Source organism: Pseudomonas sp. GNP014, assembly GCF_054344005.1.
This window is the reverse complement of the sequence record NZ_JBTGUS010000001.1, coordinates 3,170,052-3,226,128: the sequence shown is the minus strand read 5'-3', so window position 1 is coordinate 3,226,128 and position 56,077 is coordinate 3,170,052. Positions and strand designations below refer to the sequence as shown.

At 55.6% G+C, this 56,077-nt stretch carries 56 protein-coding genes, 1 tRNA gene and 4 pseudogenes (2 of these 61 only partly in view); 20 read left to right on the top strand and 41 right to left on the bottom strand.

The genetic code is table 11. The annotated features are described in order from the left end of the window. On the top strand, positions 1-1,022 hold the 3' end of the coding sequence (locus ACXX9E_RS14590; protein ID WP_458555597.1) for an RHS repeat-associated core domain-containing protein. The gene continues 3,766 nt to the left of window position 1, outside the view; only the last 1,022 of its 4,788 coding nucleotides appear in the window; the start codon falls outside the window, past its left edge; its stop codon occupies positions 1,020-1,022. Continuing rightward, positions 1,012-1,326: a contact-dependent growth inhibition system immunity protein gene (locus ACXX9E_RS14585; protein WP_186747603.1), complete on the top strand. Its 315-nt coding sequence runs from the start codon at positions 1,012-1,014 to the stop codon at positions 1,324-1,326. Before ACXX9E_RS14590 ends, ACXX9E_RS14585 begins: the two co-directional genes overlap by 11 nt. 247 nt (positions 1,327-1,573) lie before the next feature. Here ACXX9E_RS14585 and ACXX9E_RS14580 read toward each other — a convergent pair whose 3' ends face one another. The 8 genes from ACXX9E_RS14580 to ACXX9E_RS14545 all read right to left on the bottom strand — a co-directional run bounded on the left by ACXX9E_RS14580 (position 1,574) and on the right by ACXX9E_RS14545 (position 6,582). Then, entirely contained in the window at positions 1,574-1,744 is a 171-nt protein-coding gene (locus ACXX9E_RS14580) for a hypothetical protein (RefSeq protein ID WP_185015817.1), read from the bottom strand. A gap of 121 nt (positions 1,745-1,865) precedes the next feature. Further along, complete coding sequence (locus ACXX9E_RS14575) at positions 1,866-2,291, bottom strand: glycine zipper domain-containing protein (protein WP_123467331.1); 426 nt, start codon at positions 2,289-2,291, stop codon at positions 1,866-1,868. A gap of 133 nt (positions 2,292-2,424) precedes the next feature. Next, complete coding sequence (locus tag ACXX9E_RS14570) at positions 2,425-2,793, bottom strand: bacteriocin (RefSeq protein ID WP_123467333.1); 369 nt, start codon at positions 2,791-2,793, stop codon at positions 2,425-2,427. Positions 2,794-3,116: 323 nt separating this feature from the next. Then, a complete protein-coding gene (locus tag ACXX9E_RS14565; protein ID WP_123467335.1) occupies positions 3,117-3,305 on the bottom strand; it encodes a hypothetical protein in 189 nt (62 codons plus the stop codon). Between the two features lie 323 nt (positions 3,306-3,628). After that, entirely contained in the window at positions 3,629-3,949 is a 321-nt protein-coding gene (locus tag ACXX9E_RS14560; RefSeq protein ID WP_123467337.1) for a YbjQ family protein, read from the bottom strand. A 105-nt stretch (positions 3,950-4,054) separates the two neighbouring features. Continuing rightward, a complete protein-coding gene (gene cysC, locus ACXX9E_RS14555) occupies positions 4,055-4,666 on the bottom strand; it encodes an adenylyl-sulfate kinase (protein ID WP_458555596.1) in 612 nt (203 codons plus the stop codon). Between the two features lie 114 nt (positions 4,667-4,780). Continuing rightward, positions 4,781-6,241 carry a hypothetical protein gene (locus ACXX9E_RS14550; RefSeq protein WP_458555595.1) on the bottom strand — a complete coding sequence of 487 codons (1,461 nt, stop codon included), beginning with the start codon at positions 6,239-6,241 and terminating at the stop codon, positions 4,781-4,783. Between the two features lie 251 nt (positions 6,242-6,492). Then, positions 6,493-6,582, bottom strand: a tRNA-Ser gene (locus ACXX9E_RS14545). Between the two features lie 295 nt (positions 6,583-6,877). On the opposite strand from ACXX9E_RS14545, the pseudogene ACXX9E_RS14540 reads away from it, so the two are divergent. From ACXX9E_RS14540 to ACXX9E_RS14530, 3 genes and pseudogenes are all read left to right on the top strand, one after another. After that, positions 6,878-7,568, top strand: a pseudogene (locus tag ACXX9E_RS14540) (crotonase/enoyl-CoA hydratase family protein). A gap of 217 nt (positions 7,569-7,785) precedes the next feature. Further along, the gene (locus tag ACXX9E_RS14535; protein WP_123467344.1) at positions 7,786-8,508 is read left to right on the top strand and encodes a 1-acylglycerol-3-phosphate O-acyltransferase; all 723 of its coding nucleotides are present in this window, start codon (positions 7,786-7,788) and stop codon (positions 8,506-8,508) included. Positions 8,509-8,641: 133 nt separating this feature from the next. Then, positions 8,642-9,613: a magnesium and cobalt transport protein CorA gene (locus ACXX9E_RS14530; protein ID WP_123467346.1), complete on the top strand. Its 972-nt coding sequence runs from the start codon at positions 8,642-8,644 to the stop codon at positions 9,611-9,613. A gap of 102 nt (positions 9,614-9,715) precedes the next feature. Here ACXX9E_RS14530 and ACXX9E_RS14525 read toward each other — a convergent pair whose 3' ends face one another. The 4 genes from ACXX9E_RS14525 to ACXX9E_RS14510 form a co-directional block, all read right to left on the bottom strand. Then, positions 9,716-10,438, bottom strand: a complete 723-nt coding sequence (locus ACXX9E_RS14525) for an amidotransferase (protein ID WP_123467348.1) — start codon at positions 10,436-10,438, stop codon at positions 9,716-9,718. A gap of 94 nt (positions 10,439-10,532) precedes the next feature. Then, positions 10,533-12,677 carry a 3-hydroxyacyl-CoA dehydrogenase NAD-binding domain-containing protein gene (locus ACXX9E_RS14520; protein ID WP_458555594.1) on the bottom strand — a complete coding sequence of 715 codons (2,145 nt, stop codon included), beginning with the start codon at positions 12,675-12,677 and terminating at the stop codon, positions 10,533-10,535. A gap of 24 nt (positions 12,678-12,701) precedes the next feature. Further along, complete coding sequence (locus ACXX9E_RS14515; protein WP_123467352.1) at positions 12,702-13,907, bottom strand: acetyl-CoA C-acetyltransferase; 1,206 nt, start codon at positions 13,905-13,907, stop codon at positions 12,702-12,704. A 364-nt stretch (positions 13,908-14,271) separates the two neighbouring features. Continuing rightward, positions 14,272-14,508, bottom strand: a complete 237-nt coding sequence (locus tag ACXX9E_RS14510) for a hypothetical protein (protein WP_177490651.1) — start codon at positions 14,506-14,508, stop codon at positions 14,272-14,274. Here ACXX9E_RS14510 and ACXX9E_RS14505 point away from each other — a divergent pair. Next, the gene (locus ACXX9E_RS14505) at positions 14,494-15,315 is read left to right on the top strand and encodes a c-type cytochrome (protein ID WP_186747608.1); all 822 of its coding nucleotides are present in this window, start codon (positions 14,494-14,496) and stop codon (positions 15,313-15,315) included. The genes ACXX9E_RS14510 and ACXX9E_RS14505 overlap by 15 nt on opposite strands. Positions 15,316-15,429: 114 nt before the next feature. Here ACXX9E_RS14505 and ACXX9E_RS14500 read toward each other — a convergent pair whose 3' ends face one another. The 10 genes from ACXX9E_RS14500 to ACXX9E_RS14455 form a co-directional block, all read right to left on the bottom strand. Next, positions 15,430-16,239: a transglutaminase family protein gene (locus ACXX9E_RS14500; RefSeq protein WP_458555593.1), complete on the bottom strand. Its 810-nt coding sequence runs from the start codon at positions 16,237-16,239 to the stop codon at positions 15,430-15,432. Further along, on the bottom strand, positions 16,236-17,186 hold the full coding sequence (locus tag ACXX9E_RS14495; protein WP_123467356.1) for an alpha-E domain-containing protein: 951 nt from the start codon (positions 17,184-17,186) through the stop codon (positions 16,236-16,238). Before ACXX9E_RS14495 ends, ACXX9E_RS14500 begins: the two co-directional genes overlap by 4 nt. 12 nt (positions 17,187-17,198) lie before the next feature. Continuing rightward, positions 17,199-18,608 (bottom strand): circularly permuted type 2 ATP-grasp protein, encoded by a 1,410-nt coding sequence (locus tag ACXX9E_RS14490; protein ID WP_123467359.1) that lies wholly within the window; start codon positions 18,606-18,608, stop codon positions 17,199-17,201. Positions 18,609-19,142: 534 nt separating this feature from the next. Beyond that, positions 19,143-19,490: a ribonuclease E inhibitor RraB gene (locus tag ACXX9E_RS14485; RefSeq protein WP_003223226.1), complete on the bottom strand. Its 348-nt coding sequence runs from the start codon at positions 19,488-19,490 to the stop codon at positions 19,143-19,145. A gap of 210 nt (positions 19,491-19,700) precedes the next feature. Further along, positions 19,701-19,934: a hypothetical protein gene (locus ACXX9E_RS14480; RefSeq protein ID WP_123467361.1), complete on the bottom strand. Its 234-nt coding sequence runs from the start codon at positions 19,932-19,934 to the stop codon at positions 19,701-19,703. 175 nt (positions 19,935-20,109) lie between these two features. Further along, entirely contained in the window at positions 20,110-20,985 is an 876-nt protein-coding gene (gene speE, locus ACXX9E_RS14475; RefSeq protein ID WP_458555592.1) for a polyamine aminopropyltransferase, read from the bottom strand. Positions 20,986-21,222: 237 nt separating this feature from the next. Further along, complete coding sequence (locus ACXX9E_RS14470) at positions 21,223-21,414, bottom strand: PLDc N-terminal domain-containing protein (protein ID WP_003223221.1); 192 nt, start codon at positions 21,412-21,414, stop codon at positions 21,223-21,225. Positions 21,415-21,485: 71 nt separating this feature from the next. Then, positions 21,486-22,016, bottom strand: a complete 531-nt coding sequence (locus tag ACXX9E_RS14465) for a hypothetical protein (protein ID WP_458555591.1) — start codon at positions 22,014-22,016, stop codon at positions 21,486-21,488. Positions 22,017-22,212: 196 nt separating this feature from the next. Continuing rightward, positions 22,213-22,731 carry an ankyrin repeat domain-containing protein gene (locus ACXX9E_RS14460; protein ID WP_123467368.1) on the bottom strand — a complete coding sequence of 173 codons (519 nt, stop codon included), beginning with the start codon at positions 22,729-22,731 and terminating at the stop codon, positions 22,213-22,215. Between the two features lie 96 nt (positions 22,732-22,827). Continuing rightward, a complete protein-coding gene (locus ACXX9E_RS14455; RefSeq protein ID WP_458555590.1) occupies positions 22,828-24,666 on the bottom strand; it encodes a long-chain-acyl-CoA synthetase in 1,839 nt (612 codons plus the stop codon). A gap of 388 nt (positions 24,667-25,054) precedes the next feature. On the opposite strand from ACXX9E_RS14455, the gene ACXX9E_RS14450 reads away from it, so the two are divergent. Continuing rightward, positions 25,055-25,333, top strand: coding sequence for a DUF3509 domain-containing protein (locus tag ACXX9E_RS14450; protein ID WP_123467373.1), 279 nt, complete (start codon positions 25,055-25,057; stop codon positions 25,331-25,333). Between the two features lie 99 nt (positions 25,334-25,432). Here the strand turns inward: ACXX9E_RS14450 and mtnC are convergent, their stop codons facing one another. The 5 genes from mtnC to aroC all read right to left on the bottom strand — a co-directional run bounded on the left by mtnC (position 25,433) and on the right by aroC (position 29,652). Continuing rightward, a complete protein-coding gene (gene mtnC, locus ACXX9E_RS14445; RefSeq protein WP_422496009.1) occupies positions 25,433-26,116 on the bottom strand; it encodes an acireductone synthase in 684 nt (227 codons plus the stop codon). A 4-nt stretch (positions 26,117-26,120) separates the two neighbouring features. Then, positions 26,121-26,666, bottom strand: coding sequence for a 1,2-dihydroxy-3-keto-5-methylthiopentene dioxygenase (locus tag ACXX9E_RS14440; RefSeq protein WP_128616530.1), 546 nt, complete (start codon positions 26,664-26,666; stop codon positions 26,121-26,123). A gap of 91 nt (positions 26,667-26,757) precedes the next feature. Further along, positions 26,758-27,384, bottom strand: a complete 627-nt coding sequence (locus ACXX9E_RS14435; protein WP_123467377.1) for a methylthioribulose 1-phosphate dehydratase — start codon at positions 27,382-27,384, stop codon at positions 26,758-26,760. After that, positions 27,381-28,526, bottom strand: a complete 1,146-nt coding sequence (locus tag ACXX9E_RS14430; RefSeq protein WP_458555589.1) for an MFS transporter — start codon at positions 28,524-28,526, stop codon at positions 27,381-27,383. Before ACXX9E_RS14430 ends, ACXX9E_RS14435 begins: the two co-directional genes overlap by 4 nt. Before the next feature lie 34 nt (positions 28,527-28,560). Beyond that, positions 28,561-29,652 (bottom strand): chorismate synthase, encoded by a 1,092-nt coding sequence (aroC, locus tag ACXX9E_RS14425; protein WP_064586714.1) that lies wholly within the window; start codon positions 29,650-29,652, stop codon positions 28,561-28,563. 130 nt (positions 29,653-29,782) lie between these two features. Between aroC and ACXX9E_RS14420 the strand changes: the two genes are divergently transcribed. Further along, positions 29,783-30,736, top strand: coding sequence for an alpha/beta hydrolase (locus ACXX9E_RS14420; RefSeq protein ID WP_458555588.1), 954 nt, complete (start codon positions 29,783-29,785; stop codon positions 30,734-30,736). A gap of 99 nt (positions 30,737-30,835) precedes the next feature. Continuing rightward, positions 30,836-31,627 carry a hypothetical protein gene (locus ACXX9E_RS14415; protein WP_123467383.1) on the top strand — a complete coding sequence of 264 codons (792 nt, stop codon included), beginning with the start codon at positions 30,836-30,838 and terminating at the stop codon, positions 31,625-31,627. Positions 31,628-31,752: 125 nt separating this feature from the next. Here the strand turns inward: ACXX9E_RS14415 and prmB are convergent, their stop codons facing one another. Next, positions 31,753-32,661, bottom strand: coding sequence for a 50S ribosomal protein L3 N(5)-glutamine methyltransferase (prmB, locus tag ACXX9E_RS14410; protein WP_123467384.1), 909 nt, complete (start codon positions 32,659-32,661; stop codon positions 31,753-31,755). A gap of 239 nt (positions 32,662-32,900) precedes the next feature. On the opposite strand from prmB, the gene ACXX9E_RS14405 reads away from it, so the two are divergent. The 3 genes from ACXX9E_RS14405 to ACXX9E_RS14395 all read left to right on the top strand — a co-directional run bounded on the left by ACXX9E_RS14405 (position 32,901) and on the right by ACXX9E_RS14395 (position 34,573). After that, entirely contained in the window at positions 32,901-33,491 is a 591-nt protein-coding gene (locus tag ACXX9E_RS14405) for a cysteine hydrolase family protein (protein ID WP_003223193.1), read from the top strand. A gap of 130 nt (positions 33,492-33,621) precedes the next feature. Then, positions 33,622-33,942 carry a hypothetical protein gene (locus ACXX9E_RS14400; RefSeq protein WP_340133454.1) on the top strand — a complete coding sequence of 107 codons (321 nt, stop codon included), beginning with the start codon at positions 33,622-33,624 and terminating at the stop codon, positions 33,940-33,942. Between the two features lie 73 nt (positions 33,943-34,015). Continuing rightward, positions 34,016-34,573, top strand: coding sequence for a Smr/MutS family protein (locus ACXX9E_RS14395; RefSeq protein ID WP_123467386.1), 558 nt, complete (start codon positions 34,016-34,018; stop codon positions 34,571-34,573). A gap of 434 nt (positions 34,574-35,007) precedes the next feature. Here ACXX9E_RS14395 and ACXX9E_RS14390 read toward each other — a convergent pair whose 3' ends face one another. Next, positions 35,008-35,337 (bottom strand): DHCW motif cupin fold protein, encoded by a 330-nt coding sequence (locus ACXX9E_RS14390; RefSeq protein ID WP_422496013.1) that lies wholly within the window; start codon positions 35,335-35,337, stop codon positions 35,008-35,010. 214 nt (positions 35,338-35,551) lie between these two features. Continuing rightward, the gene (locus ACXX9E_RS14385; RefSeq protein WP_458555587.1) at positions 35,552-36,868 is read right to left on the bottom strand and encodes an HNH endonuclease; all 1,317 of its coding nucleotides are present in this window, start codon (positions 36,866-36,868) and stop codon (positions 35,552-35,554) included. An 808-nt stretch (positions 36,869-37,676) separates the two neighbouring features. On the opposite strand from ACXX9E_RS14385, the gene ACXX9E_RS14380 reads away from it, so the two are divergent. From ACXX9E_RS14380 to ACXX9E_RS14365, 4 genes are all read left to right on the top strand, one after another. Next, positions 37,677-38,543: a hypothetical protein gene (locus ACXX9E_RS14380; RefSeq protein WP_458555586.1), complete on the top strand. Its 867-nt coding sequence runs from the start codon at positions 37,677-37,679 to the stop codon at positions 38,541-38,543. Further along, positions 38,521-38,943: a hypothetical protein gene (locus ACXX9E_RS14375; RefSeq protein WP_458555585.1), complete on the top strand. Its 423-nt coding sequence runs from the start codon at positions 38,521-38,523 to the stop codon at positions 38,941-38,943. The genes ACXX9E_RS14380 and ACXX9E_RS14375 overlap by 23 nt, the downstream gene beginning before the upstream one ends. A gap of 481 nt (positions 38,944-39,424) precedes the next feature. Continuing rightward, entirely contained in the window at positions 39,425-40,378 is a 954-nt protein-coding gene (locus ACXX9E_RS14370) for a DUF4238 domain-containing protein (protein ID WP_458555584.1), read from the top strand. A gap of 499 nt (positions 40,379-40,877) precedes the next feature. Beyond that, positions 40,878-41,579 (top strand): hypothetical protein, encoded by a 702-nt coding sequence (locus ACXX9E_RS14365; protein WP_134827215.1) that lies wholly within the window; start codon positions 40,878-40,880, stop codon positions 41,577-41,579. Positions 41,580-42,022: 443 nt separating this feature from the next. Here ACXX9E_RS14365 and ACXX9E_RS14360 read toward each other — a convergent pair whose 3' ends face one another. The 8 genes and pseudogenes from ACXX9E_RS14360 to ACXX9E_RS14325 form a co-directional block, all read right to left on the bottom strand. After that, positions 42,023-42,628: a hypothetical protein gene (locus tag ACXX9E_RS14360; RefSeq protein WP_267795183.1), complete on the bottom strand. Its 606-nt coding sequence runs from the start codon at positions 42,626-42,628 to the stop codon at positions 42,023-42,025. Position 42,629: 1 nt separating this feature from the next. Next, on the bottom strand, positions 42,630-44,078 hold the full coding sequence (locus ACXX9E_RS14355; RefSeq protein ID WP_267795184.1) for an AAA family ATPase: 1,449 nt from the start codon (positions 44,076-44,078) through the stop codon (positions 42,630-42,632). Positions 44,079-44,365: 287 nt separating this feature from the next. Next, on the bottom strand, positions 44,366-45,271 hold the full coding sequence (locus tag ACXX9E_RS14350; protein ID WP_458555583.1) for a DUF6216 family protein: 906 nt from the start codon (positions 45,269-45,271) through the stop codon (positions 44,366-44,368). 231 nt (positions 45,272-45,502) lie between these two features. Beyond that, on the bottom strand, positions 45,503-46,591 hold the full coding sequence (locus ACXX9E_RS14345; protein ID WP_458555582.1) for a DUF6575 domain-containing protein: 1,089 nt from the start codon (positions 46,589-46,591) through the stop codon (positions 45,503-45,505). A gap of 870 nt (positions 46,592-47,461) precedes the next feature. Beyond that, entirely contained in the window at positions 47,462-47,719 is a 258-nt protein-coding gene (locus ACXX9E_RS14340; protein ID WP_225931016.1) for a DUF3630 family protein, read from the bottom strand. A gap of 255 nt (positions 47,720-47,974) precedes the next feature. Then, a complete protein-coding gene (locus tag ACXX9E_RS14335; RefSeq protein ID WP_458555581.1) occupies positions 47,975-49,405 on the bottom strand; it encodes an IS1182 family transposase in 1,431 nt (476 codons plus the stop codon). A gap of 88 nt (positions 49,406-49,493) precedes the next feature. After that, the gene (gene umuC, locus ACXX9E_RS14330) at positions 49,494-50,771 is read right to left on the bottom strand and encodes a translesion error-prone DNA polymerase V subunit UmuC (protein ID WP_458555580.1); all 1,278 of its coding nucleotides are present in this window, start codon (positions 50,769-50,771) and stop codon (positions 49,494-49,496) included. Continuing rightward, positions 50,764-51,188 (bottom strand): annotated as a pseudogene (locus ACXX9E_RS14325) (LexA family protein). The gene umuC and the pseudogene ACXX9E_RS14325 overlap by 8 nt, the downstream one beginning before the upstream one ends. A 99-nt stretch (positions 51,189-51,287) precedes the next feature. On the opposite strand from ACXX9E_RS14325, the pseudogene ACXX9E_RS14320 reads away from it, so the two are divergent. Continuing rightward, positions 51,288-51,657, top strand: a pseudogene (locus ACXX9E_RS14320) (SOS response-associated peptidase family protein); the annotation flags it as partial. A 118-nt stretch (positions 51,658-51,775) separates the two neighbouring features. Here ACXX9E_RS14320 and ACXX9E_RS14315 read toward each other — a convergent pair. Both ACXX9E_RS14315 and ACXX9E_RS14310 read right to left on the bottom strand, forming a co-directional pair. Beyond that, on the bottom strand, positions 51,776-52,111 hold the full coding sequence (locus ACXX9E_RS14315; RefSeq protein ID WP_186747540.1) for a hypothetical protein: 336 nt from the start codon (positions 52,109-52,111) through the stop codon (positions 51,776-51,778). 282 nt (positions 52,112-52,393) lie between these two features. After that, positions 52,394-52,606, bottom strand: a pseudogene (locus ACXX9E_RS14310) (phage late control D family protein); the annotation flags it as partial. Between the two features lie 249 nt (positions 52,607-52,855). Here ACXX9E_RS14310 and ACXX9E_RS14305 point away from each other — a divergent pair. The 3 genes from ACXX9E_RS14305 (at position 52,856) to ACXX9E_RS14295 (ending at position 55,070) form a co-directional block, all read left to right on the top strand. Further along, positions 52,856-54,028 carry a tyrosine-type recombinase/integrase gene (locus ACXX9E_RS14305; RefSeq protein ID WP_458555579.1) on the top strand — a complete coding sequence of 391 codons (1,173 nt, stop codon included), beginning with the start codon at positions 52,856-52,858 and terminating at the stop codon, positions 54,026-54,028. Positions 54,029-54,050: 22 nt separating this feature from the next. Then, entirely contained in the window at positions 54,051-54,596 is a 546-nt protein-coding gene (folE, locus tag ACXX9E_RS14300; RefSeq protein ID WP_019826593.1) for a GTP cyclohydrolase I FolE, read from the top strand. 102 nt (positions 54,597-54,698) lie between these two features. Continuing rightward, entirely contained in the window at positions 54,699-55,070 is a 372-nt protein-coding gene (locus tag ACXX9E_RS14295; RefSeq protein WP_123467388.1) for a glutathione S-transferase N-terminal domain-containing protein, read from the top strand. A 95-nt stretch (positions 55,071-55,165) separates the two neighbouring features. On the opposite strand, the gene ACXX9E_RS14290 is transcribed toward ACXX9E_RS14295, so the two are convergent. Continuing rightward, a protein-coding gene (locus ACXX9E_RS14290; protein ID WP_458555578.1) for an aminotransferase-like domain-containing protein crosses the window boundary here: on the bottom strand, positions 55,166-56,077 show its 3' portion. Its footprint extends 255 nt past the window's final position; only the last 912 of its 1,167 coding nucleotides appear in the window; its start codon lies beyond the right edge, outside the window; it ends in the stop codon at positions 55,166-55,168.

The window sequence follows — 56,077 nt, the reverse complement described above, 5'->3', positions numbered from 1 at the left end:
AATTGGTCACCGAATACCGCTACGACAGCCAGCACCGCCTGATCGGCCTGACCCGCCCCGACGGCAAAACCGCCAGTTATCGCTACGACGCCTTCGGCCGACGCATCCGCAAAACCGTCGACGGCGTCAGCACCGAGTACTTCTGGCAAGGCGACCACCTCGTCGCCGAAAGCAGCAAAACCCAGCACCGTAGCTACGTCTACGAACCGGGCACCTTCCGCCCGCTGGCGCTGCTCGACGGCAAAGGCCCGAAAAAGGCCTGCCCGTTCTACTACCAGCTCGACCACCTCGGCACGCCGCAGGAACTGACCGACTACAGCGGCGAAATCGTCTGGTCGGCGCAATACGACGCCTACGGCAAAGTCGCGGCGATCACCCTGGCCGGCGAGGACTACCTGGACCAGCCGCTGCGGTTTCAGGGGCAGTATTTCGATGCGGAGAGCGGACTGCATTACAACCGGCACCGGTATTACGACCCGCGGTTGGGGCGGTACCTGACGCCCGATCCGGTGAAGCTGGCCGGAGGGTTGAATCAGTACCAGTACGTGCCGAATCCGACGCGGTGGGTGGATCCGTTGGGGTTGACTTGCACTCCATGCCCAGGAGCAATACAGGCTGACGGCCCATTTAGTGAGATAGTCCCCGGAGGTGGGTTAAACGCTCACGAGTCTCGAGGTGGGCATGTGATAGCGAAGCATGTAGAAAGGTCTGAAGCTCAACTGCGAGCTAGACTACAGGCAGAACCGAACATACCCATAGCATCAACATTTCCTGATCGTTTTGAAGCTGAAGCCGCACTGTCAAATGTCATGAGAAATAATCAGAAAAAAATTGATGAGTTTTTAAAAGGCAAGGCGCAGAGGTTTGTTATCAATGAGAGGGTTTCGGCTCCCGCTGGCGTGGGTATTGTGCGAAAAAGTGGCAAATTAGAGCCATTATTCAGCATCAGGTTAGTGCTTCAGCGAGAGGCGAAGTCGCCGCTCGGATACTTTATTTTGACGGGATTTGTAAATGACAAATGAAGAGTTTCCTCAGCTATTTCAATTCCTCGGAGCTTATTTTCATGAAGACTGGATGAGCGAATTTGATGTCGCTGATGACGTCGTTAAATCGTTCATTGCTGATTCTGAAGCTTGCGTAATTCTGGATGTAATAAAAGAAACTGAAGCTGTATCGGCGCTTGATCTAACAGAAGAACATATGCGAGATTTTTTATTGAAAGAGATGGGGTGCAGTTACTGTTATTGGCACGAATGGCAAGATGGAGTTACGTGGTTGAAGCATGTACTTGTGATGCTCCGCCAGCCCCCAAAAATTAATATCTAAATATTGAGGAGAGGCTGAAGTCGACGCAGTTGTTCCCTCCTGATCACAACGCCTGTGCCTGCGCATCCTCCAACCTCAATTCATCCTGCCCTAACAGACCCGCAGGCGAAGGCGATGGATACTCCATTTTTCATCGACATCATCGTCCTTCTCACAACCCATCCCAAAACGTCCAAAGGGCCTGACAGAATCCAGGCCCCGAAAATGAAAAAGCATCACTACCAGCTTGTATCAAAAGAACAAGCAATCACTGCTCATCCTCTTCCTCTTCATACTCCTCATCCAAAGCATCATCGGAATCATTCAACGGCACCGTTGCATCGTCCATCAACGACCCTGGATCCTCGTTCCCCGGATCATTGATAAACGGCAACCCGCTCGGGCCCTTCTCTTCCTTGCCTTCAGTTTCGGGAGTCATGGCAAACCTCTGCGTCTGGTGAGTGTATTACCTTCGAAAAGCCCTACAGCCAATCGTTCCAGCATCCGACCGCCAGAAACGAAAAACCCGGCGCCGGGCCGGGTTGGTTTTCGATATTCGATCAATGATGTCGGTTTTTATGTTTGTACTTATTGTGCTTGTGGCCACCACCAGAATGGGCTTTTCCGCCGTCATCACCCATGTTGTTGCCCACTGCACCACCGGCCGCGCCGCCCAAACCCGCACCGATGGCAGAACCGGTGGAGCCGCCCAGGCTGTTACCCAGCACTGAGCCGCCCGCTGCACCGAGGCCACCACCAATGGCAGCTTCGGTGCGATTGTGTTTATTCGCTCCGACCGCGCTGCCCGCCGCGCCACCGACACCTGCGCCGACCGCTGCACCGGTGCTGCCGCCGAGCTGGCCACCGACCACGTTACCAAGCACACCGCCCAGTCCGCCACCGACGGCAGCGCTGCCATCTCCGGCGGCCATTGCGCCTTGAGCGATCACTAATCCGAAAAACAGTGCAGATAATGACAAACGCATTTGAACCTCACAGTTCCCGAACCGGGACGGTATACCCACAGGGCTTATGTCAATTGGAGACATTTCCCGGGAAAACGTTCAGCCACGAAAAAGCCCGACATTGAGTCGGGCTTTTTCTGACAAGCGTTCACTCTCAGTGACGCTTGTGACCTTTGGCCAGGTTGGCGCCCACGGCACCGCCGGCAGCACCACCGAGACCGGCACCAATGGTCGCGCCATTTCTGCCGCCCAGACTGTTGCCGATCACCGAACCACCGGCCGCACCGACACCGCCGCCGATGGCAGCTTTGGTCCGGCTGCCCTTGCCAGCGGCCATCGCACTGCCCGCCGCGCCTGCGACACCGGCGCCAATTGCTGCGCCGGTGCTGCCGCCCATTTTCTGGCCGACGACATTACCCAGCGCACCACCCAGACCGCCGCCGAGCGCAGCAGTGCCTTCGCCGGCCACTGCACCTTGAGCAACCAGAAGCCCCAGAACCAGAGCAGGCAGAGTTAAACGCATGACAAACCTCACAAATCGGGATGACAAAAAAGGGCCAGGATTTAATGCCGGATGAACGCAAAAGTCCAGACGAAATCCGGCAGCCGCGCGCACTTGGCGCCGATTGGACAGCGATTCTGGAAAAGGTTTTATCGCAGGCAAAAAAAAGCCCGCTGGGGAGACGGGCTGGAGACTTGCTTTCTAACGGATGGCTTCACCCTACTTCGAGCGGCGTGAAAAGTTTGTGAAAAGCCCCCAAACACTTCAACCATCTGTAGGACGTTTCCCTGGACATACATAAAATGCAAAAAACCCCGTTCAGGACGGGGCTGTTCGCGGTCGGACTATTTTCGGGCGCGGTTCGCAACCCGGGGTAAAAATTTCGCCTTCAGCCCCTTGGGTGCCGTCGCCTTGATCTTGCCAGTCTGCACCGGGTCTTCGCCGAATCCCGACTGATATTCCGTCTGGCCGCATCGCACACAGTTGTTGAACGGGAATTCAGCGCCATCGTCTTCGATATACGGATCAGTCATACCTTCGCCCCTTCGTAATGTGTCGACACCGGCAAAAACCCTTTTGCCTGAAAAAATATCGACCTCCAAGACTTTTGAGACTAGCCGGTCATTACCGGACTTGTGATTCAGATCGGCTGATGCCCGACGAATGGCCCGCAAAAATTCAAAAAAATGGAGGGGCGCTCGCAGTTGCAGTTGAGCTATTCAGGCACTCCCGCCTCACCGCGAAGGATTCGCGAACATGTCCTGAAAAACCGGTGCCCTACCGCTTTCAGCTCTGATGATCAGTGGCTGCGGGACATGAATGGCCATGACGAAATCTACCAGGCACAAACTTCACATCAGCGCAGCTTCACCGCCGTCCCGGTCGCAAACACCACAACCATGCCGCCCTTGCCGGCCGGCATACTGATCTCGAAATCCAGCCCGACCACCGCATCCGCCTGCAACGCACGGGCTCGCTCCTTGATCTCTTCGGTCGCCTGAATGCGCGCCTCCTTCAATGCCCGCTCCAATGTCTGAGAGCGACCACCGAAAAAGTCGCGCATGCCGGCAAACATGTCCCGGATCACATTGACGCCCTGCACCGATTCGGCGCTGACAATATCCAGATAGGCGGTTATCTGGCGCCCCTCGATTGAATGGGTTGTAGTGGTAATCATCTGACCAATCCCTGTGGAGTGTGTAGAAAAAAATGGCGATCAACAAAAGCGAGCCTGTGCTCAGCCTTGCAGATCGCCACTTCAAACAACTGAAAAATGACTTCGTTATTGCGCACAATTCCTGGCTGTGGCGACGATTGCCTCAACGCAGTCTGCAATGGAGCGCTCACTTGCATCCAGAACCAGTGCGGGAGCCTCAGGCACTTCATAAGGCGCTGACACGCCCGTGAAATCAGGAATCAGCCCTGCTCTGGCCTTTCGGTAAAGCCCTTTCGGATCGAGACGCTCGCAAACATCCAGCGGCGTACTCAAATAAACTTCCAGAAAACGTTCATCACCGATGATTGTTCTGGCCTTCTCGCGACACTCACGCGTCGGGGAGATGCATGCCACCATCACCGTGACGCCAGCCTCATTCATTAACCGCGCCACTTCGGCGATTCGACGAATATTTTCCGAACGATCTTCTGCGCTGAACCCCAGATCCTTGCAAAGTCCGTGACGCACATTGTCACCGTCCAGAACGTATGCAGGCTTTCCACTCTCGATCAGCAACTTTTCAATGGAAAATGCCAGCGTCGACTTACCGGAACCGCTCAGCCCGGTAAACCAGATAGTGAAGGGCTTCTGAGCAACAACACGCTCTCGGTCGACTTGTGCAACCTGAGTCGGGTGCAGCACGATATTTTCCCGGGGATTAATTTTCTCTGTTGCCATACCTACACCTCATCTCGGGTAGAGTCTGAGTCCATACACTTCAGCCTGAGTGGCCATAGACCAACCGGCCACGCGTGGGTTGCAAATCAACCAGACATCATGCCGATTGATTATTCAACAGACCGGGTAATGGTAGAGCCAATCCAAGCGAACTCCCAACGAACCGCCAAGATGCGGCAATCTGCTCGCCTCTACGTTGATGAGCAATTTATTGTTCAGATAAAACTCCAGACCCGCTGCGCTCGCGACCACGCGTATGTCGCCGCTATAAGGAAGGCCCGAAAGGCCCACGTCCGGCTCCGGCATCCAGCGCGCTCCGTCGTTTGTCCACAGGACCAACCCGGCCTCGATATCATTGATCGGCTGAATCAACAGGGCACTCATGTCGGTGTCGCCACCATTGCCTTGATAGGTCACCACCGCCACGTGGGAATCCGTGGAAGGCGTATCCAGCGAGTAGCTGAACGCCAAAGTGCGCTGTTCCTGTGCCGAGTCATCTATTTGCTTGATCAGGCAAAGATTGCCGAGAATGGCTTCTTTACCGCCGTCCTCCAGCAACTTCGGCACGCCATAGACGAGTTCTACTCCCGCCCACTCCTGTTGAATCCTCTGCGAACGCTGGAAAGCGCTTAACCGTTCTTCCGATTTGCGATTGAACAGGCTCCTTTCGTACAACTCCGAGACGAAAGGAAAGGTATGGCCGTGGTGCGCAAAGTCCTTGACGTTCAACAACCGGACTTCATTGACTGCGCCGTAAGGGCCGAGGCAAATGTAGTCCAGCGGCTTATAAGTATTGCGCTCCAGAACCCACAACCCGCTCATGGAACTGCGACGCAGATCCCGTCCGGTCATCTGGCTTTCCCCCACCAGCATGACATCGGACGACACCGCCAGGCCTCGCGTGTAGATAGGACTGCCGGATTCCCAGATGACATCGTTGGTATCCAGGTCGATCAGTGCACCAATGTTGCTGTGGCAGGCAATTTTCTGCCCTTCGTCCGACACCCACACGTTGTGCAGGCCCGTACGCCGTTCGATCGGCGTCAGACTGACCAGCTCCAGCCCCGGATAAGTCAGAACCGCCAACAGCGAACCGTTGTGGTGACCGTGGGCGATGACATATAAGTGCCCGTCTTTTTCGAATACGGAATTGAGATGATCGCCGGTGATTTCTTCCAGCGACAAACGATCCCAGCGCACGTTGCTCAAACGTTTTTCCTGGTAGTGCCCAGGTTTTGCCAGATCGACCACCGTGATCGCGTTGCGCCCGGTGTTAGTGCAAACCACCCGACCATCAGATGCACAGAGCACCTGGTGCGGTTCCGACAGGAACGTTTCGGACTGGAAAGAGCCGTGGGAGAGGAAGCCTACTTCAGAGGTCGCGTAAGTCTGAATGTCCTTCAGTTTTACGTTATCCAGCCCTGAATGGGACAAGACAAAATCCTTGCTGCCGGGAAACCACGAAACGCCGTAGTATTCAGTGCGTTCATTCTCAAGCGGGATAACCTTTCGAGAGTGCACCTCGACCAACAGCAAATACCCTGTCGTCGCGACGACTGCAAATAGTGGTTCCACTACTTTCTACCTCAGTAATGTCAATCTCGACCCTTCGATGCAGCGCGTAACGCAGAGCCATTCGTGTACCGATTTTAACTGCTTGGTTAAATTATTCAACGAAAGCGGCCCGTGATCGGCCTGCGCCGATAGGGAGTAGAGCGACGACCTGCGGTCTCGCGGATGCTTAGACAGAAGCCCAGGGCTATTCAGGTGCGGAAAACAAGAAACCCCGACCTCTTTCGAGATCGGGGTTTCTTGAGAATCGAATTTGGCGGTGAAGGAGAGATTCGAACTCTCGATACAGTTTCCTGTATACACACTTTCCAGGCGTGCTCCTTAAGCCACTCGGACACTTCACCGTATCTCTTCAAACATGTTCTGTCTGTCGAGGCGCGCTAATGTAGTCGAAAGCTTTGCCGATGGCAAATTTTTTTTCAGAATTTTCATGCGGTTAAGAGATAACGTCGTTCGCCGCGCCGACGGGCCATGGCAAACCGGCCAATCTTCGGTAAGCGCTGCCCTTCTATATAGAAGCAGAACGGCGCGCTATACCGGATTCCCTTGCAAACGGTGACTGGCGGGTCAGTCACGGCGCTTTACCTGGCCTGCGGTGGTGGGTAACGTCTGCGCATCTTTCTTACAAGGAATAGCGTCATGAGTGAGTTGATTTCCTACCACCTCGAAGACGGTATCGCGACCCTGACCTTGAACAACGGCAAGGTCAATGCCATTTCCCCGGACGTGATTGCGGCGTTCAACGCGGCGCTGGATCAGGCAGTGACTGATCGTGCCATTGTGATCATTACCGGCCAGCCAGGTATTCTGTCCGGCGGCTATGATTTGAAAGTGATGACCGCCGGCCCGAAAGAAGCCGTGTCATTGGTGACCGCCGGTTCGACCCTGGCCCGCCGTCTGCTCTCTCACCCGTTCCCGGTGATTGTCGCTTGCCCGGGGCACGCGGTAGCCAAGGGTGCGTTCATTCTGTTGTCCGCTGACTACCGCATCGGTGTCGACGGCCCGTTCAGCATTGGCCTGAACGAAGTGCAGATCGGCGATGACCATGCACCATGCCGGTATCGAACTGGCCCGAGATCGCCTGCGGCGTTCGGCTTTCCACCGCTCGGTGATCAACGGTGAGATGTTCGATCCGAAGAGCGCGGTGGATGCAGGTTTCCTCGACAAAGTCGTCGCTGCCGAGGAGCTGCAAGGTGCCGCTTTGGCCGCTGCGCGTCAGTTGAAGAAGATCAACATGACTGCGCACAAGAACACCAAGCTGAAAGTACGCAAGGCGCTGCTGGAAACTCTGGATAACGCAATCATCCTGGACCAGGAACATCTGGGCTGATCTCTGGCCCGCAGCAACAAAGCAAAGCCCGACCGCCGTGTCGGGCTTTTTCTTGCGCACGCGGTTGAAAACGCCGTGGTAGCTCTAGGACGCGTCTGACAAGCCATTCGGAAACATGCGCTTAAACATCGGCTATCTCCGGACTCTATAGCGACAATTGCCGAAAACAGTGCACATCCGTACACTGCGCCACCTTTTGTCCCGGTGGGGCCTGAAAATGCTGTTCGTGTTTCGTATGTTATTGATGGGCCTGCACTTTATTCTGGCTGGCGTGCTCGGAGTGATCCTCGGGTTGTGCCGCCCCTTCAACCCGGACAACAGCCGGTTGTGCGCGCGCCTTTACGCCCTGCCGGCGATGTGCATTTTGCGCCTGCGCGTCAAATCCGACGTCAGCGCCCTGATGAACAAGCCGGACAGCTGCGTGATCATTGCCAACCATCAATCCAACTACGACCTGTTCGTGTTCGGTAATGTCGTGCCACGCCGTACGGTGTGCATTGGCAAGAAGAGCCTGAAATGGGTACCACTGTTCGGCCAGTTGTTCTGGCTGGCCGGCAATGTGTTGATCGACCGTGGCAACGCCCACAAGGCGCGCCAGTCGATGCTCACCACCACCCACACGCTGCAGAATGAAGACACGTCGATCTGGGTGTTCCCGGAAGGCACGCGCAATCTGGGCGAAGAGTTGCTGCCGTTCAAGAAAGGCGCGTTCCAGATGGCAATTGCCGCCGGTGTGCCGATTGTTCCGGTGTGTGTCAGCAGTTACATCAAGCACATGCGCCTGAATCGCTGGCAAAGCGGGAAAGTTCTCATACGCTCGCTGCCGGCAATTCCTACAGCCGGATTGACCATGGACGACATGCCCATGCTGATCAACCAGTGTCGCGAGCAGATGCGCGAGTGCATCGACTCGATGGATCGCCAGCTCCAGGCTGCGTGAAAAAGAAACCCGCCCCGTGCGGGTTTTCTTTTGCCGGTGAACTGTGCAGATTTCACTGACTCTCAAGCAACGACACGGCTAAGCTGAAGCCTTGTATTCCCCGTCACCTGCCAAGAAGAAGTGAACCACCATCATGGGTCGAGTTGTTGCTGCTGCGGTCTACAGCGCGGGTAAAAAAGTCTCCAATATTACGCTCGATGAAGGCGCTGCCTGGGCCGCCAAGACTGGCCATTTTGTCTGGATCGGCCTCGAAGAGCCGAACGCACAGGAACTGTCCAACCTGCAACGTCAGTTCAACCTGCACGAACTGGCGATCGAAGATGCCCTGGAAAAACACAGCCGGCCGAAGCTGGAAACCTTTGGCGACGCTCTGTTTATCGTCACCTACTCGCCTGTCCGTGAACATGGCGTCCTGCAGTTCATCGAGACGCATATCTTCGCCGGCAAGGGCTACATCATTACCGCACGCAACGGCCACTCGGCGTCCTACGCCCATGTCCGTCAGCGTTGTGAGGCGCGTCCGCTGTTGCTGGAGCACGGGGAAGATTTCGTCCTGTATGCGCTGCTCGATTTCGTGATCGAAAACTATCAACCGGTGGGCGAAGCGATCCACGCCGAGATTGATGAGCTGGAGCGCAATGTTCTGTGCAGTGCACTGAACGAGCATGACATTCAAAAACTGCATGGCCTGCGGCGCGACGTGTTGCGCTTGCGCCGCTACGCAGCGCCGATGGTGGAAATCGGCGAAGAGCTGCAGAAGCTGAGCTTTCCGTTCATCGACAAGAACATGCGCCCGTATTTTCGCGATGTGCAGATTCATGTCACACGGCAGATGGAAGACCTGACCACACTGGCGGACATTGCCAGTCAGACCATCGAGATTGGCGTTCTGCTGGAGGCCTCGCGACAGAGCGTGGTGCAACGCAAGTTTGCCGCGTGGGCGGCGATTCTGGCGTTTCCGACGGCGGTGGCGGGGATTTACGGGATGAATTTCCAGAACATGCCGGAGTTGAGCTGGCATTACGGCTATTTCGGCGTGCTGGGGTTTATCGCTGTGGGGTGTGTGGGGTTGTGGGCGAGTTTCAAACGATCCGGGTGGTTGTAACTGGGACCGCGCTGTCCGGACAATTAGCGAGCAGGCTCGCTCTCACATTGATCCTTGTCGATACGAAGATCCAAGTGGGAGCGAGCCTGCTCGCTAAGCTTTTCAGGCAGCTTCTGGCTTGTGCGCCACAAAGCGCATCATCCATTCCGCAACCGTGGTGCCGTGGTGTTCCTGCTCCAGACTGGCCACGCCTTTGCTGTAAATCTGCGAACCCAGCGCCTCCTGACGCAGCTCCAGCAGCGCCCGCGAGTAATCGTGTATGAATTCCGGATGCCCCTGGAAGCACAGCACCTGATCATTGATGTGATAGGCGGCAAACGGGCAGAAATCGCTGGAAGCGATCACCGTGGCGTTTTCCGGCAGCGCAGTGACCTGATCCTGGTGGCTGATCAACAACGTCAGTTCCTCCCGTACCGGGTTCATCCACGGCGCCTTGGCCGCCAGTTTGTAGTTGTGGGTGCCAACGCCCCAGCCCTGGGTGGCGCGCTCGCTCTTGCCACCGAGCAGCAGCGCCAGCAGTTGATGACCGAAGCACACGCCGAGCAGTTTGTCGCCACGCTCGTAACGGGTCAGCAGGTATTGCTTGAGGGTCTGGATCCACGGATCGGTACCGAACGAGTCGGCCTTGCTGCCGGTAATCAGGTACGCATCGAACGTCAGGTCGTCGCTTGGGTATTCGCCCTGCATCACGTTGTAGACCGTGAACTCGGCGGCTATCGGTTGCTGCGAGAACAGACGCTGAAACATCTGCCCGTAACCCTGATATTGATCGACCAGTTCCGGACGCAGGATGTCGGTTTCCAGAATGCAGATGCGTAGCGACATAAAAAATACCTGACACGTGATGGGAATATTGAACACCCAGAGCCTGCCCTGAAACACCCCGGCAAGGCAAGCCCCTCGGCGTTCACCCGATCACTTAAAACAGCTCGCCTTTCGCAGCCTTTTCCAGCAGCAACGCCGGTGGGGCAAAACGCTCGCCATATTGCTCGGCCAGGTACTGCGCACGAGCGACGAAATCCTGCACGCCGTATTGGTTGATGAACTGCAACGCACCACCCGTCCACGCGGCGAAACCAATGCCGAAGATCGAGCCGACGTTGGCATCCGCCGTCGAGGTCAGCACGCCCTCCTCCACGCAGCGCACGGTTTCGATGGCTTGCACAAACAGCAGACGATCACGTACATCCTTCGGTGAAATCTGGCCATCAGCCTTCTCGAAGCGCGTCTTCAATTCCGGCCACAGATGTTTCTGAGCACCGGCCGGGTAATCGTAAAAACCACCGCCTGCGGCTTTGCCCGGACGCTTGTATTCGTTGAGCAGCAAGTCAATCACGGCGAACGCCGGGTGCTCAATCAGTGGTTTCCCTTCTGCCTGTAGGTCCTTGGCCGTCTGCTGGCGGATATGGCTCATCAGGCTGAGGGAAACTTCATCAGAGATCGCCAGAGGCCCGACCGGCATCCCGGCCTTGCGCGCCTCGGTCTCGATCATCGGCGCGCTCACGCCCTCGCCGAGCATAGCGATGCCTTCGTTGGTAAAAGTGCCGAATACCCGCGAGGTAAAGAAGCCGCGACTGTCGTTGACCACAACAGGGGTTTTCTTGATTTGCAGGACGAAATCGAAGCCGCGCGCCAGGGTTTCATCACTGGTCTGTGCGCCTTTGATGATTTCCACCAACGGCATTTTTTCCACCGGGCTGAAGAAATGCAGGCCGATGAACTTGCTTTGATCCGGCACTGCCTGCGCCAGCCCGGTGATCGGCAAGGTCGAAGTGTTGGAGGCAATCACCGCCGCGCTACCGACCACTTGCTGTGCCGCTGCCGAGACTTTGGCTTTCAGTTCTCGGTCCTCGAACACCGCTTCGATGATCAAGTCGCAGCCGGCCAGATCGGCATCGCTTTCACTCGTGTTGATCCGCGACAGCACCGCTTCGCGCTGCTCAGTCGTCATCTGGCCACGGGCAACTTTCTTGTCCAGTAAGGCCGCCGAGTGAGCCTTGCCTTTCTCGGCCGCTGCAAGGTTGATGTCCTTGAGCACCACTTCAATGCCGGCCGAGGCGCTGACGAACGCGATCCCCGCGCCCATCATGCCAGCGCCCAGCACGCCGACTTTTTGCGTCTTATACGCTGCGTAACCCTGCGGCCGTGAGCCACCGGCATTGATCTCGTTGAGCTGGAACCAGAAGGTACCGATCAGGTTTTTCGAGATCTGGCCGGTAGTCAGCTCGGTGAAATAGCGGGTTTCGATCAGGTGCGCGGTGTCGAAATCCACCTGAGCGCCCTCCACCGCCGCACACAGAATCTTCTCCGGTGCCGGCAGCGTGCCCTGGGTTTTCGTGCGCAGGATCGACGGCGCAATGGCCAGCATCTGCGCAACTTTCGGGTTCGACGGTGTGCCACCGGGAATCTGATACCCCTTCACGTCCCAACGTTGCACCGCTGTCGGATGGGCGACGATCCAGGCGCGCGCCTTGGCCAGCAGTTCATCGTGATCGGCGGCCAGTTCGTCGATCAGACCGGCCTGCAACGCCTGTTGCGGACGCACTTTCTTGCCCTCGAGCAGATACGGCAGCGCCTTCTCGATACCGAGCATGCGCACCATGCGCACAACTCCGCCGCCGCCCGGCAACAGACCCAGGGTCACTTCCGGCAAGCCGAGTTGTACCGAAGCGTCGTCAAGTGCCACCCGGTGATGACAGGCCAGGCAGATTTCCCAGCCGCCGCCCAGCGCCGCCCCGTTGATGGCCGCAACCACCGGTTTGCCCAGGGTTTCCAGCGTGCGCAACTGCCCCTTGAGGGTCAGCACCATGTCGTAGAAGGCTTTGGCTTCGGGCTTGCCGACCTTGATCAGCTCATTGAGGTCGCCGCCGGCAAAGAAGGTTTTCTTCCCCGAAGTGATGATGACGCCAGCGAGGTGGTCTTTGTCCGCGACCAGTCGCGCAACGCACGCGGCCATGGCTTCGCGGTACACGGCGTTCATGGTGTTGGCGCTCTGGCCCGGCATGTCGATGGTCAGGACAACGATGCCGTCCTGAGCTTTTTCGTAACGAATGGCTTCGCTCATAACAAGGTTCCTTGAATTCGGGGCTCAGAGGCGTTCGAGGATGGTGGCAATGCCCATGCCGCCGCCGACGCACAGCGTCGCCAGGCCATAGCGCAGATGCCGCGCTTCCAGTTCATCGAGCAACGTGCCGAGGATCGCGCAACCGGTGGCGCCCAGCGGATGCCCCATGGCGATGGAGCCGCCGTTGACGTTGACCTTGGCCGGATCGACGGCCATGTCCTTGATGAACTTGAGCACCACCGAGGCAAACGCTTCGTTGACCTCGAACAGGTCGATGTCTTCAACACGCAGCCCGGCCTTGGCCAATGCCTTGCGCGTAGCCGGTGCGGGCCCGGTGAGCATGATGGTCGGATCGGTGCTGGTGACGGCCGTGGCGACAATCCGCGCCCGTGGTTGCAGGCCCAGCGCCCTGCCCTTGGCCTCGGAGCCAAGCAACATCAGCGCCGCGCCGTCGACGATTCCGGAACTGTTGCCTGGCGTATGAACATGGTTGATGCGCTCGACATGGCTGTACACCCGCAGTGCCGTCGCGTCAAAGCCCATCTGGCCGATCATTTCGAAACTGGGCTTGAGTTTGCCCAGCCCTTCAAGGGTCGATTCGGCACGAATGAATTCATCGTGATCGAGCAGGATGATGCCGTTCTGGTCCTGCACCGGCACCAACGACTTGTTGAACGAACCATCGGCCCGGGCCCGTGCGGCTTTCTGTTGCGAATGCAGCGCATAGGCGTCGACGTCGTGACGGCTGAAACCTTCAAGGGTGGCGATCAGGTCCGCACCGACGCCCTGCGGGGTAAAGTGGCTGTGCAGATTGGTCTGCGGGTCCAGCGCCCAGGCGCCGCCGTCACTGCCCATTGGCACGCGCGACATCGACTCGACGCCACCGACCACCACCAGGTCTTCGAACCCCGAGCGCACTTTCATCGCGCCGAGGTTCACCGCTTCCAGTCCCGAGGCGCAGAAGCGGTTGATCTGCACACCCGCCACGCTGACATCCCAATCAGCCACTTGCACCGCCGTCTTGGCGATGTCCGAGCCCTGATCGCCAATCGGCGTGACGCAACCGATGACCACGTCATCGACCTGGCTGGTGTCGAGCGACGTGCGCTGCTGCAGTGCGGTCAACAGACCGGCCAGCAGATTCACCGGTTTGACGCTGTGCAAAGCGCCATCGGGTTTGCCTTTGCCACGCGGCGTGCGCAGCGCATCGAATATCAAAGCCTGGGTCATGACGTCCTCGAACCTGTGCGGTGAGTGATTGCTCGTGCCTCCACTCTTGGCCCGGACGCTCATGGATTCAATGACCACAGTGCTCAATGGCGTTGACGCACACGCTCAGACGGACGGTCATTGAACAGCGGGTGAACCGGTTCAGGTGCGCGAGTTGTCTAGCCAGCGGGCGGCAAAGAAGCTGGCAAAACGCCTCATGCCTTTTTAAGCACATTCAGCAGCAAGTTCATATGAAATGGATCTAAGCCAAGCGTGACGCGGGCCCTAAGGTAGAACATGTACGTCATGGTCGTCGGGTTTTGCCGAGGCCGACGTTCTTCAACAGGAAGTGCAGCGTTTGCCGTCATGGATATGCAGGCAAACATCAGGAAATAACAATAAAGGCGGTCAAGCCATGTTCAAACAACCAAAAGTTCGTCAAGCAGGGCTCATTCTTTTCGCCACGACGCTGTTGCTGATTTTGCCGAACCTGACCAAGGTCATTGGCTGAATCAAGCAATCGGCGCCCGTCATCGCCCATTAAAAATGTGCGTGGCCCGCTATCCGGGCCAGCATGGCTGTGCCAACCTTTGTGCACTTCCACGACATGGACGGCGATCATTTGAAGAATCTCATTGCGTTCGGGGCCTTGCTGCTGAGCCTGCCCTTATCTGCCGCTCAGTTGGATCTGCAACTGGGCGCCCACACCCGCACCTGGCAGACCGAGGAGCTGCTCAAGCATCCTCTAGTGCAAACCCTGACGATCAAAAACGATGTGTCCTACAAGAAGGACATGACCTATCGCGCCGTGCCCGTGGCCGCGCTGCTGACCGGCATCAAACCTGACGATCATCTGCAAGCGGTAGCGCTGGACGGGTTTGCCGCCGAGCTGGCGGCCGCGCCGTTGCTCAATAGCAAAGGTGCACGGGCCTGGCTGGCCATTGAAGACCCGGCGCAGCCGTGGCCGCCGCTGTCGGCGGGCAAGCACAGCGCTGGACCGTTTTATCTGGTATGGACGGATCCGCAGGCCGGTCATATCAGCCCGGAGCAGTGGCCGTTCGAAGTGGCGAGCATCAAGCGCATGGCTCCGGTGGCGGAGCGCTTTCCGGCGCTGTTGCCCGATGCCAAGCTGAAAGCAGATGACCCGGTGAATCAGGGGTTCGCCCTGTTTCAGAAAAACTGTCTGGCCTGTCACCGCCTGAACGGTGCGGGGGATGCGCAGTTCGGGCCGGATCTGAATATTCCGTATAACCCGACGGAGTACTTCGGCGCGGATTTCCTCAAGCGGTATATCCGCGATCCGCAGAGTTTGCGCCAATGGCCGCAGGCGAAGATGCCGGGGTTCTCGGCAGATGTGTTGCCGGAGAAGGATCTGCAGTTGCTGATCGGCTATTTGCAACACATGGCCGGGCGCAAGGTTAAGCCATAAGCAATGGGGTGTTATCACTGACCGCTTCGCTGGCAAACCCCACAGGTTATCCGCCGACTCTGAAGCCGCGGTAATCCTGTGAGAGCTGGCTTGCCAGCGATAGCGGTATTGCAGTTATTGCTGTTGCACGGAGATAACCGGCGCCGGGGTGGGCGACACGAACACCTTCGCATGCATCTGTTCACAACCCCCGCCCCGACGCATCCCGCGTACCGGGCAGGCGTCCAGGTAATCGAGGCCTACCGCCAGTTTCAGGTGACGCTCAGGGCGCGCCAGTTCATTGGTCACGTCAAAGCTGTACCAGGCGTCATCCAGCCAGGCTTCTGCCCAGGCATGGCTGGCCAGATGCTCGCAATCCTCGCTGTACAGATAACCCGACACATAACGTGACGGCACCCCGAGACTGCGCGCGCAGGCCAGAAACGCATGAGTATGGTCCTGACACACGCCGGCACGTCCGGCAAACGCATCCGCAGCCCGCGTGTCGACTTCGGTGGAGCCCGGCGTGTAAGTCATGTGTTGATTCAAACCGTGCATCAGATCAATCAGCGCCGTGCGATCACGCCGCTGCTTGCAGGTTTTCGCCGCAAACGCACGCAACGCCTCGTCCGCCTCGGTCAACCGGGTAAAACGCAGGAACGGCAGCGCCGACTGACTCTCATGTTCGGCCTCGCTCAATTCGTCGATATCGACCTGCCCTCGCGCGCCGATGATGATCGCTTCATGCGGCTCGTCCATGGTCAGCACGTGCAGGATGTTGCCGAACGGATCGAGTTGCGCACGCACCGGACGCGGCAGGTCGAGCTGCCAACTGAGAACATGCTGGCGCTCGCTGTCGTGGGGGGTCAGCCGCAGGTACTGGATGCTCGCCCGCACCTGATCTTCGTAGTGATAGGTGGTCTCGTGGCTAATGGAAAGTCTCATGCAGCCTCCAGGTAGGAACTGTGAATGGCGTTGCCCAACTGGCGCACCAGCGGGATGAATTCGGTCAGCCACGCGTGCAGGCCTTCCTCGAGAATTTCGTTGATGCCGGTGTAGCGCAGACGTGCGTCCATTTCCGCCGCCAGCCGTTGCGCCGGTCGACCATTGGCGCCGGGCAATTGCGCGAGGATCTGGTCGATCTCCTCGGTGCACGCACGCAGCGAACGCGGCACATCGGCGCGCAGCAGCAGCAACTCGGCGACATGCCGGGCGCCGGGGGCATCGCGGTAGATTTCGGTGTAGGCCTCGAACGACGACAAGGCCCGCAGCAATGCACTCCACTGGTAATACGCGTGGGCGGTGCCGTCGCTGACCGCTTCGGCCTGATCCCCGGCCATTTCATAACGCGCATCGAGCAGACGCAGCGTGTTGTCGGCGCGCTCGATAAACGTGCCCAGACGAATAAAGCGAAACGCATCGTTACGCATGATCGTGCCGTAGGACGCACCACGGAACAGGTGCGAACGCTCCTTGATCCACTCGCAGAAACGGCTCATGCCATAGCGGCTCAGGCCTTGTTCGGCGATCCCGCGAATTTCCAGCCAGGTGGCGTTGATGTTTTCCCACATGTCGGCGGTGATGCGCCCACGCACCGCATGGGCACTGGCCCGCGCTGCGCCGAGGCAACTGTAGATACTTGCCGGGTTGGCCGCATCGAGGGCGAAAAAGTGCAACAGGCGTTCGGCGTGCAGTTCGCCGTGACGCTCCAGGTAATCGTCGAGGGTGCCGGTGATCAACAGCGGCATGGCCAATTCGTGCAGACCATCGCCGCGACCGTCCTGCGGCATCAGCGACAACGAGTAACTGACGTCGAGCATCCGCGCGAGGTTTTCCGCCCGCTCCAGGTAACGCGACATCCAATACAGATCCGAGGCAGTTCTACTTAACATGGCAAGCTTCCTTCAATCCTCGACCACCCAGGTGTCCTTGGTTCCGCCGCCCTGGGAGGAATTCACCACCAGGGAGCCTTCGCGCAGGGCAACACGGGTCAAACCGCCGGGCACAACCCGGGTTTCGCGACCGGACAAGACAAATGGCCGCAGGTCGATATGGCGCGGCGCAATGCCGTTTTCGACAAAGGTCGGACAGGTCGACAGCGACAGCGTCGGTTGTGCGATGTAGGCGTGCGGCTTGGCCTTGATCCGCTCGCGGAACGCGTCGATTTCCGCGGTCGTTGCCGCCGGCCCGACGAGCATTCCGTATCCGCCGGAGCCCTGGGTTTCCTTGACCACCAGCTCCGGCAGATTGGCCAGTACGTGGGACAGTTCGGACGGGTTGCGGCATTGCCAGGTCGGCACGTTCTTCAGGATCGGTTCTTCGTCGAGATAAAAACGGATCATGTCAGTGACAAACGGATACACCGATTTATCGTCCGCCACCCCGGTACCGATGGCGTTGGCCAGCACGACATTGCCGGAGCGATAGGACGACAGCAGTCCCGGTACACCGAGCATCGAGTCGGGGTTGAACGCCAGCGGATCGAGGAACGCGTCGTCGAGGCGACGGTAGATCACGTCCACCGGTTTTGGCCCGTCGGTGGTGCGCATGAAGACTTTGTCGTCGCGCACGAACAGATCCGCGCCCTCCACCAGCTCGACGCCCATCTCCCGCGCCAGAAACGCATGCTCGAAGAACGCACTGTTGAAGCGCCCCGGCGTCAGCACCACCACGCTCGGGTCGTCGATGGGGCTGGAGCTTTTCAGGGTATCGAGCAACAGATTCGGATAGTGGTCGATGGGCGCGATGCGCTGGGCGGCGAACAGCTCGGGGAACAGGCGCATCATCATCTTGCGGTCTTCGAGCATGTAGCTCACGCCGCTCGGGGTCCGCAGGTTGTCTTCGAGCACGTAGTAAGTGCCGTCGCCATCGCGCACCAGATCGACGCCGGAAATGTGCGAGTAGATATCGCGGTGCAGATCCAGCCCTTGCATCGCCAACTGGTATTGCTCGTTGGCCAGCACTTGTTCGGCGGGAATGATCCCGGCCTTGATGATGCGCTGCTCGTGATAAAGGTCGGCGAGAAACATGTTCAGCGCCTTGACTCGCTGGATACACCCGCGCTCGACAATCCGCCATTCGCTGGCGGGAATGCTGCGCGGAATCGTGTCGAAAGGAATCAGGCGCTCGGTGCCCTGCTCGTCCCCGTAGAGCGTGAAGGTGATCCCGGCACGGTGGAACAGCAAGTCAGCCTCGCGTCGCCGTTGTGCCAGCAACTCGTCAGGCGTGTCGGCCAGCCAGCGCGCGAACTCCCGGTAATGCGGGCGAACCAGGCCGCCGGCATCGTACATTTCATCAAAATAGGTGCGGATCATGCCGTACTCCTTGTCACCCGGACCTACAGGCCTTCGCAAGGCCCGTGCCATCGGCATAAACGCTTTGATTTCAATCGGTTGGATAATGACGCCGCAGGCACCGCACCATTCCTGTGCGGCAAATGCCCCAACCTGATTGCCCCCGCTTCATTGCGACGCATTGCAGCGCCTATCACCAGCATAGTCAGAGTTGATTTCACTGCCCGGTGCCGGCTGCGGATAATCCGCGCATCCGCTGCACAATTTCCCTGGTGAAATGTTCAGCCCAACCACTCCGGACTGTGACCACAGTCCCGCAGGCCTTAACCCTGACCGGTTTCCCCGGCTTATCGGTCTTCCCTTTCAGCCACCCTCTGCGGTGGCTTTTTTTTGCCCGCTTGAAATGTTTTGAAAGTAAAAGCAAAAGATCGCAGCCTTCGGCCGTTCCTGCGGGTGACTGTTGCAGGAGCTGCCGAAGGCTGTGATCTTTTGATCTCTGGAAACGACAACGGCCGACCCGAAGGTCAGCCGTTGCCCGATACCTGTAACCGGAGATCAGTTCAGACGATAGCGGTTGCGCACCTCCTGCTTGACGCCCCAGCCTTCGATGATGCCGCCCAGCGGCTCGACCACGGCAGAGAAACCCTGCTCGAAATCGCCAATGTCGTCATACGTTGCATACATCACTTTGCTCAATTCCAGCGACCAGGCGCCATCGTCGCGCGCACTGACCTGAGCATTGATGGATTCACCGCGAAACTTGCCTGCAGCCCTGCGCGCCCGCTCCTCGTCCGGGAAAATGGCGTAGAACTCGATGGGATGAAAACGGGAAAAATCGAACCCGCCTTCTTTCATGCGGCGCAGAACATTGCTGCTGATGTCTTCTTGATAGGCTGTGCTCATGAATCGTCCCCCTCAGATAGATGGATAGACTTTCCGTATTCCCGCCCCGGGCCTCTGGCCAAAGTACTGCGGCAACGTGGTTGCACGCGGGAAACAAGCATGTAGCTGACAAGACCAGACCTTAGCGATCCGTTCGCTGATCTCGCTTGCAGAGTAGCCCCAAGATAGAGCCGCTGCCAAGGCCTGGTGCTTCAGGTGACAAGAAGAATTTCAGATTGGCGTGATGCTACGGATTTCGATGCTGTTCTGGCTTTTCAGGCTTTTGACACCAGCATCGGCGGTACGCCCTTCCAGATCGTTCAGATCCAGTTCGGCGGCGACAGGAAGCAACCGCGCCTTGACCATTCGAGCGGCCTCGTCATCACTGGGGCATTCCGCCTGCTCGAACACCTCATCGACAATTTCACCATGATCGTCCACGAAAGTGACTTTCCACTTTTGCATCGGTGCCTCCTCGATCAAACCCGTAAATGGGCTTACTTCTATCTCGACTTTTGGCGAGATTGATCGTTCAAAAGGAATACATCTGCCGAACATGAAAAAAATATCACGTTGGGGGTTGGAAAACTTTTGGGCCGAGGGGATTTATCCCCTCGCCACAGACAATCCCTTCACTCAGTCAGTCGTTGCTTGGCTTGTTGATCGCCTGCAGCACGTACTGCGGCAAGGCGAACGCGCCGATGTGGATTTCCGGGTTGTAGTAACGAGTGACGATGCCGCTGCCAATGAAACGCTGTTGCAGGGTTTCACGGCTCAACCTGCGGTAGGCCGGGTTGGTCGAGCCCCAGGCGAAGGTCATCGAACCGCCGATGTAGGTCGGCACGGCGGCCTGATAGAAATGCCAGTCCGGAAACAGGCTGCGCAGGCGACCGGCGGTGGTTTTCACTTCGTCGATCTGCATGAACGGCGTGCCGTTCTGGGTCACCAGGATGCCGCCCTCATTCAGGCAACGGTGGCAGGCCTGGTAGAAATTCTCCGAGAACAGCACTTCGCCCGGACCAATCGGGTCGGTGGAGTCCGAGATAATCACGTCGAATTTTTCCGTGGTGGTGGCGACGAAACGCATACCGTCGTCGATCACCAGGTTCAGCCGTGGATCGTCGTAAGCGCCTTTGGAGTGGTCCGGCAGGAACGTTTTGCACATGTCGACCACGGTGCCGTCGATCTCGACCATGGTGATGTGCTCGACGCTGGCATGTCGGGTCACTTCGCGCAACATGCCGCCGTCGCCGCCGCCGATGATCAGCACGCGCCTGGCGGTGCCGTGGGCGAGGATCGGTACGTGGGTGAGCATTTCGTGGTAGATGAATTCGTCGGCTTCGGTGGTCTGGATCACGCCGTCCAGCGCCATCACCCGGCCCATGCGCGGGTTCTGGAAAATCACCAGGTGCTGATGTTCGGTGCGCACTTCGTGCAGGAGTTTTTCCATGCGAAAACGCTGGCCATAACCTTCATAGAGGGTTTCCAGGTACTCGCTGGTCTTGGTGGCGGTCATGGTCAGGTGCTCCGGGGAATGCGCAGGCGCCCATCATGCTGACGATTGCCCGGGAAAGGCGCGCATTTTACGTTGCCAAAGATGACAGGTCGAACCTCGGCTCATCGGCAATCTGCATAACCTTGTGGAAGCGGGCTTGCCAGCGATGCAGTCAACACGGTCTCTGCGTGACACCGCTGCGATGCTATCGCTGGCCAGCCAGCTCCCACAGGTTATGGGGTGATTTCAACGTTGTGGCTAGATCCGCACGTTGCCTCGCGGTCCGGCAATGGCCCAGATGATCAGGCCCAGCACCGGCAGGAGGATGATCAGCAGGACCCAGAGGATTTTCATCCCGGTCTCGGCGCCGCTTTTCAGCACGTTGATGATGGCCCAGATGTCGAGGGCAAGAATGATCAGGCCGATCAGACCGTTGAACGTGGAACCCATGGTGTCGCTCCAGAATAGTGGCATGCACTTTTAGGATAGACGGTCGCGCGCAGGGTTCCCTTTTATTGCGTTCAAACGTGAATGGCGACTTTCAAGGCTTCCAGTGACGGCGCGGCAGCAATGCCGACCTCGACACACAACTCCAGCACCCGAGGCACGTCGTTGCCGTAGACCAGCACCACTTGCAGCTCGTCGTCGAGCAACTGGCTGAAGTTCATCAGCGTGTACCCGCCGTTCTCCTTGTTCAGGCTGCTCATCTGCACCTGGATGCGATTGAGTGCGGTCAACGCTTCGGTCTTGGCCAGTTGCTTGGGCTTGAGGTTGAAGTCCACACCCGGGCCGAACGACGCAACGATCTGCGCGAACAGGTCGACATAGGTGTCGGCCTGGAACAGCACGGTCTCCGGCAGGCTGCCGACCACTACCCACTCGCCTAGTGGAATCGGGAAGGTGTCGTCGTAGTTGATGTCCGGGTTGGCGGCCAGAAAAGCGTCGGCATCGGCGTAGGCCTGAGCGGCTTCGTCCGCGACGTTAAGGATCTCGTCCTCGCCCATGCAGCCGGAGCTGATTTTGCTGATGAGTTCGACGAGCGCGGCTTTCATGGAGGCGGATCCTGTGGAAGGAGAAATTTGAGGGCGCGAAGGATAGCGCATTCTTTAGCGCACCCGACACCTGTGGCGAAGGAGCTTGCTCTCGCTGGGGTGCAGAGCAGCCGAAAAAACAGTGGGCTCACCCTGTTTGCCAGCGCTGCGCACCGGAGCGGGAGCAAGCGCCCTCGCCACAGAGTCTCGACTGTCCTTAGGCCAGCAGTTTTTCCAGCTGCGCCGTGGTGTCGACCGCGCCCATGGTCCGGGCGGCATCCAGGGCGGTGATGCCATTGGCATCCTTGGCTTTCGGATCGGCGCCTTTGCCGATCAGGTAATCAACGATTTCAACACGGTTGAACATCGCGGCCATCATCAGCGCAGTCCGGCCATCAAAGGACGAACCTTCAATCTCGGCACCCGCCTCGACCAACGCCTTGACCACCGCCAGATCGCCCTTGAACGCCGCACCGGCAATCGGGCTCTGGCCGTTGCCATTGCGCAGTTCTGGATCGGCCTTGTGTTTCAGCAGCACCTGCACTGCCTCGATATGGCCGTAGTAACTGGCCAGCATCAGCAAGGTGTCGCCCTTGCTGTTTTTCAGGTTCACCGGCAAACCCGCGCCGATCAGTCGATCAAGCATCAGCGCGTCACCTTCGCGCGCCTTGTTGAAAACCTGCTCGGTAAATTCGGCAGCTTCTTCTGGGGTCATCTGGCGGCTTTGGTCAGACATGGGCAACTCCACTTTCGGTCAATCAGAAAGGCGACAGTTTCCCGAGCGTGACGAAGCCTGTCACCCCCTTTTTCTCAAGATTACCTATAGCCAGAATCAATAGCGGTATTTGCCCTGATGAATTCCAGCCAACACTTCATCGGTGACCTGCACATAGGTATCGGTGCCGGGCAGCCAGGCAAAAACCGGATCATCGCCCGTCTGGCCGGGATCGAAGCCTTCATTTTTCAGGCGGGTTTTCTGGTACTTGAACGTACCGGTGGTTTCCATTTTCACCTTCACCCGCAGGAACAACGGTACCGCGTAGGCCGGCATGCGCTGGCGGGCAAACGTCAGCAACTCGGCGAAATCCAGGGTGGCGAGGGATTCTGCCGGGGTAATCGCAGCCATGCCGGCGCGGCCGTTGGTGTTGCGGATTTCCACGCCATAGGCCACGGCCTCGGAAATGTGCGGATGTTGCAGCAGCAGGTTTTCCACTTCGGTGGTCGAGACGTTTTCACCTTTCCAGCGATAGGTGTCGCCCAGACGATCGACAAACTGTGCATGACCGAAACCGATATTGCGCAACAGATCGCCGGTGTTGAAAAAACGATCGCCCTTGCTGAAGACATCGTGCAGCACAACCCTGGCGGTCTTCTGCGGATCGGTGTAGCCATCCAGTGGCGCTTTTTCGTCGATGCGCGCCAACAGCAGGCCCTGCTCGCCCTTGCCGACCTTGCGCATGAAACCGTCGTCGCTGCGCAGCGGTTCGCCGCTGTCATGATCGTAGGCTACCAACTCCCAGGCCATCAGCGAGAAGCCGATGGTGTTGTCGAAGTTGAGGATGTTGGTGAAGCCGATATTGCCATCGCTCGCGGCGTACAGCTCGCAGATATGCTCAACGGCGAAACGTGTCTTGAACTCGGCCCACGCCCCTGGGCGCAAGCCGTTGCCGATCATCTTGCGCACGTCGTGGCGACTGTCATCGTCGCTGGGCGGTTGATCGACCAGATAACGGCACAACTCGCCGACGTAGCCAAGGGTGGTAGCCCGATATCGGCGCACATCGTTCCAGAACTGGCTGGCGCTGAATTTGCGCCGGATCGCGAAGCCCGAAGCGCCATTGATTGCCGAGCCCCAGCACACGCAGAGGCCGGTGGCGTGGTACAGCGGCAGTGTGCAATACACCACGTCGTCGGGCTGCATGTTGAGCGCGATCATGCCGAAACTGGCCGAACTGCGCATCCAGCGCCCGTGTTTGAACACTCCGGCCTTGGGCAAACCGGTGGTGCCGGAGGTGTAGATATAGAAACACGGATCGTCGTAGAACACTTGCCGGCTGCTCGGCGGATTGACGCTGGAGGCGTCAGCACTGGCGCTGATCAGATTGACGTACCCTTCGGGCGCAATACCCGGATGGCTGTAGGTGTCCTGATCCGCGACAAACCAGGTGCGTTGCGCGGCGATTGATACCTGTGCGCGTATGGCGGCGAACGCCGGCAGCAACTCCTCGCCGACGACAATCGCCACCGGCGTCACCAGATTCACACTATGAATCAGCGTGTCGCGGGTTTGCGAGGTATTGAGCAACGCGCTGACGGCACCGACCTTGGCCAGGGCAAGAATGGTCACCAGCAATTCCGGGCGGTTGTCGATGAACACCGCCACCACGTCGCCCTTGCCAATGCCCTGCCCGCTCAGATAATCGGCGATGCGGTTGGCCCACTGGTTGACCTGGGTGTAGGTCAGCAGCACGTCGCCCTGCATTAACGCCGGGCCTTCGGGATTGCGCAGGGTCGCTTGTTCGAATGTCCAGCCCAGGCCACAGCTTTGGGTCGGGTCCGTGACGTTGGCCGCCTTCATGCCCTTGACCACCCGCGGGATGGCCTTGGCGATCATTGGCAGTTTGCGGAGCATCATGCTCCAGGTAATCGTGTCGCTTGGCGCGTGACGCATGGAAGCTCCCCGTTCGGCCTTTGGCGCTGGCCGGTGTTTTTATTGTCGGGCAATCGCTTGCTCTGACCGCCGCATTCGAACGAGGGTCGAGGCTGAAAATACGTCAGCGCTTCTCGGGCTGTACACGCGGTTTTTGCAATGTTTTGTATCCGCAACCGCGAAAGAGACGGCCGTGATCCTGGTACACCCGATTGGTTCCATTGGATCGTGCAAGATCCCGCAAAATGCAGGATGCACGATGGCCATTCATGCAGATTGCACGACGCCAGGAAAATTTATTATTTATAAGCTACTGATTTATAAAGGATTTTATTTTAATAAATACTGGCACAATCACTGCAACCTCCTCTGCATGCTTGCCATTCAAGTGCATACGGAGCTGAAAGACATGAGCCTGATCCAAGAAAAATTTTCCTCGCTGTTCTCCAACTTCGAAGTCGCCACCGCGCCACGTCCCGATGGCGGGATTCTGCTGACCCTGCGCAGCAACGACGGCAAAGTGTTCAAACGCGCACTGACCTATCAGCAAATGCATAACGCCGACCAACTGTCGTGGGCCATCAGTGCCATTCGCCGCGATCTGGCGGAACAGGCCAGCGAACTGCCGCAAATTGCCATGCTGCAGAGCCAGCAGCGTTTCGCCCTGCCGACGTATCACTCGCTGTAAACATTCAAACGCATTAAACAAAACAGGCCGGGCAGCTTTCACTGCCCGGCCTGTTTTTGATTTTGTGCCATGCAAAAAACTTGTGGGAGCGCTGCGTGCTCAGAAGGCTTCTGGTTCGATGCCGGTGAAGCTGTCGACCGAGACGTATCCTTCCAGCTCCCCTCCCTCACGGGCCAGGCCGCAGGTCTGCAAACCGGCCGCTTGAGCAGCGTCGAGCTCCTGGACGATGTCAGACAGGAACAGAATCTCCCCCGGTTCAACGCCAATCGCCTGTTGAATATTCGTGTAGGACTGCGCCTCGCGCTTGGGCCCCGAGGTGGTGTCGAAGTAGCCACTGAACAGCGGCGTGAGGTCGCCCGCCTCCGAGCAGCCGAAAATCAGTTTCTGCGCCAGGACCGAGCCGGACGAATACACGAACAGTTGATAGCCCGCCGCGTGCCATCGTTGAAGTGCTTCAACGGCATCCGGGTAAACGTGGCCCTTCAACTGCCCGGCCTGATAACCCTGCGCCCAGACCATGCCCTGCAACGCTTTGAGTGGCGTAGCCTTGCGGTCTTCGGCGATCCAGCTCAAGAGAATTTCAATCACCCGTTCAACATCGGCCTGTGGCTCGTTGCTGTCACGGCGCACGGCGGCGATCTGCTCGGCGACATCGGCACGCCCGGCGTTCTGCCGCACAAAGTCCGGCAGGTGCCGGGCCGCGTACGGAAACAGCACGTCGAACACAAAACTCACCGCACTGGTGGTGCCTTCGATGTCGGTAAGGATGGCTTTGATCGACATCGGTTCAATCCTCCAGGCGCGGGAAGCGTCCGGCGATGTCTTCACCAGTGAAATTCGCTACCCAGCCTTCCGGGTTGTTGAACAGGCGAATCGCCACGAAATGCGGGTGCTCGCCCATGTCGAACCAATGTCGGGTACCCGCCGGCACCGAGATCAGATCGTTCTTTTCGCACAGGACGGCGTAGACGTAATCGTCGATGTGCAACGTAAACAGTCCACGGCCAGCGACGAAAAAGCGCACTTCGTCTTCGCCGTGGCGATGTTCTTCAAGGAATCTGGCGCGCAGTTCGGCTTTTTGCGGGTGATCGCTGGTGAGGCTGATCACGTCGACGGTGATGTAACCGCGCTCGGTCATCAGTTTGTCGATCTGCTCCCGATAGGCGCTGATCACTTCTTCCTCGGTCGCCCCCGGCTGGATTTTCGCCGCCGCTTGCCAGCGGTCGAAACGCACGCCCTGCTCGGCGAGCGTCGAGGCGATGTCTTCGAAATGGGTCAGCACCTTGTTCGGAAGGTCAGGGCTGGAAACGTGATAGACGGACAGGCTGCTCATGGGCAATTCCTCGGTATCGGCCTTGCCGTCCGGTTCTTGCAGACCGGTCGGGCAGTGCATTTCATCAGGCGAAGGGCTGCTTCTGGTGAAGTCAGCCTTGGCGGTTCATGACGCTGCGGGTTTTCAACTCGCATTCAAACAGGAATTCAAAGGCCTCGATCTGCCGCAGCGCGTCGCTCATCTGCGCGCCCCAGGTGTAGAGGCCGTGGCCGCGAATCAGGTAACCGACGCAATCGGGATGGGCGTCGAGCCAAGGCTGCACCTTGGCGGCGAGGCGCGCAATGTCCTGATCGTTGTCGAAAATCGGCACGCGCAGCCGGGATTCGTGGGTCGAAATGCCGCTGAAGGCTTTTTGCAGTTCGTAGTCTTCGAACTCGATGAAGTCTTGCGGCGTCAGGCGCGACAGCACGGTGGCGTTCACCGAGTGGGTGTGCAATACGGCGCCGATCTCCGCGCGCCAGCTGTAGAGCTGGGTGTGCAGCAAGGTTTCAGCGGACGGCTGTTTGCCCGGCTCCAGACTGTTGCCGGACAGATCGGTGGCCAGCACGTCGTCCAGACCCAACTGGCCCTTGTGCTTGCCGGATACGGTCAGCAAGGCTTCGCTCGGCGACAGGCGCGTCGAATAATTGCTGCTGGTGGCTGGCGACCAGCCGCGACCATAAAGAAAACGCCCGGCATCGACGATTTGCCGGGCGAGCTGTTCACGCGTAAGGCTCATGGCCTGTCCTCTTGCATTCGTATGGCAATGATAACGGCAGCAGCGAGCGCCGCGAGGCTGGCGATACTAAAGGTTAATGTCGCGCCGAGGACGTTCCAGCTGTAGCCGGAATACAACGCCCCCATTGCACCGCCGGTGCCGGCCAGCGCTGCATACAGCGCCTGGCCCTGCCCTTGCTGGCGCGCACCGAAGCTACGTTGCACGAACGCGATGGCAGCCGCATGAAAGCTGCCGAAGGTCGCCGCGTGCAACACCTGCGCGAACAACAGCACCCAGAGGAATTCGGCGAACGAACCCAGCAGCAACCAGCGCAGCGCCGCCAGCAGAAAACTCGCCAGCAGCACCCGGCGCAGGGAAAACCGCGCGAGAATCCGGCTCATGAACATGAACATCAGCACTTCGGCGACCACGCCCACGGCCCAGAGCATGCCGATCACGCCACGGCTGTAACCGAGCCGTTCAAGGTGCAGGGTCAGAAAGGTGTAATAAGGCCCATGGCTCAACTGCATCAGCGCGACGCAGCCGTAGAACGCCAGCACGCCAGGATTGCGCAGTTGCTTGAGGAAGCCCTCCCCGCTCGGGCGATTGCCTTGCGGCGGTTGCGCGTTAGGCACCCACAGGCTGCTGAGGACGATGCCGGCCATGATCAGCACCAGCGCCGCCGGGTAGATGTCGAGGCTCAGCCACTCGAACAAGCGCCCCAGCGCGACCACGGTGATGATGAAACCGATTGAACCCCACAGACGAATCTGGCTGTAGCGAGACGTCTGCCCCTGCAAGTGCGCGAGGGTGATGACTTCGAATTGTGGCAACACCGCGTGCCAGAAGAACGCATGCAGCGCCATGACCATCGCCAGCCAGGCGTAGGTCTTGCTGACGAAAATCAGCGAAAACGTCAACAGCGTGCACAGCGCGCCGAAGCGCACGATGGCCAGGCGTTTGCCGGTGTAATCGCCGAGCCAGCCCCAGATGTTCGGCGCCACGCAGCGCATCAGCATCGGGATGGCGACCAGTTCGCCGATACGTGCAGCGCTGAAACCGAGATGATCGAAGTACAGCGCCAGGAACGGCGCTGTCGAACCGAGCAAGGCGAAATAGAACAGATAGAAACTGGACAGCCGCCAGTAAGGGAGCGCCGCCACGCCGGTTATGCCGCAGCGGCTTTGAGATCACCCATCAAAGCTGACCCAGCACCGGGGTGCTCACGCGCACATCGGCGTTCTGCCCACGATGGCGCAGCAAGTGGTCCATCAGCACGATGGCCATCATGGCTTCGGCAATCGGCGTGGCACGGATACCGACGCACGGGTCGTGACGGCCCTTGGTGATCACGTCCACCGGGTTGCCGTGGATGTCGATCGAACGGCCCGGCGTGGTGATGCTCGAGGTCGGCTTCAACGCCAGATGCGCGACGATCGGCTGACCCGAGGAGATGCCGCCGAGGATGCCGCCAGCGTTGTTGCTGAGGAAACCTTCCGGGGTCAGCTCATCGCGGTGCTCGGTGCCGCGTTGGGCGACACAGGCGAAACCGGCGCCGATTTCCACGCCCTTGACCGCGTTGATGCTCATCAGCGCGTGGGCCAGTTCGGCGTCGAGGCGGTCGAAAATCGGCTCGCCGAGGCCCGGCATCACGCCTTCGGCGACCACGGTGATCTTCGCCCCCACCGAGTCCTGATCGCGGCGCAACTGGTCCATGTAGGCTTCCAGCTCTGGCACCTTGTCCGGATCCGGGCAGAAGAACGCATTCTCTTCCACCGAATCCCAGGTCTTGAACGGGATTTCGATCGGGCCGAGCTGGCTCATGTAGCCGCGAATGACGATGCCCTGGGTGGCCAGAAACTTCTTCGCAATCGCACCCGCTGCCACGCGCATCGCAGTTTCGCGCGCCGAGCTGCGGCCGCCGCCACGGTAGTCGCGTTCGCCGTACTTGTGGTGGTAGGTGTAGTCAGCGTGAGCCGGGCGGAACAGATCCTTGATCGCCGAGTAGTCCTTGGACTTCTGGTCGGTGTTACGGATCAGCAGGCCGATCGAGCAACCGGTGGTGCGCCCTTCGAACACGCCGGAGAGGATTTCGACTTCGTCGGCTTCCTGACGCTGGGTGGTGTGGCGGCTGGTGCCCGGCTTGCGACGATCGAGGTCGCGCTGCAGGTCTTCCAGCGAAATCTCCAGGCCCGGCGGGCAGCCGTCGACAATGGCGACCAACGCCGGACCATGGCTTTCGCCCGCGGTGGTGACAGTGAACAACTTGCCGTAGGTATTGCCGGACATGCAGGACGCTCCGTGAAATCAAACCCAAATTCGTGATGCGCGCCAGTATACGCAGGCTAACCGAGTAGTTCATCCTCGAACCTTAGTGGTGCTGGCGAGTCCAACTGGCACCTTGGCGAATGATGGCGTGATGATGCTGCGAGTTTTGATCTTGAGTCTTACCCTGATTACGGGCTTTGCCCACGCGACGGTCCTACAGCGCCCGGTAACTTTGGATACCGGCACAGGCGAGCTTTTCGGTTCGCTGCTGCTGCCAAAGTCCGACACGCCAGTGCCGGTTGTCCTGATTATTTCTGGCTCGGGTCCTACGGATCGTGACGGAAACAACCCCGATGGCGGACGCAATGACAGTCTCAAGCGACTGGCGTGGGTGCTGGCCAAACACAACATTGCCAGCGTGCGTTACGACAAGCGCGGCGTGGCCGCCAGCCTGGCGGCCACGCCGGATGAGCGCAATCTGTCGGTTGAGGCCTACGTCAACGATGCCGTGGCCTGGAGCCAGAAGCTGAAAAGCGATCCGCGTTTTGGTCCGCTGATTCTGCTCGGTCACAGTGAAGGCGCCCTCATCGCCACCCTCGCCGCGCCGCGCGCCGACGCGGCTGCGCTGATTTCCCTGTCCGGCAGCGCCCGGCCGGTCGATCAGGTGATCCGCGAGCAGTTGGCCCGCAGCCTGCCGCCTCCGCTGATGCTGCGCAGCAATGAACTGCTCGACAGCCTCAAGGCCGGCCACACGGATGCCAACGTGCCGGCGCCGCTGCAGCCGATTTTTCGGCCGAGCGTGCAGCCGTACCTGATTTCGCTGTTCCGGCAGGACCCGGCGAAGGCTTTTGCGCAACTGAAGATGCCGGCACTGATCGTTCAGGGCAGCAACGACATGCAGGTCGGCGTGGGCGATGCCCTGGCGTTGAAAGTCGCCAAACCCGACGCCGAGCTGGCGGTGATCGACGGCATGAACCACGTGATGCGCATCGTCCCGGCGGATATGAAGCGGCAATTGGCCTCCTACAAGGATCCGAATTTGCCACTGGCGGCGGAGCTGGGCGGCAAACTGATCGAATTTATTGACGGACTTCGCACCCGTTAAGGGCTTTTTGCCCTCTAGTCCTGCAAAAAACGGCCGATAAGCCTTTGTCGCCAGCGTACTGGCTGGCGACAAGCAGCGCTTGGACAGGATCTCGCCGTTATGACTGATACCCCGACTTCACCCGACACCACCGCTGAAAAAGACACACCGCCAGCGGTCGAGCTGCCATGGGCGGACGTCAGCGTCGAGCACCACAAGATGCTCCGCCTGGCCCCGCTGCAGACTGACCGGCACACCGGCGGCCGGCCGTTGCGCTTTGTCGAATTCGGTTACGCCGAGCGCAACAGCAAAGAACACAGCCTGATGCGCATGGCAATCAAACTGCCAAGCCAGCGTGTGCGCAAAGAACAAAACCACCTCGACGTGTGGGTCAATCACACCACCAAGCGCGTGAGCTTCGGCCCGGACAGCGGCTTGCAGATCGAGCCGTTGAACCGCGGCATCGGCCGTTTCATGGCCGCGCAAGGCATCAATTGGGCGAAAAAACGCTGGCCCACCTACACCGTTGACGGCATGGACCTGAACAATAAGGACGCGCTGAACGAAGACACCCGCCTGCGTCGCGATCACTTCCTGCGCGTGCACGGTTTCGATGTGGTGTACGCCGATGCCCAGCATTTGAAAGGCAGCATCAAGGACGCGCAGGTTGGCGATTTGCTCGGTGACTGGAACAGCGAAAAGCTGCAGATCGTCGAGATTCTTGAAGCGGCGGCGATGTTGCAACAGGCCGAGCAGAACCTCGCCGAGCAGGAAGTGAAGCTGAAGAAGCAGGAAGAGAAAGTCAGCAAGTTCAAGCGTGAAGACGCTGGTCTGCGCTTCACCATTACTTGCCTGGTGGCGTTTGCGGTGTTTCAGGCGGGATTGTTGATCTGGATTGCTACACATCGGTAACAGATCGAGACCGAGGCGTCCCCATCGCGGGCAAGCCACGCTTACACAGGTTTTGCGTCGTACCCGAATATGGCGGTACACACAAAAACCTGTGGGAGTGGGCTTGCCCGCGATGCTTTTAAGGCTTAAACGCGGGAGGCGAACAGCGCTTGATGGTCGCGGCACTGCTCCGCCGTCAGCATGAACACGCCATGCCCGCCACGCTCGAATTCGAGCCAGGCGAAGTCGACTTCCGGATACAGCGCTTCAACGTGCACCTGGCTGTTGCCCACCTCAACGATCAGCAAGCCCTTCTCGGTCAAGTGATCCGCCGCCTGCGCGAGCATCCGTCGCACCAGGTTCAGACCGTCGTCACCGCAGGCCAGGCCCAGCTCCGGTTCGTGCTGATATTCGTCCGGCATGTCAGCGAAATCTTCCGCGTCAACGTACGGCGGGTTAGACACGATCAAGTCGAAGCGCTGCCCCGGCAGACCGTCAAAACCATCGCCCTGCACGGTGTACACGCGCTCGTCGACGCCGTGACGCTCGATGTTCTGATTGGCCACTTCCAGCGCTTCGAACGACAGATCCGCCAGTACCACTTCCGCGTTCTGGAACTCGTAGGCGCAAGCAATGCCGATGCAGCCGGAGCCGGTGCACAGGTCGAGAATCCGCGCAGGTTCGTTGCCGATCCACGGCGCAAAACGGTTTTCGATCAGCTCGCCAATCGGCGAACGCGGGATCAACACGCGCTCGTCAACGATGAACGACATGCCACAGAACCAGGCCTCACCGAGGAGGTAAGCCGTCGGGATGCGCTCCTCGATACGGCGCTTGAGCAGGCGTTGCAGGTTGACCAGTTCGTCGTCTTCCAGGGCGCAGTCGAGGTAGCTGTCGGCGATTTCCCATGGCAGGTGCAAAGCTCCCAGCACAAGCTGCCGGGCTTCATCCCAGGCATTGTCGGTGCCATGGCCAAAAAACAGATCCTCCCCATGGAAGCGGCTGACGGCCCAACGGATGTGGTCGCGCAGGGTACGAAGTCGGGAAGTGATCACGGGGCAGAACTCCAGAAAAAACGACTGGCGATTCTAGCAGCCAAAACGCGCCACGACGACGCAGGAAACACAGGTGGGCGACGGTAGGAGTTTTCTGATTTTTACATCAGCTATTGAACAGAACGTGTAACTTGACAACGCTGCAGGCCAGTAACGACGGCGCCTACGATGGTAGCGATTCACAGAACCGCTCAGCCAGAGGACAATGTCGCAAAAGCCCCACCCCAAGGAGCCCCAGAATGTCCGTTCCAAAAACGATGTTTCAACTCAGCGGCCGCGGTTACGCAGCGGCCACATTGAGCCATGCCACCGTGGTCATCATTGATGCCCAGAAAGAGTATCTCAGCGGCCCGCTGGCCCTGAGCGGCATGGACGCGGCCGTCGCGAACATCAAACAACTGGTCGCTGCGGCCCGTGCAGCCGGTCGGCCGATCGTGCACGTGCGTCATCTCGGCACCGTCGGTGGCCTGTTCGACCCGCAAGGCGAGCGCGGCGAATTCATCCCCGGTCTTGAACCACAGGGTGACGAAACCATCATCGGCAAACTGTTGCCGAGCGCCTTCCACGGCACCGAACTGCTCGACCGCTTGCAGAACCTCGGCTCGCTGGACCTGATCGTCTGCGGTTTCATGAGCCACTCCAGCGTCAGCACCACCGTACGTGCGGCGAAGAACCTGGGGTTCCGCTGCACGCTGGTCGAAGACGCTTGCGCCACCCGCGACCTGCCGTTCAAGGGCCGTGTGCTCAGCGCCGCTGTGGTGCAGGAAGCGGAAATGGCGATCATGGCCGACAACTTCGCCACCCTCGCGCTGACTCAAGACCTGATCTGATCTGCGCTGATGAGCGGCTCACGGCGCCGCTCATCCACAAAAGCCTCGCATTTGCTTCAATTGCCTTAGCCTCAGGAACAACCCGGTCAACTCCCGGTCGAAGGGCCGATACCCATTGAGGAAGGTCGGAATGAAGTTATCCGATGGATTTGACGCACGCCGCTTGCGGCCCAAAGGCCAAAGCAACTGGCGTTTTCGATTTGGCGCAGCGATCGCCGCCATTCTGGCGACGTTCGGTGTGCTGCTGGCGATGGCCGGTGTCGCCAGCCTGCTGGGGCGCCCACCGGCGCTCGGCGACTTGAATGCCACGCCGATGGGTTCGGCGATCATTCTGGCGGTCGGTTTGTTGTTCCTGTATTTCGGCGTGGCGCTGTGGCGTCGTTGCCGGCGTCGCGCCCGGCAATCGCGGGAACTGAACATGTCCCCGCACCTGATGAAAAAACACGACTGATCAATGGCCTGGCTTTTTGCCGGGCCGTTTTGTTTCGACTTGGGTAAACTGGCCGCCCTTCGCGGAGGCTGACATGCAAGACGACGATTTTTCCCTGTTCAAAAGTGCGATCCAAGGCGTCAAGCCGATCAAGCACGACCGCGCCGACACCGGCAAACCCAAGGCTGACCGCGCCCAGATCGCCAAGCTGCGCCAGTCCGCCACCGTGCGCACCGACACCACTACCGTGGATGGCCTGTCCGATCAGTTCGTGATCGACGTCGGTCCTGAAGACGAGTTGATGTGGGCCCGCGACGGGGTGCAGGAAAGCCAGATGCGCAAGCTCAAGATCGGCCAGATCCCGTTCGAAGGCAGCCTCGACCTGCACGGCATGAACGTGGAAAAGGCCCGGGAAACCCTCTGGGCGTTTCTGGCAGAAGCGACAAAATTCGAAATCCGCTGCGTGCGCGTCACCCACGGCAAGGCTGTGCGGCTGGACGGCAAGCGACCGATGATCAAAAGCCACGTCAATACCTGGTTGCGTCAGCACGCGCAGGTCCTGGGTTTCTGCTCGTGTCAGGCCAGACATGGCGGTGCCGGCGCGGTATATGTGATGCTCAAACGCACCATGATGGAAGGCCGCGACGAATAATCCCGTCACACCGAACTTGCAGGGTTGTGTCCGCCACCGTACCCTTGCCCTTTGCGAAAATCCCCACAGGTAGTTTCATGTCCCTGGAACAGAATTACACCGCGATGTGTCGAGGTGTTCGGCATGTTATCAGGGGTAATAAAATCAAAGGGTTAGCTCCGAGAGCAACCTGATATTTCATACCAATACACGGTTACTGGTACGGAAATTGGTACAAGATCTGCGTCCACGAAACATCGAAAAAGCCCCCTCATCGTCAGTGACGATACGGGGGCTTTTTGTTTATCGAAGACAGATCAGTGCACCTTGTAGAAAGTTCGCTTTCGGCCAGAAGCAGTCGTACGCACAGGTATAGGTATATTTCAGGTCCCAGATTGCGGGAGCATCAACTGCCAACGGATTGGAGGGGGGCGTTTTACAAGTCGTCCCTACGACTAATCCACAATGAACAACTTCGCCCCGATCGTGGTGAATGAACGATGTCCCTCAGCATTATTGCCTACCTGATAGCTCATACCTGGCGTCAGTGAGAACTGACGACCATCTTCCAGTTCTGTATGCAACTGACCCTCCAGGCACAACAGTATGTGCCCCCTCCAACACCAGTGATCAGCCAAATATCCAGGGCTGTATTCGACCATCCGCACACGCGCTGATCCAAACTGGCAGGTACGCCAATAGGCTGTGCCTGTCTGACCGGCATGCGCCACCGGCTCTATCGTTGACCAATCGGTGGTACCAAATGGGATTGCAGTGAGATCCATTTTTGCCTCATCGATATGCAATAAATGCAGACCGTATCATTCGGGCGATGCTGCCGACAGATACAGACGGCCCGCATTTATGGGATACAGGGAGGGGGAAACTGCCTTGGGATAAAAGGGAACGGATTTGATTTCTCGACTCAAAACGTCCGCTCTTGCCGATAGCGTACGCCCACCTAAGTCTGCTTCCGGCCAAAAGCAGCCCGTGAGATACCTAAGAAATCGAGGGCGACTCACGTGGCCGATCAGGGATGGAGTATCTGGATACGGCGATGAACTGTCGGTGGTGCACCTCCAGATATAGAACCCGAGGTTTAGGGCTGAAAACGAAGAGACGCTTGCCCTGAAGATCTTGATAGGTTTCATCACTGAGAGCGCAGGCCAACTCAACAGTGAGCGTTTTGGGGTTTATCGAAATTAGATGGGCGTCGAAGAGTCGGTGGATATCGACCCTCAGTAATAGGCCGTTTAGCTCGTCATGGGACTGGTCGCCGCGATAAGGGATAATGTGAGCAGCTTCAAGCAGGGTGTCGATTCTGCATCCAGTGATGACGCACTGCCCGCCGTAGCGCTCCAACATAGCTGCCCTGAAGTTTCCTTGCCCTTGGCGCACGACTGACGCCTGTATGCGCACCGCCCGCCGATCCGTGTTCAGCAACTCCAACTCCACTGCTGGCGAGGGTATTGGTGCTCGCGCCCCCTCCAGTGGCAACGAGTCTTCCAATTCCTGTATGAGGGCATGACCCATTAACTGGCGATAGTTGGGTATGCCAAACTCTTGGGAGTTCACGGCCCTTAGGGCTGCCAGAGTCTCCGCGGCAGCCTCCAGTGAGGCGAAGCTATCTGGGCGGTTGGCCCATACCAATTTCAGCTCTGCCAATGACAGCTTGCGAATATCCCACAGGGTCAAACCGTCGGCAGACTGAATTTCAGTGAGAACCTCGGAGTCGCCCGGCACACATTTGGCAGAGCCATCAATCTGAACATCAGTTCCTGCTCCAGTCTCTGCGGCTACAAAAATAGCCACGACGTCGGGATGTTCAAGATAAGCAGTTGACCCGGCATAGAACTCATCAACGCCCTCAAGCACACGATAAAGGGCGTAAAGCTCAGCGGCGGCCTCTCTCGATCCGCATGTTTGAACACGTAAGTCCCAAGCCGAAAAAATGTCCGCTTCGGTGAAGTCCAATAGGTCGTCGACGTCCAGGGCATATAGGTGCAGGGGGGCTTCTGCAAGTTGAGGCTGTAGCTGTCGCTTGGACTGTCCGGGCGGCCCCACTTTTCGAGGTACTCGCTCCGGTAAATGAGGTATCTCGTCTTCGAATGTCGATGCCACGAGTGTGTGGCCATCATCAATCCACCTCGAATATGCCGTCAGCCATTGGAGTTCAAGATCAATATCGATGTAGCTCCAATACGCCTCGACGTACTCGAACCATCGGTTGTATCCGGTCAGGGACGGTAATCGGTGCCCTATTAGGTATTTCCTACGCTTTGCTACACCGGTAATGCGCGGGGAGGTTTTGAGCATTTGATGATCCATCACACGACTAAACGCATCCCACGGACGGGACATAACATAGAGGTGACAGTATCAATGATGACGGTTGGGCTGGATAGGAGATTGCCGATCCTCAGGGACCAAGAGTTGCTAACGTCCATTGATGGATCGTTAGCTGCCCTTCGCGACAGACAGCCATCGGCCGATTCTGTTGAAAAAGTCGGCTATGGTTTCCACGGCAGAAAAGTACGCGCTTGAGTTTGAATTCTTTACTTTGAGCATAGGATTCCGTGCTCAGATTTCGCGTAGCTGCGCGCAAAAAAGGCATTTTCAGCAGTCAGCGCGCGGGCAGTCTGGAAGGACCGACTTTTTCAACACAATCGGCCAAAAGCAGTCACTCGCAAAGCTTATATCGACCCACGGCGGACGGTCTCGACTGGCTATTTTAGCCAATACTTACCCATTTTTGAGGAGAACTATCCTGAGAGGGTGCTACCGGTGAATCGCATCTCACCTGAATGCATCGAAGATCGACGATCAGTAGTTGGAGACAGGCTACGCTGCACATCAAGAGCCAGATTTGCCAGATACCCATATCTGATGTACTGTCTGGATGAACAGTGTTTTGTGGTAAGGCGACCCCAGCATAACGAAAACCCTATGCGCCCTCGTGAACGACGAAGACATTTTGCCATCATTGGAATTAGAATCGGCGAATTTCAGGGGGGCGCAAGGCTCTAATCAGATCTCTCAGGTCGCTTAGCGCGTCTATCGATTGTGCAGATGAGAGTTTTCAGGCAGCCCTGGTGCTATTAATCATTCATGGAAGTAGGTCGCAATGCACGAGACGCTGAAGATCAAGATCGATTTTGCCAAGGAGCGACAAAGACCCGCTGAAATATTCCAGGCCATGAGCAGCTACATAGAAGCTTACCAGGCACTCGGGCAAGTTATTGCAATGAGCGTTGGCGCGGCAGATGACTTTGAACTCCGATTGGAAAATGTCGAGACGGGATCGATAGCGAGTTTGCTGAAGTCCGTTCCAGGCAGGGTAAGAACATGGGTGGAAGATGCTGTCTTTGATGCTGGGGTGAGATTAGCAGGTGAGCTTTCTGAAATCGACTCTACCAGCACTGAAGAAGAGGTAGATCTTTTGGCGGCGAAGCTGGAAGATCACTTGAGCAAGTTTGATTTTGGGCAAACCGTGGATCCTATGATCGATCGCAAAGCTTTGGCAGTCGCTTTGAGTAAGCTTTCGGAAGCCAACAAACGGTTGCTTCCAGAAGAAAGTGCTACGGCTACCCTAACGGAAGCTCACTGCGTAACTCCGATCAACACGCATTGGCGCTTCAATGCCAATCCCAAGGATATGTTTTTGGGAACAAAGGAAAGCCACATTGGTGTCGATAAACTTTATGTGAGGGCTCCGGTCAATATCGGAAAGGGCGCATGGGCTATGCTAAGTGTCAGCACTGGTAGTCGATATAATGCGAACATTTCTGATCTCGGCTGGCTAGAATGGTATCAGGATGGGTTGATAAAACCTATCGGGCCAAAAGATGTAATGGAGGCTGAAGTTGCCTACGAGATTTACACGCCGCCTGCCGGGAAAGGTAAGCCTTTCATATCCAGTGCGAAAATTAAAAGGGTAATAGACATCCACCGAGATGTGGGGCTTCAGCATGAACCCAGACCTCTCCTCTAGAGACCGCAAGGCTATTTTAGCCGAACTTATGTCCGAGTACCTTTTTATCGTGATTCCCTTCACGATGCTGGTACTCATCAAGCTGTATGCGTACACATGGCAGGAAATTGTGCTTTCAGCTGATTGGTCGCTGGGCTCTTGCATCATTTTTGGTCAGGTTGCAGTCAGAATGACGAGATCGGCCATCAAGCACCGTTCTACCGATGATAGGTTTTTGGGTTGGTATGCTTCCAAACGCTTTTTTATGGTAGCGGTGTCATTATTGTTCTATTTTGGGATGATTGCGCAGCCAACCTTGAAGCTGGGGTTTGCGCAATTTATTTTGTTCGGACTTGCCAGTTACTTTCACTTTAAAGATGGTGTGGCGGCGAGAATCCTTGAAGAGCGAATAGAAGTCTAAAAGTCTTCATAGTGAGGCATCGCTGGCACCATTTTCTTAACATGAATGGTGCCTCTGCGCATTCTTCGCAACAAGCAACGAAGGAGGAAGATGAGGCTAATAATATTCTCCCCATCTTAACCTCCTCTGATGGAAGTCGCCTGGTTTGCTATGTTTACTTATGACCGATATCTGCCGCACGAACGACGGCACTCGGCCACAAGCGGACGTTTGCGATCAGTCACTGTTGCTCGGTAGGTGCCATCGGTGATCGACTGTTTTAGACCCGGTGCAGAGCTTCGCCAATACCCGTGCCCCACCACCCAAGAAAGTATATTCGATGTTTTGTGGTAATGGGACCATAAGGCGAATTTTTCTTTCACTGAATTTAGATTGTGGACTGCATAGGTAGGCAGGACTAAAGATGATCTGATTAAAATCCATTTATGAACATGGTAAACTGCAAAGCGTTTTTATTACTTGGCTTTTATAGGGATCAATTATGTCAGAGCCTAAGCTGCACCATTATGTTCCTCGTTTTTACTTGAAGAATTTTCTAAATAATCGATCACGCTTGTACGTTTTTGACAAGACAACGGACAAGACATTTCCGACAACCGAAAACAGCGTCGCAGCTGAGAACCAGTTTTATAAACTTCCCAAACCTGTTCCTGAAGGAGTTGATCCTCTCGTCATTGAGAAAAACTTGGCGGCAATGGAGTCAAGCGCAGCAACAATAATAAATAAATTACTTTCGGATATTGACGCCGCAGAGCTTGGCGGCAGGTTGGAAATCTCTAACCAAGATCGTATTATTTTATCTGAGTTTATATCTGCACAATATTATCGAACCCTAGAATTTTATGATCTTCTACCTTTTTTACTGTCTGAGTCTAAGTCTGAGCTTGATGTGCAAGCCCTTTCGGAACAAGAAAGAAAGTTGCTGCATTTTTATTTTTTAGCGAATTCTGGCTGCATTGAAAACTTTACAAATGATCTATTTAGCTCGATCTGGATTTTTGCAAAGAACCCTAGTAGCGTCCAGCTGATGACTTCTGACCATCCGGTGAGTATAAAAAATTTTGAAAACACGATGTGGCTTAAAGGTATTGCGGGACTGAGCGATGGTGAGTATGTAGTGTACCCACTCAGCCCTAAAGTTGTTATGTACTGTAAAGAGCGTCAAAGGTGGAGCAGCTTGGAGCATTTAGATCAAACAGTATCTTTAATCGAATTGAATGAAGAAATGGTTCATCACGAGAATGCTGGCCAATGCTTTATGGCCACCAGGTTTTTGATATCGCAGAGTGATGATTTTGACGAAGTCAAAGATTTTATGCCTTCGATTGGTACGGAATTGTACTCCTCTGGAGCAACCCCAACACAAGACAAGGCGGTTCAAAGAACGCTTAAGTACAATGCGAGCCGAAAGCGAGGCACCAAACGAAACAAATAAACTTTTCCGAATTTATAACTTGTAGGATCGGAGTCTCAGCGGACAATATAATGGCCCGCACGGAGGACACTTATCGCTTGATCACGATATAAATGTGTATTCGGAAAAATGCATAGGGGGGGGGTGAAAGTCGGCTAGACCACGGCAGCGCTGATTCAAACGTGAGATAGAACCAACGGCTCCCGCCATACGGTTTGACTTCGCCTACCCTTTGATTGGTAAATTCAGGATTTCGATACTCAGCGTAGCCAGCGAAAAGTGACCGTCCGGCAGCACCCAGTTTTGCCGACTTCTGCCAGTGTTGAAGGACTGCAATGGGTTGGTTACTGCCATTCGTGACCGCCAGCTATGGGTCGTTTGCGGCCCATCGCGACAGACAGAAATCGGCCAAAAGCAGCCGCTCGGATGCGTCAATCAATACAGGTAAGCTTCCTTACTCCCTCACTTTCCCATGACTAAACTAGGTGAAACGCGTTCATCAGGAAGCCAGGAGTAATCTGTGGACAGCAAGCGAGCGATTGAACTGGGTGCAAAAATCATTGAGATACAAACGTTAATGATCGCGTACGCCACCGATGGACGAACCTCTGTTCAGCCTGCCGAATATCGAGAGCTTTATCCAGAGGTTACAATTGATCTGGAAGATGCGAAATATGCGAACCCCAACCCTCACAAATCGCTCGAAGTCTTCATGGCATTTTGCAAGCTCCAGGAAATGAGCACTTATGCGAGCAGACGCGTTTACGTGCAGGAGCTCTATGCCGACATTTTGCTCGACCTCAAACGGAGACAACGACACGCCCCATCATCTAGGAACTGGAGTAAGGCAAATGAAGCCTTGGCTGATGAATTGACGCCAATTCGTGCCCAATGGCTAAAGGCGAAGAACTTCATTTACTCAGCAACGCCTGACTTCGAAAACTCTATAAAGGAGTCAATCAGCTCGATTGAGTCAAGCCTCATGGTGTTGATGAACGAGCCCAACGGAACGCTCGGCAAGGTCATCAAGAAAGCAAATCTCGATGCAGATATTGAGCGCTTGATCACCCAAGCCTATGGGTATGCGAGTAACAAAGATTTCGTTAGGCACGGCGGTACAGTCGAGTCAGCTCTTTCAAAGGCAGAAGCAGAGTTTTTTCTTGAGTTCGCTGCAACATCTATCATCTACATTACCAACCGATCAAAAAAACATGATTCATGAATTGGATCGCTCCTGATTTCCCGGACGCCCACCTGGAAGCTACTGGCCCCTGGCGCCCCTCGTGAGCGACGACAGTCGACCAAAGAGGATTGCTGGGAACGGCTGCTCCCGGCCATAAGCAGACGTTCGTAAGGCAGCCATATGGTCGAAAATGAAAGCTACTGAACAGTCAATTTTCCATCGAATCATTTCTGATATCTTGAAGAAAGGGCGATGATTCGTAGGTACTGTTTTAGTCGGAGAGGCCTTGCTTCGACAATCCTTTCTCGAAAGTTCGCAGAAATATACATCCGCCTTATAAAGCCAGCGCTACAAGTTAACAAGAAGAGCAGTCTGTGAGGCTCGACGAGCCACCAGAAGAATACTATATCAGTCTAAATGACAATGACTCAAATCTAACAGCCAACTCAACTAATTAGACTCAAGCCATGTAAGCGAGAATCTTAATCTGGTAAAAAATCAGTGAAGTGATCGCACTCAATTTTAGGCGGAGATACCATCGGGACGATGTATCTTGTAACACCTTGAAAAGTATAAGGTCGAAAAGATGAAACGAACTCTGTAAGTACACCCCTCAGTGCAGCCCTCGCCTGAATCTTACGAGCAAGTGCCACTGGATCATCAATACTTGACCTAATATTAGTGGGATCACACACCAACCATAACGATAAGTTTTTTAAATTGTAATCCAGATCCAAAAAAATATGCTTGAAGTCCTCAATCAAAAACCGCGAAAACATGGTGTCGAATTTCTCTACAATGTCAGATTTTTTAATATGTTTGAGCGGCGATGATTTGAGTTCCGCTATATACATAAATATCTCTTCATTGTTTTTTACAATGACGACCCCATCTGGGGACTTAGGTGGAGTGGCAAAATCCTGTGTATTGTAAAAAGCGTCGGGCTTCAATACTGCTACGCGTTCATAGTCTATATCACCATCAGCACCGGTTAAGGTTTCTCCAAAAGACACCTTGATGCCTTCCTCTTCCAAACTGCCTGCACTTATTCCAAACGCCAATGGGTCTTGATTAATATGATTGATCATTTCAAAACTCGATATTGGAAAACAGTTCCATTTTTTCGTTTAAGAGTTTTTCAGAGGCGTCAACAAAATTTTGATCATCCAATCCAAATTCATTGATATCAAGTGCTAGGCCGACCGTCCCTTCATCGGTCTCCTCAAATATGTCACACTTTACATTGTCTGCTGCCAGCGTTTTAGAAATGACAATATTGCTAAGTTTATTAAATACGTAATTACTATGAGAGGTCATGATAATTTTTACACCAAAATTAGAAAGCTCGGCGTAGATTTCGGTCATTTTTATTTGATTTTCCGGATGAAGATGCGCTTCCGGCTCTTCAATTATCAAAATTGGTGCGGCTACTTTTTCTTTGAGTGAAGTTCTGGTTAGAGCTGCGGCCACTGCTTTGTCTTGCACGGACTCTGCTGAAAGTATATAGCGAATATAAGCTACGATAGGGCCGATCTCGGATACCATAGAGGACGTCGCGGACAGCTCTAAGCGCAAATCTGTATTGTCGGGAATATAGTAAAGTTTTTTAGTGTTTGACTCAAAAACAATTCTCCCCTTCAGAATATCGGCTTCAATCTTTTTTGCAATTTTTTCGTGAAAACATTCGGGATCGTAAATGTAAGTTTTTTCGTTGATCTCGGTAAGTTTCAAATAATATTCACTAAGCTGCCATGAAATCCCAGGCAATTCTATTTTCGAATTTAAGAATGTACGTTTTTTTGAAAGCTCTGCAATAATGGCACCGAAAGAGGATAACGCTTGATATAAACCTGACCTGGAGGCCGGCAGGTAATAAATGTTCGAAATATTAGCCGCGGGCACTACGATAGAAGCAAAGGCCTGAGCAATACTAGACATCCTTATTTCTTTGATGCTTTTGGTCGGATCATTGGACTTTCTATGATAAACAACAGTTTTAGCAATCTTTCGCTTCGTTTCTGCTGGCGCTACTGACAACACCTTCAAGGTGTAAGTCAGTGACGTGGTTTTAAAACCTTCACCATCATTTTCAAGAGTAAATTGTATTCCGGGAAGCTCAAAGTGTATTGCGCAGGGCGACGTCTTATTTCGCCGATTCAATATAGATTTGAACCCTGAATAAGAACTTTCAATTTTTTCGTTGAAGGCAGCAGCTATAGTCTTATCAAATGTTTCCTTTGCAGACTCTTCAAAAAACCTTTTGATATCTATATCCTGCGAGGGATCGTCTTTAAGTTTCTTCTTGTATGTTTTTTCTAAAGACTCATTAAAATTTAAGTCTGAATCTATCAGCTCAATTTGAGAAAACACATTCATCATCAACGCACGACTTTCTAAAAGCGAGCATATCGCCAAGTAATAAGCGGTCAGTGCATAGGACTTGCCGATATTATTGGTGCCAACAATTAGATGCATTGGGCGCTCTAAGTCAAATGCGAAACTTTTGACTGGGCCAAAATTTCTAATTTCAATTTTCATTACGTTCCCTGCATCGAAATTACATCATTTCTTGTATAGAAGTCTGCCATTCTTCAGATCATATCAAAAAAAACCGTAACTCGTGCCAGCTAAAGCGAATTGGACGACCATAGTAACCGGTTCCCCTCTGCTAAACGTACGGCTTCGCGAAGGATTCCTGCTGCCATCTATCGACGCGACTGTCCGCGATGCTGCTGGAGACGGACTCGATCTGCATCGAGAATGCACACCGGCTAATAGCGGACGATTGGCTTTGAGGCCTTCGCTGATTGGAAACGGTCTATCAGTTAGCCAGATGCATTCGTCGATTCCCTTTGACAAATTGACGATTCAGTCAGTACGGGCTGCATGCTGGGTGTCAATTCATATTGTGGCTCGCTTGCTCCAAAATTAGGTTTAGGATATTTACGAAGTTTTATCGCCATCTGTGCCTGAGCAAGAGATCGTAGGAGAATGAATGAGATGAACGTCAACACAGCTAAAAAATATCCAGCAATAATCCGCTGCTCTGTCAAAGACTTCTTGATGTCTTTTAAATTATCTGGGGATAATGTTTCACAGATGACCTTAACATCTTCCTTGGTCAACCCTTCAAGTTGGAGCGTTGGACAGCTGTTTTGAGTTACAGAAAAATCAGGTATATGCGATTCGAAGAAAAAGTTTGTCGCCGTAAAACCGTCAGTCCAGAAAATCACTTTCGATTCTTTTATAGTCAGGAGTACGCTTTCACTACCCAGCATGTAAGCGGTCCCAGTTGCAAGCACACCAAATGGAAGCAATAGCGCTATTACCACACTTCTTATCATTCTGATTGGTGGTTCTCCAAAAACCCATGGCAAATCGCGAATCCAACCTCGCGCGAAAGACAAGTCTCTGATGTTAATATTATGATCTCTTGTCCACTGCGCTGTAGTCAGCAAAATTTTCATCGTTGGAAAGTTAATTCCTGTGCGAAATCTGAAACCTTCAACATCCCGGACATCAGCCCAGTATGCTTTTAACGTAGAATTTTGTATTTCTCCACCACCAACCATCCTCCAAAATCTATCGTAAAGAAAGTGCGCGGATCGAGCACGAGCAATAGCCCATACAATCAACACGCATAGAATTGCTGTCGTAATCCAAGGATTTATATCTTTCAGGCTGCCTACAACGTTATCAAGCAGTTGTACTTGATTTTCAGAATCCGCCATTTATATTTCCATCACAATAAAGAACAACCGATTAGTCTAGCTTGTTCGATTCCATAGCATGGGGTTGTCTGCCACAAGCTGTTATTGAGCATATGTGCGAAAGCTAGAAAAACATATTACGCCCTTAGGCGCTAAGTTTTTGTGTAGATTAAGGTTGAAAAATCAAGATAGGGGCTTACATCACCATGAGGATACCACTCCTACACGGCAGCACACCTTTCGAGTTATAGCTTATTCTATGGCATCCGAATCAGAAGCTCCAAAAATGCGGGAATTACCCAAGAATAGATTGCCACCCACCAAATAAGGACGGAGCTTTTTAAGTCTGCGATAATAACCAAGAAGAACACGCAGTTGATGCAGAGGGTCGACATTTAGATAATCAAAACTACTTCGATAATCTTCCCACTTCATCAAGTCAAAGAAGAAGTCTACAAACTCTTTCAAGCGAATAAGAATTTCAGGAGCTAGAGTTGCCGTTATTTGCCGCTCGTCATCAAAGCCGGATATTTTGTTTTCTTTGAAATATCTATAAACGGTCGAATAATATTGCTCCAACGCTATGAAAGAACTCTCATCGAGAATCTGGCTGGCGGACGCTTCAATTCTACGAGCAAGGTTGGACAATAGATTTAGTTTGATATGCCCTGGAGACGCAAACTGAATCTCTGTTACTTTAGCCCTGTGTATAGATGGCGTTACTGAATTCAGTCCAGTGAAAAGGTGGACGGCACTGAACCCACCGGTCCAACTACCTGCAAGTTTACTCAATGCACCATGTACTGCAGGGCGATCAAGGTGCTCCAGTCCATAGTGAAATGAATAGAGTTGCTGATATATTTTAGGGACTAGTGAAAAATCATCTATATACAGCTCACCATCTAAACCCAGGAAATAAGACTCTGTAATCTCCTCAGCCAATTTTTCCGCCGCCGGAGTTGCTATTTCAGGAGTCAGATATGAGTCAGACTCAGGCAAATATGCTTCTGGTAGTTTATCCCAGCTTGTAGAAAGAAAAGCACTTCGTTTCGCGGATCCACCGGTATGAAATATAACCAACCATTCAGACTCTATATATATATCTCTTAGGGTTATCTGTTGTTCCAAATAATCTCGAAGAGATTTTCGACCTACCGGTATGATACACCAGCGATTGCGAGTCGAATTGCAATCTAGCCAAGCGTACAACAAGTCATTGCCAGACTCGCTTTTATAAAGACTTAGTAGTGGCCCCTCGAACTCAATTAAATCAGCATTCCACTGATGCTTAGATAAAGTTCGAGCATCTATTTTTTGACCCTCAATACGGAGAAAGCTCATGGGATTGCTCGCACCATTGACACGTTATTATATACGTTACCTGTCGTGTATGGATGAAAGTCAAAATGGCCATAACGATTCGCAGCGGTACAGGCCCCATCATTAGGTGTGATTAACAAATTCGCAACGTGCCCGCCAAACACTTTGCGTGCCATGCGAAAACTTTTTTGAACGCTTTGGAAAGCACTAACACTCTGGGCATACGACGTAAACATAGATAGCCCCCAGCAGGAGCACTTCTCGACTGGGTCGGTAGCCCGAAGAAAGCGAGGAGGGTTTCGAACGGCCACCGGAGCGAAACACTGCGTACTAACCGGATTTGCCACCCACCGCCATGCATCTCGTTGAATCGGAGATGTTCCTGCTGGCGGACATTGATATCCGCTCGCAGACAGCAACGCTAGCTGGGCGCTATAGGTATAAGACATAAAATCCCTTTTTATGATTTGGTGGCCTGATTCGAAGGCATTAAGCCATCATTTCACACCTGTGACATCTGCGAAACTACGCTAGCTTCGTATCATTCGATCCCCGACGAATGGCAAGCGAAAGGCAAGATTGATGCGCGCCACAAAATCCAGATGCTGCTATTGATTGACGGTAAGCTTCATCCGAATCGCCCCTGGAGTTCCTAGACATTATCCAAGCTTGCTGCTTAACGTTTCAAATTTTAGAAATGAATGAAACGCCAAAATTATGTTAGCTGCAAGTAACCGCTGTTGGTCGAAAGCTGACGGCCACGACTGACCGCTTCTGGCCGATAGCTGCCAACGGGATCGGCAGCTATCGGCCAGAAGCTGATAATAGCGACATGCAGAAATCGACCCACAGCTGCCTTTTAGATCAGTTGAGATCTTTGTCAGAGCGGGCTTACCCGCAAGGAGGCCGATTAAGCAACGCACATACTCTTCGAGCGATGTCATCTGCGCTATCGGGAATGACCACTGAAATGCCTAAATAGTGTTCAAGGTGTAGGGTGAGCGTGTGTTCATCCACCAACAGATCCCAATAACGCTGGTCCGGGCCATCGAGCCTTTCTTTCCAGGAACCGCCCAGCCCTTGCTCAATAACCCCGGCCACGTCCTCGAAAAGCTTCCAGTCGGCTTCTTCTGATACTTCAATCCTCACTATGCGTCACCTCACCACCAACATTCCTCCGATTCTGGTGGCTCCTGCGAATGGCCGCAATGGGTCGACACCTGACGGAGGAGGATGACCGCTATTGGCCCAGAGTGTGTAAAAACGCTCAAGGCTTCATCGTCTTGGATCATTGACGTTCGTGGCTGAACGATCGCATGGCAAATGCTGCGTATTGCATCAGTCGCGACCTGGAACACGTCAACGCTGTTTTTACAGTCTCTGGGATGGGCCAAAATCAGCTTTTTATGCCGACAGCGCCTTCATTAAACCGTGAGCACCGATGATTTTCATGACCCGTTTCATGTTGTAGGCGAGCACATTTAAACTCATCTCCGCGCCCACCCCGGCCAGCTTTCGCGTCAGGAAGTGCGTCGCACCCATCCATTGTTTGAGCGTCCCGAAGGGATGCTCGACCGTACGCTTGCGGACTCGCATCATGTCCGGCGCGTTGCTCAGTCTGTTCTGCATTTCCTCCAGTATGGCTTCATGCTCCCAGCGTCGAACTCGTCGTTCCGTGCTCGGTGTGCACTGCGCTTTCAGCGCGCAGCCCCTGCATTTCGAACTCCAGTAACGTTGCAGCGTCAGGCCTTTTTCAACGTTGGTATAGCGCCAGATCAGTGCTTCTCCCGCCGGGCAAATGTATTCGTTTTTTGCCGCGTCGTAGATGAAAGCATCGTTATTGAAACGCCCGTCCGCTTTGGCTCCAGAGGTCATCGGCTTGGGCACATAGGCGGTGATCCCGGCATCGTGACAACCCAGGATCTCTTCGCTTTTGAAGTAACCTCGATCAGCCACTACCGACAGCGTTTCTGACGCCATAGCCTCGCGGGCCTGCTTGGCCATCGAGCTGAGTTGATCGCGATCGGAACCGACGTTGGTAACCTCATGTGCAACGATCAAATGGTGCTGCGTATCGACCGCTGTCTGCACGTTATAGCCAACAATTCCCGTGCCGCGCGTCATCATTGATCGGCTGTCTGGATCGGTCAGTGAGACCTGTTTATCCGGTGATTCATTGAGCTGAATTTCGATCGCCTGAAGCTCTTTCATTTGAATTTTGAGCTTGGCGATTTTCTCTTCCAGCCGCACGGCGCTGGGCTCGGTAGCTGTTGGTTCTTGCCGATCAGCAGCATCGAGTGCCGTCAGGTAACGGTTGATGCTCGATTCAATTTCTTCCATTCGCCGCTTCAGTTTGGCGCTGGTGAAATTGCGGTCGCGATTGTTGACGGCTTTAAATTTGCTGCCATCAATGGCGACCAGATGTTCTCCGAACAGTCCCAACTGCTGACACAACACGACGAACTGGCGGCAGACGCCTCGGATGGCTTTGCTGTTGTCTTTTCGGAAGTTGGCGATGGTCTTGAAGTCCGGCATCAAACGCCCGGTCAACCACATCAGTTCGACGTTGCGTTGGGCTTCTCGCTCCAGGCGTCGGCTCGACTGGATGCGGTTGAGATAACCGTAGATGTAGATCTTCAACAAGACCGAGGGATGGTAAGCAGGTCGGCCAGTGTCGGCTGGAATGGCACCGTCAAAACCCAGTTTGACCAGGTCGAGTTCGTCGACGAAGACGTCGACTACGCGCACCGGATTGGTATCGCTGACGTAGTCGTCGAGGCTCTCGGGAAGTAAGGTGCCTTGGCCTCGATGTTCACCTTGGATAAAGCGCTTCATGGGCGATCCCTGCGATGAAATCCTCAGAAATCATAGCAAGTGTTCGCGAAGGCGTTTTTACACACTCTGGGCCGAAAGCAGACACTCATCAGCTGCAGTTAACTGTCCAGAGTTGATCCAGGCGCGTTGTATAGCTTTGGCTCATCATTTCCCGCCGCATACCCCAATCGGGATTGATCGGCACACTCGCAGCCCGAAGCGTCCCCCTCCCCCATCGTCCATTGATTTCATCCAACACCGCCATCACCCTTGTCGCCTCCGTCGGCTGAGAAATGGCGAACAAATCGTCCGTGTATTCACCCGGCTGAAATAGATTCAGTAGCATAACTTCCGCTTTGCTGTAACTGAAACCAGGACGGAATACTCGATCGAGTGCATCCACAGCAGCCGTGGTCAACAGCCGAACATCATCCGTTGGGTAAGGCAGATCCACCACGACCCCATTCGCGTATTTGGCCTCATCGGGATTGAACATTCCGGTGCGGATGCTGACCCGAATCTTCTTGCACAGCGACTTTTGTGCCCGGAGCTTTTCCGATGCCCGCATCATGTAGGTTGCGACTGCCTCCTTGATCGGCGGCAGCTCTTTCAGCCTTTTCCCGAACATCCGGCTGCTGCAGATCTCCTGCTTGGGTGGATCCGGCTCGTTCAGTTCTAGGCATGGCGTGCCGGCTAATTCCCGAGCAGTTTTCTCGATCACCACGCTGAAGTTTTTTCTCAATGTCCACGGATCCGCTTTGGCCAGATCCATGGCGGTATTGATGCCCATGGCGTCCAGGTGCATTTTCATGCGCCGCCCCACTCCCCACACCTCCGCCACGTCCGTGTTGCGCAGCACCCAATCTCGCTTGACCGGATCACAGATGTTCACGACGCCACCCTTTTGCGCCTGCAGGCGCTTGGCGGTGTGATTGGCCAACTTGGCCAAGGTTTTGGTGTGCGCAATGCCAACACCGACGGGAATACCGGTAAAACGCAGTACCTGGCTACGGATGTTGCGCCCGAGGCCATCCAAGCCACTGATGCCGGTGAGGTCGACGAACGCTTCGTCGATGCTGTACACCTCGACGGCTGGCACCAGCGATTCGATCAACATCATGACACGCTCGCTCATGTCGCCGTACAGCGCATAGTTCGAGGAGAAAGCGACGATGCCGTGCTGCTTCAGCTTGTGTTTGATTTGAAAGTACGGCTCGCCCATCTTCACGAACGGCTTGGCATCGTAGCTTCGAGCAATCACACAGCCGTCGTTGTTGGACAGCACTACGATCGGCACTCTCGCCAGATCCGGACGGAATACCCGTTCGCAACTGGCGTAGAAGCTGTTGCAATCAATCAGGCCGAATACCGGCGTTACTTTAGACATGGCTGCGTACACTGCCGATGATTACGCCCCAGATGGCTAGCTCATCACCTTCCAGCACATAGCGAGGCGGATACTTGGGGTTCTCAGACAAAAGGATCACGTCCTTTCCCCGAATGCACAGTCGCTTGCACAGCGGATCGTTGTTCAGCAGCGCCACCACGATGTGGCCATGGGCCGGCTCCAGCGAACGGTCTACAACGCTAGGTCTCCGTCAAAGATGCCCGCGCCCTGCATGCTTTCCCCGGTGATTTTCACCAGGTAGACATGCGGGGCACGGATGTTGAGCACCTCATCTAGGGAGATGTGTGCCTCAATGTGATCAGCAGCCGGCGAAGGAAAACCAGCGGGTACCTGGAACAAACAAAAAGGCAGCTTCAGGCCGACCTCGGCAATTGGGCCTAAAATTGAACAGCTCATGACGCACGACCTCCAATACTGTACGAACATACAGTTAACTTTTTGAAAGCCTGGCGGTCAATTTCTGTAGGAATTATCAGATCGGCGGGCAGGCAGGCAATGTGCGGACGACTCTCGCAATACGATGGCATTCACGACTTTGTTGCCGCCTTGAGCATGCCCAATGCACTCGTCAACCACATCGGGGATCTGCCGCTCGAACGCTACAACGCAGCACCCACCACGCTGCTTGTGCTGTTTCACCAGGAAGAAGGACTTCCGCATGCGGACATGGTGCGCTGCAATTGAACAATATCCAATCGCCTGAAAAGAACCCTCCGAGCATGACGGCTTCGTGATCATCACCGCCGACAGTTTTGGTGGGATGGTGGATATCCATGACCGGCGGCCGGTAGCGCTTTCGCCTGAACTGGCGCGTGAATGGCTCGATCCAGCAATCCCCAAAGAGCTCGCCGAAGAGATGGTGCTGCACTAGGGTGTACCGACAGACGCATTGAGTGGTTCAGCAACGGTTCGCGGTGTTGTTCGGCCCTGGTGGGGATTCCTCGGAGTCAGTGAACGGCCAGGACAGCACCGCCGTCAGGTCGTCACACACTCACGCGCGAAACGCGAAACTGCTTGTAGCGGCGGCGCAGACCACGGGCCCTGCGTGCAGCAAACACCCCCAGCAGACCCAGCAAATACACTGGCCACAGCGTGATCAACACGACAGACACCCAGACGTCGAAGGCATCGCCACCCTTACGGAAAAACAGGCGCAGCACCCATGACATCAGCGGGTTACGCACAATCGGCTGGGCGTGATCATCCATCCAGTTCCATAACTGCCGCCATACTTCCGCCAGCAGCAACGCCACGCACCAACTTACGAAAAACACCACGCTCAACCGCACAATCCAGTCCATCGGTTCCATCGTTCCCATCGCTTACTTTTTCCACTCCGCACACACGGCCACAGGGGGGGACGTCCATGGGACGTAATCAGAGTGTCATTCTAATATCAAAACTCGCCAGCGACTACCGGGCTAGGATTTCTTTAGTACGAGATAACGCCCTGCAACTTCTCCCGGCCGCTCGGAATCATCAGCCGCGCACTTCACGGCCCAACTGCTCCCATTCGGCACCGTTCATGCGGTTGCTGTTCAGTGATGGACATACAAACTCCAGACGTAAAAAAACCGCACTCAGGCGGCGATAGGATGCGGCTACTGCTTCTCGACGTTCACAACCTTGAGTGGCGGTTTCGCTGCTTTCTTTTTCTTGTCCTTACCCTTGGATTTTCCAGCCTTGCCGGCATTGCATTCGACGGTGGTCGACCAGCCGGATTGGGTGAGCACCTGTTCAACCGAGTCCGCCAGATACTCACCGTCAAGCCCGACCTTGAAGCCCTGCGCGAGAATCGGTCGCTCGGCAAAGATACGGGGAACAACACCCAAACCACAACCGCTTTGCTCCGCAAGGAAATCAGCGTCGACACGCTTGAAACAAACAGTCTCTGCTGCGAAGCAGCAGGCATTATTGCTCCTTCCAGCAGCACCACCGATGCGCTTATACCCCACGAAAAGCTGCGCGAGGCAGCGACACCCAATGCAACGCTAATCGCTCAGAATCGTCCGCCCGCGCAGCTTATTCAGGGGTATAAGCGTCCTTCATTGGAGGCCGCGTGAATGAGCTGGCTCTTTTCGCAGGCGCTGGTGGCAGAATACTCGGCGGCCACCTCCTCGGCGGGCGCACCGTCTGTGCCGTTGAGCGTGATGCCTAAGGCTGCCGCCGACTTACGCTCTAACGTAACCAGCCTGATCAAGCAAAGCGTGCTGGATGATCAGCGCTACGCCGAACTGTTCCCAAACTCCACCTATGCCAACTACTCGGCGACTCCCCGTTTCGGGGAGTACGCCCAGGAGTGGCTCAACAGTCGCGAGATCCTGGCCGGGACACGCAAGAACTACCTCGGCTCCCTCAATCTGTATTGGATGCCGTATTTGGCAATGCTGCCCATCGACGGCATCACATCCATGATGCTGCGCAAGGTGGTGGCCAATACCGGATGGCCTACGCCGGGCGTTAAGCGCGCGGCGATCCAGCGCCTGACCACAGTGTTCGGTACCGCAGTGAAAGACGGCCTGATCAACCGTAACCCCGTGGAATCCATCGAACTGCCAGTAAAGGCCAAAAAGCCCATCGATCCGTTCACGGTTGGCGAGGCCAACCAAATCATCGATCACCTATATAAGACGCTGACCCATTCGATGCGGATCTACGCCGCGTACTTCGAGTTCGCCTTCTACACCGGCATGCGCCCCAGCGAGATCGCGGCGCTGCGCTGGGAAGAGGTCGACAAGGAAAAGCGACTGGTCAACGTGTGTCGGATCGTCGCGAACTACAAGATCGAGAAGCGCACAAAAAACTGGAACGTACGCCAGGTCGTGCTCAATAGCCGCGCGCTGCACGCCCTCGAGCAAGCCGAGCTGGAAGCACAGCAACGCGCCGGGCAGAGCCGCCGCAAACGCGCCGATTTGCCCTGCGTGTTCCCGCTAACCAAGAACCTCGAGTTCATTCAACAATCGAGTGTGACCGACAAACACGTCCAGGCTGCATTGACCGAATTGGGGATTCGCGCCCGCCGGCAATACAACTGCCGACACACATACGCTACCATGTGCCTCATGGCGGGTATGAACCCTGCGTTTATTGCCACTCAGCTCGGTCATAGCGTTCAGATGTTGCTATCGACTTACGCCCGATGGATCAACTCCAGCACTGACTGGGGTGAACTCGGTAAGCTCGAAAACAGCTTGATTGGTACAAAATTGGTACAGACAGAAACAGTACCCCTCTGAAACCCTTATGGAATCAGCCCCTGTGACACTGGAACAGAACTACACCGCGATTCTCGGCCAACTGGGCGAGGACGTGTCCCGCGAGGGCCTGCTCGACACGCCAAAGCGTGCCGCCAAAGCCATGCAGTACCTCTGCCGCGGTTATGAACAGACGCTCGAAGAGGTCACCAACGGTGCCCTGTTCAGCTCCGACAACAGCGAAATGGTGCTGGTCAAGGACATCGAGCTGTACTCGTTGTGCGAACATCACCTGCTGCCGTTCATCGGCAAGGCCCACGTCGCGTACATCCCGAGCGGCAAAGTGCTGGGCCTGTCGAAGGTCGCGCGAATCGTCGACATGTACGCCCGTCGCCTGCAGATCCAGGAAAACCTCAGCCGCCAGATCGCCGATGCGGTGATGCAAGTCACCGGCGCGCTGGGCGTTGCCGTGGTGATCGAGGCCAAGCACATGTGCATGATGATGCGCGGTGTCGAGAAGCAGAATTCGTCGATGATCACTTCGGTGATGCTCGGCGAGTTCCGTGAAAACGCGGCGACCCGCAGCGAGTTCCTCAGCCTGATCAAGTAATCGGCGACACAAAAAAACCGGCGTTGATCGCCGGTTTTTTTCGTCCGTGAAAAATCGGGTAAGCTGCGCGCCTTTCTCCATTTACACCGTGAGGCTTTCAACGTGTTCGTAAAAGCGCTTCGTGTCGGCCTTGGCCAACTGATCATCTTCATCGACTTCATCACCCGTCCAGGCAAGAAACAGCGCCCGGCCGAAACTCAGGCCCAGGTCAACGTTGCTGCAAAAGGCCTGACCCTGTATCAGTTCCACGCCTGCCCGTTCTGCGTGAAGACCCGCCGCACCCTGCGTCGCCTGAATGTACCGGTGGCGCTGAAGGATGCGAAGAACAACGCACAGGATCGCCAGACGCTGCTGGACCAAGGCGGCAAGATCAAGGTGCCGTGCCTGCGCATTGAAGAGAATGGGCAGACCACCTGGATGTATGAATCCAAGGTGATCATTGATTATCTGGACAAGCGTTTCGCTGCAGTCTGATGGATTTGTGCCGGGGCTGCTCGCGAAGAGGCCCGCCCCGTCACCATAAAGTCCAGACAAAAATAAACCGGCCCTCAAGCCGGTTTATTTGTTTTTCACGCCGCTTTGTCTATCTGCGCCTGCCGCACCACCGCCGCCAATCGCTTCAGTCCTTCATCCAGCCGCGCCGGATCGATGTGGCTGAAATTCAGCCGCAGATGCCCAAGATTTTTATCGGGATCGGGAAAGAACGGTTCGCCCGGCATGAACGCCACGTCGTTGGCCAGCGCCTCGTTGAGCAAGGTGCGCGTATCCAGCGGTTGCTTGAGCGTCAGCCAGAAAAACAGCCCGCCCTGCGGCATGTTCCAGTCCGCCAGGTCGGAAAAATGCGTTTCCAGCGCTGACTGAAAAGCATCGCGGCGCTGCCGATAGAAGCCGCGCAACTCACTCAAGTGCTGCTGATATTTCTCACTGCCAATCCACTGCAGCGCCTGCCATTGACCGATGCGATTGGTGTGCAGATCCGCCGATTGTTTGAGTTTGAGCAGGTGCGGGAACAGGTCCGGGCTGGCGATCAGGTAACCCACGCGCAACCCCGGCAGCAGGGTTTTCGACACGGTCCCGGTGTAGATCCAGCTGGCTTTTTGCAAACGTCCGGCAATCGGTTTGGCGCTGCCGCCATCGAAGGTCAGTTCACGATAGGGTTCGTCTTCAATCAGGGTCACGCCGAACTCATCGAGCAATGCCGCGACGGCGGCGCGTTTGGCTTCGCTGTAGCGCACGGCGGACGGGTTCTGGAAGGTCGGAATCAGATAGATGAATGCGGGCCGATGCTGTTCAAGGCGACTGCGCAACTGCACGAGGTTCGGGCCATCGGATTCTTGCGCCACGGTCAGGCAATCGGCGCCGAATAACTGGAAGATCTGCAACGCCGCCAGGTAAGTCGGCGCTTCCAGCAGAATTTCGGTGCCTTTGTCGATGTAGAGCTTGGCGGCCAGATCCAGGGTTTGCTGGGAACCGCTGACCAC

Excerpts from the sequence above, each read along its gene's own strand:
- ACXX9E_RS14395 (WP_123467386.1), top strand. The coding sequence starts at position 34,016 with ATGCAAGACGACGATTTTTCCCTGTTCAAAAGTGCGATCCAAGGCGTC.
- ACXX9E_RS14580 (WP_185015817.1), bottom strand. The coding sequence starts at position 1,744 with ATGACTCCCGAAACTGAAGGCAAGGAAGAGAAGGGCCCGAGCGGGTTG.
- ACXX9E_RS14465 (WP_458555591.1), bottom strand. The coding sequence starts at position 22,016 with ATGAAAGCCGCGCTCGTCGAACTCATCAGCAAAATCAGCTCCGGCTGC.
- ACXX9E_RS14370 (WP_458555584.1), top strand. The coding sequence starts at position 39,425 with ATGTCAGAGCCTAAGCTGCACCATTATGTTCCTCGTTTTTACTTGAAG.
- ACXX9E_RS14355 (WP_267795184.1), bottom strand. The coding sequence starts at position 44,078 with ATGAAAATTGAAATTAGAAATTTTGGCCCAGTCAAAAGTTTCGCATTT.
- ACXX9E_RS14390 (WP_422496013.1), bottom strand. The coding sequence starts at position 35,337 with ATGGATCTCACTGCAATCCCATTTGGTACCACCGATTGGTCAACGATA.
- ACXX9E_RS14535 (WP_123467344.1), top strand. The coding sequence starts at position 7,786 with ATGCTGTTCGTGTTTCGTATGTTATTGATGGGCCTGCACTTTATTCTG.
- ACXX9E_RS14585 (WP_186747603.1), top strand. The coding sequence starts at position 1,012 with ATGACAAATGAAGAGTTTCCTCAGCTATTTCAATTCCTCGGAGCTTAT.
- ACXX9E_RS14480 (WP_123467361.1), bottom strand. The coding sequence starts at position 19,934 with ATGCAAAAGTGGAAAGTCACTTTCGTGGACGATCATGGTGAAATTGTC.
- ACXX9E_RS14500 (WP_458555593.1), bottom strand. The coding sequence starts at position 16,239 with ATGAGACTTTCCATTAGCCACGAGACCACCTATCACTACGAAGATCAG.
- ACXX9E_RS14520 (WP_458555594.1), bottom strand. The coding sequence starts at position 12,677 with ATGAGCGAAGCCATTCGTTACGAAAAAGCTCAGGACGGCATCGTTGTC.
- ACXX9E_RS14350 (WP_458555583.1), bottom strand. The coding sequence starts at position 45,271 with ATGGCGGATTCTGAAAATCAAGTACAACTGCTTGATAACGTTGTAGGC.
- ACXX9E_RS14335 (WP_458555581.1), bottom strand. The coding sequence starts at position 49,405 with ATGAAGCGCTTTATCCAAGGTGAACATCGAGGCCAAGGCACCTTACTT.
- mtnC (WP_422496009.1), bottom strand. The coding sequence starts at position 26,116 with ATGTCGATCAAAGCCATCCTTACCGACATCGAAGGCACCACCAGTGCG.
- ACXX9E_RS14455 (WP_458555590.1), bottom strand. The coding sequence starts at position 24,666 with ATGCGTCACGCGCCAAGCGACACGATTACCTGGAGCATGATGCTCCGC.
- ACXX9E_RS14435 (WP_123467377.1), bottom strand. The coding sequence starts at position 27,384 with ATGAGCCTTACGCGTGAACAGCTCGCCCGGCAAATCGTCGATGCCGGG.
- ACXX9E_RS14575 (WP_123467331.1), bottom strand. The coding sequence starts at position 2,291 with ATGCGTTTGTCATTATCTGCACTGTTTTTCGGATTAGTGATCGCTCAA.
- ACXX9E_RS14405 (WP_003223193.1), top strand. The coding sequence starts at position 32,901 with ATGTCCGTTCCAAAAACGATGTTTCAACTCAGCGGCCGCGGTTACGCA.
- ACXX9E_RS14415 (WP_123467383.1), top strand. The coding sequence starts at position 30,836 with ATGACTGATACCCCGACTTCACCCGACACCACCGCTGAAAAAGACACA.
- ACXX9E_RS14380 (WP_458555586.1), top strand. The coding sequence starts at position 37,677 with ATGCACGAGACGCTGAAGATCAAGATCGATTTTGCCAAGGAGCGACAA.
- aroC (WP_064586714.1), bottom strand. The coding sequence starts at position 29,652 with ATGTCCGGCAATACCTACGGCAAGTTGTTCACTGTCACCACCGCGGGC.
- ACXX9E_RS14510 (WP_177490651.1), bottom strand. The coding sequence starts at position 14,508 with ATGATCGCCGTCCATGTCGTGGAAGTGCACAAAGGTTGGCACAGCCAT.
- ACXX9E_RS14495 (WP_123467356.1), bottom strand. The coding sequence starts at position 17,186 with ATGTTAAGTAGAACTGCCTCGGATCTGTATTGGATGTCGCGTTACCTG.
- ACXX9E_RS14525 (WP_123467348.1), bottom strand. The coding sequence starts at position 10,438 with ATGTCGCTACGCATCTGCATTCTGGAAACCGACATCCTGCGTCCGGAA.
- ACXX9E_RS14440 (WP_128616530.1), bottom strand. The coding sequence starts at position 26,666 with ATGAGCAGCCTGTCCGTCTATCACGTTTCCAGCCCTGACCTTCCGAAC.
- ACXX9E_RS14505 (WP_186747608.1), top strand. The coding sequence starts at position 14,494 with ATGGACGGCGATCATTTGAAGAATCTCATTGCGTTCGGGGCCTTGCTG.
- ACXX9E_RS14385 (WP_458555587.1), bottom strand. The coding sequence starts at position 36,868 with ATGCTCAAAACCTCCCCGCGCATTACCGGTGTAGCAAAGCGTAGGAAA.
- ACXX9E_RS14305 (WP_458555579.1), top strand. The coding sequence starts at position 52,856 with ATGAGCTGGCTCTTTTCGCAGGCGCTGGTGGCAGAATACTCGGCGGCC.
- ACXX9E_RS14565 (WP_123467335.1), bottom strand. The coding sequence starts at position 3,305 with ATGACTGATCCGTATATCGAAGACGATGGCGCTGAATTCCCGTTCAAC.
- ACXX9E_RS14470 (WP_003223221.1), bottom strand. The coding sequence starts at position 21,414 with ATGGGTTCCACGTTCAACGGTCTGATCGGCCTGATCATTCTTGCCCTC.
- umuC (WP_458555580.1), bottom strand. The coding sequence starts at position 50,771 with ATGTCTAAAGTAACGCCGGTATTCGGCCTGATTGATTGCAACAGCTTC.
- ACXX9E_RS14530 (WP_123467346.1), top strand. The coding sequence starts at position 8,642 with ATGGGTCGAGTTGTTGCTGCTGCGGTCTACAGCGCGGGTAAAAAAGTC.
- ACXX9E_RS14315 (WP_186747540.1), bottom strand. The coding sequence starts at position 52,111 with ATGGGAACGATGGAACCGATGGACTGGATTGTGCGGTTGAGCGTGGTG.
- ACXX9E_RS14420 (WP_458555588.1), top strand. The coding sequence starts at position 29,783 with ATGATGCTGCGAGTTTTGATCTTGAGTCTTACCCTGATTACGGGCTTT.
- cysC (WP_458555596.1), bottom strand. The coding sequence starts at position 4,666 with ATGGCAACAGAGAAAATTAATCCCCGGGAAAATATCGTGCTGCACCCG.
- ACXX9E_RS14360 (WP_267795183.1), bottom strand. The coding sequence starts at position 42,628 with ATGATCAATCATATTAATCAAGACCCATTGGCGTTTGGAATAAGTGCA.
- ACXX9E_RS14460 (WP_123467368.1), bottom strand. The coding sequence starts at position 22,731 with ATGTCTGACCAAAGCCGCCAGATGACCCCAGAAGAAGCTGCCGAATTT.
- ACXX9E_RS14490 (WP_123467359.1), bottom strand. The coding sequence starts at position 18,608 with ATGATCCGCACCTATTTTGATGAAATGTACGATGCCGGCGGCCTGGTT.
- ACXX9E_RS14560 (WP_123467337.1), bottom strand. The coding sequence starts at position 3,949 with ATGATTACCACTACAACCCATTCAATCGAGGGGCGCCAGATAACCGCC.
- ACXX9E_RS14345 (WP_458555582.1), bottom strand. The coding sequence starts at position 46,591 with ATGAGCTTTCTCCGTATTGAGGGTCAAAAAATAGATGCTCGAACTTTA.
- ACXX9E_RS14515 (WP_123467352.1), bottom strand. The coding sequence starts at position 13,907 with ATGACCCAGGCTTTGATATTCGATGCGCTGCGCACGCCGCGTGGCAAA.
- speE (WP_458555592.1), bottom strand. The coding sequence starts at position 20,985 with ATGACCGCCACCAAGACCAGCGAGTACCTGGAAACCCTCTATGAAGGT.
- ACXX9E_RS14375 (WP_458555585.1), top strand. The coding sequence starts at position 38,521 with ATGAACCCAGACCTCTCCTCTAGAGACCGCAAGGCTATTTTAGCCGAA.
- ACXX9E_RS14570 (WP_123467333.1), bottom strand. The coding sequence starts at position 2,793 with ATGCGTTTAACTCTGCCTGCTCTGGTTCTGGGGCTTCTGGTTGCTCAA.
- ACXX9E_RS14450 (WP_123467373.1), top strand. The coding sequence starts at position 25,055 with ATGAGCCTGATCCAAGAAAAATTTTCCTCGCTGTTCTCCAACTTCGAA.
- ACXX9E_RS14400 (WP_340133454.1), top strand. The coding sequence starts at position 33,622 with ATGAAGTTATCCGATGGATTTGACGCACGCCGCTTGCGGCCCAAAGGC.
- ACXX9E_RS14485 (WP_003223226.1), bottom strand. The coding sequence starts at position 19,490 with ATGAGCACAGCCTATCAAGAAGACATCAGCAGCAATGTTCTGCGCCGC.